The sequence below is a fragment of the Lactobacillus sp. wkB8 genome (assembly GCF_000761135.1).
Classification (GTDB): domain Bacteria; phylum Bacillota; class Bacilli; order Lactobacillales; family Lactobacillaceae; genus Lactobacillus; species Lactobacillus helsingborgensis.
On the sequence record NZ_CP009531.1, the window covers coordinates 1 to 57671 of the forward strand.

Annotated in this window: 49 protein-coding genes and 1 tRNA gene (1 of these 50 running past the window's edge); 39 read left to right on the forward strand and 11 right to left on the reverse strand. The window is 36.4% G+C overall.

From position 1 onward, the window contains the following. Positions 1-588 precede the first annotated feature (588 nt). The 13 genes from dnaA (at position 589) to LACWKB8_RS09195 (ending at position 15130) form a co-directional block, all read left to right on the forward strand. Positions 589-1956, forward strand: coding sequence for a chromosomal replication initiator protein DnaA (gene dnaA / locus LACWKB8_RS00005; protein ID WP_038520426.1), 1368 nt, complete (start codon positions 589-591; stop codon positions 1954-1956). A gap of 172 nt (positions 1957-2128) precedes the next feature. After that, the gene (dnaN, locus tag LACWKB8_RS00010) at positions 2129-3259 is read left to right on the forward strand and encodes a DNA polymerase III subunit beta (protein WP_038520428.1); all 1131 of its coding nucleotides are present in this window, start codon (positions 2129-2131) and stop codon (positions 3257-3259) included. 224 nt (positions 3260-3483) lie between these two features. Then, positions 3484-3693: a S4 domain-containing protein YaaA gene (yaaA, locus tag LACWKB8_RS00015; RefSeq protein WP_038520430.1), complete on the forward strand. Its 210-nt coding sequence runs from the start codon at positions 3484-3486 to the stop codon at positions 3691-3693. 6 nt (positions 3694-3699) lie between these two features. Continuing rightward, positions 3700-4839: a DNA replication/repair protein RecF gene (gene recF / locus LACWKB8_RS00020; protein ID WP_038520433.1), complete on the forward strand. Its 1140-nt coding sequence runs from the start codon at positions 3700-3702 to the stop codon at positions 4837-4839. Then, positions 4829-6793, forward strand: coding sequence for a DNA topoisomerase (ATP-hydrolyzing) subunit B (gene gyrB, locus LACWKB8_RS00025; protein WP_038520435.1), 1965 nt, complete (start codon positions 4829-4831; stop codon positions 6791-6793). The genes recF and gyrB overlap by 11 nt, the downstream gene beginning before the upstream one ends. A gap of 9 nt (positions 6794-6802) precedes the next feature. Further along, positions 6803-9289: a DNA gyrase subunit A gene (gene gyrA / locus LACWKB8_RS00030; RefSeq protein ID WP_038520437.1), complete on the forward strand. Its 2487-nt coding sequence runs from the start codon at positions 6803-6805 to the stop codon at positions 9287-9289. A 205-nt stretch (positions 9290-9494) separates the two neighbouring features. Further along, positions 9495-9788: a 30S ribosomal protein S6 gene (rpsF, locus tag LACWKB8_RS00035; RefSeq protein ID WP_034978626.1), complete on the forward strand. Its 294-nt coding sequence runs from the start codon at positions 9495-9497 to the stop codon at positions 9786-9788. A 54-nt stretch (positions 9789-9842) separates the two neighbouring features. After that, entirely contained in the window at positions 9843-10352 is a 510-nt protein-coding gene (ssb, locus tag LACWKB8_RS00040) for a single-stranded DNA-binding protein (protein WP_038520442.1), read from the forward strand. A gap of 22 nt (positions 10353-10374) precedes the next feature. Beyond that, positions 10375-10614: a 30S ribosomal protein S18 gene (rpsR, locus tag LACWKB8_RS00045; RefSeq protein ID WP_038520445.1), complete on the forward strand. Its 240-nt coding sequence runs from the start codon at positions 10375-10377 to the stop codon at positions 10612-10614. 281 nt (positions 10615-10895) lie between these two features. Continuing rightward, positions 10896-12917: a DHH family phosphoesterase gene (locus LACWKB8_RS00050; protein WP_038520449.1), complete on the forward strand. Its 2022-nt coding sequence runs from the start codon at positions 10896-10898 to the stop codon at positions 12915-12917. 12 nt (positions 12918-12929) lie between these two features. Further along, positions 12930-13385 carry a 50S ribosomal protein L9 gene (gene rplI / locus LACWKB8_RS00055; RefSeq protein ID WP_038520452.1) on the forward strand — a complete coding sequence of 152 codons (456 nt, stop codon included), beginning with the start codon at positions 12930-12932 and terminating at the stop codon, positions 13383-13385. 37 nt (positions 13386-13422) lie between these two features. Continuing rightward, on the forward strand, positions 13423-14802 hold the full coding sequence (dnaB, locus tag LACWKB8_RS00060) for a replicative DNA helicase (protein ID WP_038520455.1): 1380 nt from the start codon (positions 13423-13425) through the stop codon (positions 14800-14802). Between the two features lie 169 nt (positions 14803-14971). After that, on the forward strand, positions 14972-15130 hold the full coding sequence (locus LACWKB8_RS09195) for a CsbD family protein (RefSeq protein WP_109585634.1): 159 nt from the start codon (positions 14972-14974) through the stop codon (positions 15128-15130). A gap of 78 nt (positions 15131-15208) precedes the next feature. Here the strand turns inward: LACWKB8_RS09195 and LACWKB8_RS00065 are convergent, their stop codons facing one another. Then, positions 15209-16408 (reverse strand): DUF2974 domain-containing protein, encoded by a 1200-nt coding sequence (locus LACWKB8_RS00065; RefSeq protein WP_038520457.1) that lies wholly within the window; start codon positions 16406-16408, stop codon positions 15209-15211. A gap of 116 nt (positions 16409-16524) precedes the next feature. Then, positions 16525-17226 (reverse strand): MgtC/SapB family protein, encoded by a 702-nt coding sequence (locus LACWKB8_RS00070; protein ID WP_038520460.1) that lies wholly within the window; start codon positions 17224-17226, stop codon positions 16525-16527. A 154-nt stretch (positions 17227-17380) separates the two neighbouring features. On the opposite strand from LACWKB8_RS00070, the gene LACWKB8_RS00075 reads away from it, so the two are divergent. Next, positions 17381-17453: transfer RNA gene (locus LACWKB8_RS00075), tRNA-Thr, on the forward strand. A 236-nt stretch (positions 17454-17689) separates the two neighbouring features. Continuing rightward, positions 17690-18292, forward strand: coding sequence for a hypothetical protein (locus LACWKB8_RS00080; RefSeq protein ID WP_038520463.1), 603 nt, complete (start codon positions 17690-17692; stop codon positions 18290-18292). A 243-nt stretch (positions 18293-18535) separates the two neighbouring features. Here the strand turns inward: LACWKB8_RS00080 and LACWKB8_RS00085 are convergent, their stop codons facing one another. Continuing rightward, a complete protein-coding gene (locus LACWKB8_RS00085; protein WP_038520466.1) occupies positions 18536-19786 on the reverse strand; it encodes a HEPN domain-containing protein in 1251 nt (416 codons plus the stop codon). Between the two features lie 305 nt (positions 19787-20091). Here LACWKB8_RS00085 and LACWKB8_RS00090 point away from each other — a divergent pair, with 305 nt between their 5' ends. Continuing rightward, positions 20092-20277 carry an ABC transporter ATP-binding protein/permease gene (locus LACWKB8_RS00090; RefSeq protein WP_038520469.1) on the forward strand — a complete coding sequence of 62 codons (186 nt, stop codon included), beginning with the start codon at positions 20092-20094 and terminating at the stop codon, positions 20275-20277. Between the two features lie 152 nt (positions 20278-20429). Beyond that, positions 20430-20702: a hypothetical protein gene (locus LACWKB8_RS00095; protein WP_082229370.1), complete on the forward strand. Its 273-nt coding sequence runs from the start codon at positions 20430-20432 to the stop codon at positions 20700-20702. Positions 20703-20798: 96 nt separating this feature from the next. Here LACWKB8_RS00095 and LACWKB8_RS00100 read toward each other — a convergent pair whose 3' ends face one another. Then, on the reverse strand, positions 20799-21377 hold the full coding sequence (locus LACWKB8_RS00100; protein ID WP_038520475.1) for a hypothetical protein: 579 nt from the start codon (positions 21375-21377) through the stop codon (positions 20799-20801). A 243-nt stretch (positions 21378-21620) separates the two neighbouring features. Between LACWKB8_RS00100 and LACWKB8_RS00105 the strand changes: the two genes are divergently transcribed. From LACWKB8_RS00105 to LACWKB8_RS00125, 5 genes are all read left to right on the forward strand, one after another. Then, positions 21621-23567, forward strand: coding sequence for a M13-type metalloendopeptidase (locus LACWKB8_RS00105; RefSeq protein WP_038520478.1), 1947 nt, complete (start codon positions 21621-21623; stop codon positions 23565-23567). A 127-nt stretch (positions 23568-23694) separates the two neighbouring features. Next, positions 23695-23910 (forward strand): hypothetical protein, encoded by a 216-nt coding sequence (locus LACWKB8_RS00110; protein ID WP_038520481.1) that lies wholly within the window; start codon positions 23695-23697, stop codon positions 23908-23910. A gap of 443 nt (positions 23911-24353) precedes the next feature. Next, positions 24354-25310, forward strand: coding sequence for an NAD(P)-dependent oxidoreductase (locus LACWKB8_RS00115; RefSeq protein ID WP_038520483.1), 957 nt, complete (start codon positions 24354-24356; stop codon positions 25308-25310). Between the two features lie 80 nt (positions 25311-25390). Continuing rightward, entirely contained in the window at positions 25391-25642 is a 252-nt protein-coding gene (locus tag LACWKB8_RS00120) for a helix-turn-helix transcriptional regulator (RefSeq protein WP_082229305.1), read from the forward strand. Between the two features lie 252 nt (positions 25643-25894). Beyond that, the gene (locus LACWKB8_RS00125; RefSeq protein WP_038520485.1) at positions 25895-27466 is read left to right on the forward strand and encodes an ABC transporter ATP-binding protein; all 1572 of its coding nucleotides are present in this window, start codon (positions 25895-25897) and stop codon (positions 27464-27466) included. 90 nt (positions 27467-27556) lie between these two features. Here the strand turns inward: LACWKB8_RS00125 and LACWKB8_RS00130 are convergent, their stop codons facing one another. Together LACWKB8_RS00130 and LACWKB8_RS00135 are read right to left on the reverse strand one after the other, a co-directional pair. Beyond that, positions 27557-30589, reverse strand: a complete 3033-nt coding sequence (locus LACWKB8_RS00130; protein WP_038520488.1) for a glycoside hydrolase family 2 TIM barrel-domain containing protein — start codon at positions 30587-30589, stop codon at positions 27557-27559. Positions 30590-30665: 76 nt separating this feature from the next. Next, a complete protein-coding gene (locus tag LACWKB8_RS00135; RefSeq protein ID WP_038520491.1) occupies positions 30666-32216 on the reverse strand; it encodes an MFS transporter in 1551 nt (516 codons plus the stop codon). A gap of 375 nt (positions 32217-32591) precedes the next feature. Between LACWKB8_RS00135 and LACWKB8_RS00140 the strand changes: the two genes are divergently transcribed. The 8 genes from LACWKB8_RS00140 to LACWKB8_RS00175 all read left to right on the forward strand — a co-directional run bounded on the left by LACWKB8_RS00140 (position 32592) and on the right by LACWKB8_RS00175 (position 44517). Next, positions 32592-35075 carry a hypothetical protein gene (locus tag LACWKB8_RS00140; RefSeq protein ID WP_038520493.1) on the forward strand — a complete coding sequence of 828 codons (2484 nt, stop codon included), beginning with the start codon at positions 32592-32594 and terminating at the stop codon, positions 35073-35075. 26 nt (positions 35076-35101) lie between these two features. Next, positions 35102-36019: an ROK family protein gene (locus tag LACWKB8_RS00145; RefSeq protein WP_038520496.1), complete on the forward strand. Its 918-nt coding sequence runs from the start codon at positions 35102-35104 to the stop codon at positions 36017-36019. A 119-nt stretch (positions 36020-36138) separates the two neighbouring features. After that, a complete protein-coding gene (locus LACWKB8_RS00150) occupies positions 36139-37827 on the forward strand; it encodes a polysaccharide lyase family protein (RefSeq protein WP_038520499.1) in 1689 nt (562 codons plus the stop codon). A 27-nt stretch (positions 37828-37854) separates the two neighbouring features. Beyond that, entirely contained in the window at positions 37855-39405 is a 1551-nt protein-coding gene (locus tag LACWKB8_RS00155; protein WP_038520502.1) for an MFS transporter, read from the forward strand. 8 nt (positions 39406-39413) lie between these two features. After that, positions 39414-40937 (forward strand): hypothetical protein, encoded by a 1524-nt coding sequence (locus LACWKB8_RS08935; protein ID WP_052059607.1) that lies wholly within the window; start codon positions 39414-39416, stop codon positions 40935-40937. Positions 40938-40964: 27 nt separating this feature from the next. Continuing rightward, on the forward strand, positions 40965-41909 hold the full coding sequence (locus LACWKB8_RS00165) for a phosphatase PAP2 family protein (RefSeq protein ID WP_038520504.1): 945 nt from the start codon (positions 40965-40967) through the stop codon (positions 41907-41909). An 18-nt stretch (positions 41910-41927) separates the two neighbouring features. After that, positions 41928-43448, forward strand: coding sequence for an alpha-N-arabinofuranosidase (locus LACWKB8_RS00170; protein WP_038520507.1), 1521 nt, complete (start codon positions 41928-41930; stop codon positions 43446-43448). A gap of 40 nt (positions 43449-43488) precedes the next feature. Further along, positions 43489-44517: an aldose epimerase family protein gene (locus LACWKB8_RS00175; protein WP_038520510.1), complete on the forward strand. Its 1029-nt coding sequence runs from the start codon at positions 43489-43491 to the stop codon at positions 44515-44517. Positions 44518-44551: 34 nt separating this feature from the next. On the opposite strand, the gene LACWKB8_RS00180 is transcribed toward LACWKB8_RS00175, so the two are convergent. Next, complete coding sequence (locus tag LACWKB8_RS00180) at positions 44552-44779, reverse strand: LPXTG cell wall anchor domain-containing protein (protein WP_038520512.1); 228 nt, start codon at positions 44777-44779, stop codon at positions 44552-44554. Positions 44780-44948: 169 nt separating this feature from the next. On the opposite strand from LACWKB8_RS00180, the gene LACWKB8_RS00185 reads away from it, so the two are divergent. Genes LACWKB8_RS00185 through LACWKB8_RS00195 form a run of 3 tightly spaced genes read left to right on the forward strand, consistent with a single transcriptional unit; the run spans position 44949 to position 48197 of the window. Continuing rightward, positions 44949-46067 (forward strand): ABC transporter permease, encoded by a 1119-nt coding sequence (locus LACWKB8_RS00185; RefSeq protein WP_038520515.1) that lies wholly within the window; start codon positions 44949-44951, stop codon positions 46065-46067. Continuing rightward, complete coding sequence (locus tag LACWKB8_RS00190) at positions 46064-47326, forward strand: tellurium resistance protein TerC (RefSeq protein ID WP_038520517.1); 1263 nt, start codon at positions 46064-46066, stop codon at positions 47324-47326. Before LACWKB8_RS00185 ends, LACWKB8_RS00190 begins: the two co-directional genes overlap by 4 nt. A 1-nt stretch (position 47327) precedes the next feature. Further along, positions 47328-48197: an ABC transporter ATP-binding protein gene (locus LACWKB8_RS00195; RefSeq protein ID WP_038520520.1), complete on the forward strand. Its 870-nt coding sequence runs from the start codon at positions 47328-47330 to the stop codon at positions 48195-48197. Here the strand turns inward: LACWKB8_RS00195 and LACWKB8_RS09345 are convergent. Then, the gene (locus LACWKB8_RS09345) at positions 48194-48571 is read right to left on the reverse strand and encodes a hypothetical protein (RefSeq protein ID WP_371211462.1); all 378 of its coding nucleotides are present in this window, start codon (positions 48569-48571) and stop codon (positions 48194-48196) included. The genes LACWKB8_RS00195 and LACWKB8_RS09345 overlap by 4 nt on opposite strands. 22 nt (positions 48572-48593) lie before the next feature. Then, the gene (locus LACWKB8_RS08940) at positions 48594-49037 is read right to left on the reverse strand and encodes a helix-turn-helix transcriptional regulator (RefSeq protein ID WP_052059608.1); all 444 of its coding nucleotides are present in this window, start codon (positions 49035-49037) and stop codon (positions 48594-48596) included. Positions 49038-49178: 141 nt separating this feature from the next. On the opposite strand from LACWKB8_RS08940, the gene LACWKB8_RS00205 reads away from it, so the two are divergent. The 5 genes from LACWKB8_RS00205 (at position 49179) to LACWKB8_RS00225 (ending at position 54372) form a co-directional block, all read left to right on the forward strand. Then, on the forward strand, positions 49179-50777 hold the full coding sequence (locus tag LACWKB8_RS00205) for an ABC transporter ATP-binding protein (protein ID WP_038520522.1): 1599 nt from the start codon (positions 49179-49181) through the stop codon (positions 50775-50777). Continuing rightward, positions 50767-51114, forward strand: coding sequence for a DUF2087 domain-containing protein (locus LACWKB8_RS00210; protein WP_166484930.1), 348 nt, complete (start codon positions 50767-50769; stop codon positions 51112-51114). Before LACWKB8_RS00205 ends, LACWKB8_RS00210 begins: the two co-directional genes overlap by 11 nt. A 372-nt stretch (positions 51115-51486) precedes the next feature. Continuing rightward, the gene (locus LACWKB8_RS00215) at positions 51487-52125 is read left to right on the forward strand and encodes a hypothetical protein (RefSeq protein WP_038520528.1); all 639 of its coding nucleotides are present in this window, start codon (positions 51487-51489) and stop codon (positions 52123-52125) included. A gap of 777 nt (positions 52126-52902) precedes the next feature. After that, positions 52903-53664, forward strand: coding sequence for a hypothetical protein (locus LACWKB8_RS00220; RefSeq protein WP_038520531.1), 762 nt, complete (start codon positions 52903-52905; stop codon positions 53662-53664). 15 nt (positions 53665-53679) lie between these two features. Beyond that, a complete protein-coding gene (locus tag LACWKB8_RS00225) occupies positions 53680-54372 on the forward strand; it encodes an ATP-binding cassette domain-containing protein (RefSeq protein WP_038520534.1) in 693 nt (230 codons plus the stop codon). A 273-nt stretch (positions 54373-54645) separates the two neighbouring features. Here the strand turns inward: LACWKB8_RS00225 and treC are convergent, their stop codons facing one another. Together treC and treR are read right to left on the reverse strand one after the other, a co-directional pair. Then, entirely contained in the window at positions 54646-56298 is a 1653-nt protein-coding gene (gene treC, locus LACWKB8_RS00230) for an alpha,alpha-phosphotrehalase (RefSeq protein ID WP_038520536.1), read from the reverse strand. Beyond that, a complete protein-coding gene (treR, locus tag LACWKB8_RS00235) occupies positions 56295-57026 on the reverse strand; it encodes a trehalose operon repressor (RefSeq protein WP_038520540.1) in 732 nt (243 codons plus the stop codon). Before treR ends, treC begins: the two co-directional genes overlap by 4 nt. 246 nt (positions 57027-57272) lie before the next feature. On the opposite strand from treR, the gene LACWKB8_RS00240 reads away from it, so the two are divergent. Then, on the forward strand, positions 57273-57671 hold the 5' end (the start) of the coding sequence (locus tag LACWKB8_RS00240) for a PTS glucose transporter subunit IIABC (RefSeq protein WP_038520542.1). 1581 nt of this gene lie beyond the right edge of the window; 399 of the gene's 1980 nt are visible here — the first part of the coding sequence; its start codon is at positions 57273-57275; the stop codon falls past the right edge of the window.

Consider the following 57671-nt stretch of genomic DNA (forward strand, 5'->3'; position numbering starts at 1 on the left):
TTAACGAAGTTTAATGCAGAATGCAGTAAAAAATTAACTAACCAAAAAGATATATTTGAAAAATAGCAAATATGTCTTTTTGCGCTTCTGCTATAGCTTTATAAATTGCAGACTTTAATACTAAAGTTATACGAAAACTAACTATAAGCTTTTAAATTAATTATTATTACTTTTCCCTCCGAACTAAAAGTTAATCTTTTTATGTCATGACAAAAGATTTTGTTCTTAGTAGGCTATCTATTCTTCATTTAAGCTGTTTACATTTTCGCTCTAAAAATTATCCACATTTTGCAATTAACATGATTTTCCACATTTTTATCCACAATCTACAAGCTGTTTAAAATTTTATGCACAGTATGTGGATATATTGTCACCCAAGAATGATCTTTTACTGTCATAGCAGTATAAAATTTCCACAAATTTATTGTACATAAATAATTAATTAGCAAAATTCAGCATTTTTTTGTGCATTTTCCCTATTAATCTATCCACAACTTGTTAATTCTGAATTAATGTTGTTCACTTGTGGAAAACATTTTTATTAGATGGTAAAATATGTGTTGCTCAACGTAAGCGGAGGGAAATATTTTGTTTGATATTAATAAATTTTGGCATCATTTTATTAGCGAAATGCACGAACATTTTAATGAGGTAGCTTATAACGCCTGGTTTAAAAACACCAGGCCTCTTTCCTATAATAAGGAAACTCATGAATTGAAAATTGCAGTCCAAAATCCTGTAACTAAGGGATATTGGGAAAAAAATTTGGCGTCGCAATTAATTCAATCTGCTTACGGGTATGCCAATATTGAAGTTATGCCAGTTTTTCAAATTGAAGGTGATAAAAGTACAGAAAGACTAGTAACTCCAAAAGTGCAAACTCAAGTAGTTTCTGAGAATACCCGCCCACAAACAGATAACGCATTTGTGCGCAGCCTGAAACTCAATGAAAAATATACTTTTGACAACTTTGTTCAAGGTGAAGGAAATAAATTAGCAGCGGGAGCTGCTTTGGCGGTAGCTGACAGTCCTGGTAGCTTTTATAATCCCCTTTTTATTTTTGGCGGTGTCGGTTTAGGAAAAACGCACCTGATGCAGGCTATTGGCCATCAGATGTTGGCGGAACGCCCCAATGCAAAAGTCGTTTACATTCAAAGTGAAACTTTCGTTAATGACTTTATTAACTCAATTAAGAACAAAACGCAGGATCAGTTCCGCGCTAAATACCGCACATGCGACTTATTATTAGTTGACGATATTCAATTTTTTGCAAAAAAAGAAGGTATTCAGGAAGAATTCTTCCATACGTTCGAAACGCTTTATAATGACCAAAAGCAGATAGTCATGACAAGTGACCGGCTTCCAACCGAAATACCAGATCTATCCGAACGTTTGGTATCAAGGTTTACCTGGGGCTTACAGGTTGAAATTACCCCACCCGACTTAGAAACCCGAATCGCAATTTTACGCAAAAAAGCCGAAGCCGAAAACTTAACTATTGATGACAATACTTTAGACTATATCGCTTCCCAAGTTGATACCAATATCCGTGAACTTGAAGGTGCTTTAGTAAAAGTCCAAGCACACGCCACAATTGAACATGAAGACATTAATGTCAATCTAGCGCGTGAGGCGCTGGCTGATCTCAAATTAGTCCAGAAAAATCAGGGCTTGCAAATCTCTAAAATTCAAGAAGTAGTTGCAAATTATTTTCAAACTTCAACGCACGAATTAAAAGGAAAAAAGCGTGTACGCCAAATTGTGGTACCACGGCAAATAGCAATGTATTTGTCCCGTGAATTAACTGATTCCAGCCTTCCTAAAATTGGCCAGGAATTTGGTGGTAAGGATCACACAACCGTTATGCATGCTTATGAAAAAATCAGCCGGGAAATAAAAACTAATTCCGATATTAAGACCGCTGTCTTTGATTTAAAGCAGATGCTTGACCGCTAAAAGTTATTCACTGTGGAAAAATAGCAGAGTTGTACACATTTTCTTAACCGTAATAATTACGTTATTTTAAGGCTGTAATAACTTTTCAACAGAAGTCACAAGACCTACTAATACTACTAATTAAATATATAATTAATATAAAGGAAATAGACAAAATAACAGGAGGCTCCAAATGAAATTTACCGTAAACAGAAATCTTTTTCTAGACAATTTAAACAATGTAATGCATGCCATTTCTTCCAGAGCAACTATCCCTATTCTCAGTGGAATTAAGCTTAACTTATCTGAAGATGAATTACTCTTAACTGGTAGTGATACCGATATTTCAATAGAAATTAAAATTCCGGTTAGTGAAGATCTAACTGTGGGCTCTACCGGCTCAATTGTATTACCAGCACGCTTTTTTAGTGAAATTATAAGACGATTGCCTGGAAAAGAATTTTCTCTAGAAGTTAAAGAAAGCTTTCAAACCCAAATTATCTCAGAAAATAGTGAGTTTACAATTAATGGTTTGGATGCCAATAACTACCCAAGATTACCGGAAATTCCTGACGAGTCCTCTTTTGTTATTTCGGGAAAAACTTTCCGCGAAATTATCAATGAAACTCAATTTGCCGTTGCAACTCAAGAAAGCCGCTTAGTATTAACGGGAGTGCATTTTACTTTTAGTCCAGATAAGATTCATGCTGTAGCCACCGATTCCCATAGGTTGTCTAGTCGGGCCTTAGCTTTAGAAAATGGTCCGCAATCCAAGACTGATCTGATCATTCCTGGAAAAAGCTTGCTTGAGCTTGCTCGGATTATTGGTGAAACTAACCCTGAAATTAGAGTATGTCCGGGAGAAAATCAGGTTCTTTTTGAAATCGGCAATATTCTGTTTTATTCACGTTTGCTTGAAGGCAGCTATCCTGATACTGAGCGCCTAATCCCAACAGATAGCACGACAACTGTGGAATTTGATTTAATGGAACTTTCCAGTGCACTAGATCGGGCAAGTTTACTGACACATGCTGGACGCAATAACGTAGTTGATTTAACTCTTGATGTCGACAAGCAAATTGCCAAACTGTCTGGTGAGTCCGCTGAAATTGGTAATGTTGAAGAAGATGTCGGCTTTAAAAAGCTGACAGGTAAAAATCTGAAAATTTCATTTAATCCTGATTATTTACGTGACGCCTTGAAAGCTTCAGTAACTGACTCAGTTGTGATGTCATTCACGCAACCGCTGCGACCATTTACGGTCAACCCAGATAAAAGCGCTATTGATTTTGTCCAACTGATTACCCCAGTTAGAACATTTTAATCATTAAATTGAGCATAAATAAAAAGTCATCATTTGATGGCTTTTTTTAGAGTCAACTTTTTATAATCGACCGAAAATGCTTGTCAGTTTATTTTTAATGTCATTTACTATGAATTGTTTATTTTAAAAAAAGCCGTTTATATGGCTTTATACGGGCTTTTAGTTGTTTTTTACTTGTGAAACGAATATACTTATTATAGGTATTTAAAGTGGTGAAGGTGGTTATGATCAAAGAGTTTAAGTTAACGAGTGAGTACATCACTCTAGGGCAATTTTTAAAAGAAGAAAGTATCATTTCTTCTGGTGGTCAGGCTAAGTGGTACCTGCAAGACAATCCAATTTTACTGAATGGGGTCAAAGAACAAAGACGCGGCAAGAAATTGCGTTCTGGTGACAAGCTTGAAGTAAACCAAGAAACTTATGAATTGCGGTAGCATTAAATGTATCTCAAGCATTTTATTGCACAAAATTACCGTAATCTGCAGCAGTTTGAGGTTGATTTTGATCCCAACGTCAATATTTTCATAGGTCAAAACGCGCAAGGCAAAACTAACTTACTCGAAGCAATTTACTTTTTGGCTTTAACACGTTCTCACAGAACTAGTAATGACAAAGAATTAATTGCTTTTGGTCAAGATTATGCCAATGTATCTGGTCATGTATATAAAAGCCAAATTGACTTATCTCTGCGGGTTCTAATTACTAAAAAGGGTAAAAAAGTTTGGGTTAATCGGATTGAACAAGCGAAGTTGTCCAAATATGTGGGACAATTGAACGCTATTTTATTTTCTCCAGAAGATTTAGATTTGATTAAAGGCGCACCTAGTCTGAGAAGACGTTTTATGGATCAGGAATTTGGGCAAATTAGTGCAGAATACCTCTATTTTGCTGGCAAGTATAAGCAAGTCTTGCAGCAAAAAAATAATTACTTAAAGCAATTAGCAAAGGGTGATGCGCACGATACCATGTTCTTGGAAGTTTTATCTGATCAATTGGCTGGAGTTGCAGCAGAAGTAGTTGTTCGCCGTTTTCAATTCCTAAAAAGCTTAGATGAGTACGCCCAAGATGCCTATAATCACATTAGTACCGGTGCAGAAAATTTGCAGGTAACTTACCAACCGTCAGTTAAGGAAATAACAGAAAAAGATAGTGTTGAAGAAGTCTATCATAAGTTACTGACTAACTTCCAAAAAAATCAGAAGGTTGAAATTATCAAAGGTACTACTTTGAGTGGTCCTCACAGAGATGATATTGAGTTTACACTTAATGGCAAAGATGCGCATTTATATGGTTCTCAAGGGCAGCAAAGAACCATAGCGCTCAGTCTTAAACTGGCCGAAATACAGCTCGTGCACCAGATAACTGCTGAATATCCATTATTGCTGCTTGACGATGTTATGAGCGAACTTGATCATAAACGACAAAGCGCCTTACTTAATTACATTCACGGCAAAACACAAACATTTATTACGACAACAGATCTTGCGGGTATTTCCTGGGAAATAATTAAAAAACCGAAAATATACCAAATTAAATCTGGACAAATTTATTTAGAAGAGGGGAAATTGCATGGCAGATAATGAAAAAGAAAATCTCAATCAAATTAAGCAATATGAAAAAGAAGCCGATAAATATAATGCCAGTCAGATTCAGGTCTTAGGCGGACTTGAAGCAGTTCGTAAGCGTCCAGGAATGTATATTGGTTCTACCAGTTCTCAGGGCTTGCACCATTTAGTTTGGGAAATAATTGATAATGGTATTGATGAAAGTCTTGCCGGTTTTGCCACTAAAATTGAAGTCACCATCAATGAGGACGGCAGCGTTACTGTCCAAGACGATGGTCGTGGTATTCCGGTAGATATTCAAAAGAAAACTGGCCGGCCAGCTCTGGAAACTGTTTTTACTGTTTTACATGCCGGTGGTAAATTTGGCGGTGGCGGCTATAAGGTTTCTGGTGGTTTGCACGGAGTAGGTGCGTCAGTCGTTAACGCTCTTTCGACCAAACTGGACGTTACGACTATGCGTGACGGTAAAAAATATTTTATTGATTTTAGCCGTGGCCGTGTAGTTGACGAAATGAAAATGATTGGGACAGTTCCATTATCTGAGCATGGTACTATCGTCCATTTTTTCCCAGATCCAGACATTTTTACTGAAACCACTTCATTTGATGATAAGATTCTCAAAAACCGTATCCGTGAGTTAGCCTTTTTAAATAAGGGCCTGAAATTAACGTTTACAGATAAGCGTAAAGAAAGTGCGGAAACCGATGTTTATCACTATGAAGGCGGAATTCAGGAATACGTTTCATTCTTAAATCGTGATACAGAAGTATTATTCGATGAGCCGATTTATGTAGAAGGTAACGATAACGATATCAACGTTGAAGTTTCTTTGCAGTATACAAAAGGCTATAAAACAACATTAATGACCTTTGCCAATAATATCCATACTTATGAAGGCGGAATGCACGAGGCAGGGTTCAAGACAGCCTTAACGCGGGTAGTTAATGATTATGCCCATAAGACCAAGTTATTAAAAGATAGTGATGATAATCTTTCAGGGGAAGATATTCGTGAAGGAATGACTGCTGTTGTTTCAGTTAAGCACCCTAATCCGCAATTTGAAGGTCAGACTAAGACCAAATTAGGGAACTCTGATGCACGGACTGCAGTAGATCACGCTTTTTCTGAAACCTTCAACCGTTTCTTAATGGAAAATCCGCAAGTTGGCCGGAAGATTGTTGAAAAAGCCCAACTGGCTGAACGTGCTAGAACAGCTGCTAAACGTGCGCGTGAAGTGACACGTAAGAAATCTGGATTGGAGATCGCTAATTTGCCTGGTAAGTTAGCTGACAACACTAGTAATGACCCCAGCATTTCTGAATTATTTATAGTCGAGGGTAATTCGGCTGGAGGCTCTGCTAAACAAGGTCGGTCAAGATTAACACAGGCGATTTTGCCAATCCGTGGTAAGATTTTGAACGTTGAAAAAGCGTCAATGGACCGCATTTTGGCTAACCAAGAAATTAGGTCACTGTTTACAGCTTTAGGAACCGGTTTTGGCGCAGATTTTGATGTGTCTAAGGCTCGTTATCACAAATTAATCATTATGACAGATGCCGATGTCGATGGGGCTCACATTCGAACACTACTCTTGACTCTCTTTTACAATTATATGCGGCCGATGATTGAAAAGGGCTACGTTTATATTGCACGTCCGCCTCTATACCAAGTGCGCCAAGGCAAAGTGGTCAGATATTTAGATACCGATGAAGAATTGCATGATTATCTGGGCAGTTTGCAGCCGAGTCCCAAACCGTTGGTACAACGTTATAAGGGATTAGGTGAAATGGATCCTGAACAATTATGGGATACGACTATGAACCCTGAGAATAGACGGCTTGACCGTGTTAGCCCGGAATATGCTAAAAATGCCGATGAGGTCTTCGAATTACTGATGGGTAATGAAGTAGGACCACGACGCAATTTTATTGAAACTAACGCTAAATACGTTGAAAACTTGGATGCATAGGAGGTTTAAATGGATAACGACAATCAAGGTCAAGATCACAGAATAAGAAACGTTGATTTGACCAGCGTAATGAATAGTTCATTCTTGGATTATGCCATGTCCGTTATCGTCGCACGGGCTTTACCCGATGTGCGTGATGGCTTAAAGCCGGTTCAACGCCGGATTTTATATGGTATGAGTGAACTAGGTGTTACACCAGATAAACCATACAAGAAGTCTGCCAGAATTGTAGGGGAGGTTATGGGTAAATTCCACCCTCACGGTGATTCCTCAATTTATTTGGCAATGGCTCATATGGCCCAAGATTTCAGCTACCGCTATATGCTCGTTGACGGACACGGCAATTTTGGTTCAGTTGATGGTGATGAGCCCGCCGCAATGCGTTACACTGAGGCGCGCATGAGCAAAATAGCCGTTGAAATGCTGAGGGATATCAATAAAAACACTGTTAATTGGCAACGCAATTATGATGATTCTGAAAATGAACCGGTGGTATTGCCGGCTAGAATACCAAATCTTTTGGTTAACGGTACTAGCGGTATTGCGGTTGGTATGACTACCAATATTCCGCCACACAACCTTTCAGAAGTGATTAAGGGACTGCACATGTTAATGAATAATCCCGCTATCACTACTAAAGAACTGATGAAGGCAATCCCAGGTCCTGATTTTCCTACAGGCGGAACAATCATGGGTCGCGGCGGCATTTATCGCGCCTATGAAACTGGTCGTGGCAATATTGTCGTTCGTGCTAATACCAATATTGAAACTGAAAAAAGTGGCCGTGAAAGAATAGTCGTCACTGAAATACCATACTTGGTTAATAAAGCAGAACTGGTTAAGAAAATTGCTGATTTAGCGCGTGCTAAAACAATTGATGGTATTACTGGTGTGCGTGATGAATCAGATCAAACGGGGATGAGAATTACCATTGATATCCGCCGTGATGCCAGCGCTAGTGTGGTTTTAAATAACTTGTTTAAACTGACGCAAATGCAAGCTAACTTTGGCATGAATATGGTAGCAATCGTCGATGGTGCACCGCACTTTTTAAGCCTCAAGCAGATGCTGCAATATTACTTGGAACACCAAGAAGATGTTGTTACCCGTAGAACTAAATTTGAATTAGCCAAAGCCGAAGCTAGAGCACACATTCTTGAAGGTCTCCAAATTGCCCTTGATCATATTGACGAAATCGTCCACATCATTCGGCAGAGTCAATCAAGCGATATTGCTAAAGCTGCCTTAATCAGTCGTTTTGGTCTTGATGACAAGCAGTCACAAGCCATTTTAGATATGCGCTTGGTACGGTTAACAGGTCTTGAGCGTGACAAGGTTGAAGCTGAATATAAGGAATTACAAGCTAAAATTGCCGACTATAAAGATATTTTGGCAAAGCCGGAGCGCATTAATGAAATAATCTACAATGAATTGCTGGATATTCAAAAGCGCTTTGGTGATGATCGGCGGACTAAGATTGGTGCCAGTGAAGTTGTTTCAATTGAAGATGAAGATTTAATTGAAAAACAAGATGTTTTACTAACCTTAACTCATAGTGGCTACATTAAGCGGATGCCAATTACTGAATTTAAGACTCAAAATCGTGGTGGTAAAGGTATTAAAGGTATGGGCGTTAAAGATGGCGACTTCATTGCCAACCTCATTTACTCAAGCACGCATGATATGCTACTGTTCTTTACCAACAAGGGCAAGGTTTATTCAAAGAAAGCCTATGAAATTCCGGAATTTGGCCGTACAGCCAAGGGTCTCCCAATAGTCAACTTATTGCAACTGGAAAAGGGCGAAAAAATCCAAACGATTGTTAATATTCCTGAAGATGCGGATGACCAATACTTATTCTTCATTACAAAGATGGGGACGGTCAAACGGACACATGTCAGTGAATTTGGCAATATCCGTAACAGCGGTTTAATTGCTTTAACCTTGCGTGATGGCGATGAGTTGAATAATGTCTTAGCTACTGATGGCAAACAAGATATTTTAATCGGTACTCACTTAGGTTACGCCGTACGCTTTAATGAGCAGACAGTTCGTTCAATGGGCCGGACAGCAGCTGGCGTTCGCGGAATTAATTTACGCGAAAATGACTATGTGGTTGGCTCTGGCGTCATTAAGAATAGCGATGAAGTGCTAGTCATTTCAGAAAAGGGTTACGGCAAGAGAACAGCAGCTGCCGAATACCCAACTAAAGGTCGCGGCGGAAAAGGTATTAAAACCGCAAATATTACCGAGAAAAATGGTCCACTCTCTGGTGTGACAGTGATCGATGGCAGCCAGGATATCATGGTGATTACTGATGATGGTATCATGATCCGCTTTAAGACAAAGGATGTTTCTCAAACCGGGCGCAGCACTTTGGGTGTTCGCTTGATCAAAGTTAATGACAACAATAAAGTTGCCAGTCTTGCGGTAGTTCCTGCCGAAGAAGATCAAGAAGTTGCTGCAGCCGAAGAAACTGACAGTGAGCAGGATTAATTACTAAACTAAAATTTTAAAAAATTAGCAAATTATTTAACGTATTTATTAATAAGGGATGAAAATTTCTTAGTGGATCACGTGAAGATAGTTTGGTAATTTTTTATTTATGTGCTAGAATTAGAGATTGCGAGTAATAAACTTCATTACTCCTTGTTCTTGATTTTTAGCAAGAACCATTTAGTCCAGAAGGAGGTGCACTAGTATGACAACTACTAAGTACGAAATAACTTATATTATCAAGCCTGACATTGATGAAGAATCAAAAAAGGCGTTGGTTGAAAACTATGATAAAGTTATTACCGATAATGGTGGTACGATGGTTGAGTCAAAAGACTGGGAAAAGCGTCATTTCGCATATGAAATTAATAAATATCGTGAGGGATTATATCACGTTATGACTTTCACTGCTGATAACGCTGACGCAGTTAACGAATTTGACCGTTTATCCAAGATTGATACTGCCGTTTTACGTTCAATGACTGTTAAAGTTGGATAATTAAGAACAAAAACGTTATCGTTTTCGTGATTTAGGAAAGGAAGGACCTAAAGTATGATTAATCGAGTTGTACTTGTTGGCCGTTTAACACGTGATCCTGAATTACGTACTACTGGGAGTGGAATCTCGGTTGCTACGTTTACTCTTGCCGTCGATCGTCAATATACTAACGCTCAAGGTGAGAGAGGTGCAGATTTTATCAGTTGTGTCATTTGGCGCAAAGCAGCAGAAAATTTCTGTAATTTTACGTCTAAAGGTTCACTTGTTGGTATTGATGGCCGAATTCAAACCAGAAACTACGATAATAAAGACGGGCAAAGAGTATATGTAACGGAAGTTATTGTTGATAATTTCTCATTGCTTGAATCACGCAAAGATCGTGAGGCCCGTGGTCAAAATGGTGGTTACACACCAAATAATAATGGTAATTATGGTAATCAAAATACCAATAACAACCCTAATATGGGTACGCCAAACCAGAACAATGGCCTAGATAATACTCAGGATCCATTTGCCGGTTCAGGCGATACCATTGATATTTCTGATGATGATTTACCATTCTAAATTGATAGAAAGGACCTAGGATATGGCTCAACAAAGGAGAGGCGGCGCCCATCGTCGTCGTAAGGTTGACTACATTGCTGCCAACCATATTGATTACGTTGACTACAAGGACGTTGATTTGTTGAAACGTTTTATCTCCGAAAGAGGTAAAATCTTACCACGTCGTGTCACTGGCACCAGCGCTAAGAACCAACGTAAAGTAGCTAAAGCAATTGAAAGAGCTCGCATTATGGGCTTGTTGCCATTTGTTACTGAAGACTAATAAAAGCAACTAACAGGAATTAAGTAGTGCTACTGATTACTTAATATCAAAATATAGACTGTTAATGAGATAAATCTCGAGATTAAGCTTACTTAATTTCGAGATTTTATTTTACCTAAAACAGGGTCGCAGTAATTTAGCAATAGTGCAGGACGTGAAATTAGAGTAACTGAAACTGACATAACGATATTTTTAACCTTAATATTGGGGAGTTTCTTATCCAGTCAATCCAATGTATAATGATAATGATGTATTATACATTAATTTAGGAAGGACCTTACATGAAAGATTTTTTACGTAAGCTTGAATTTCCTGCTTTTATTAAAGATTCCAGACTAACAGCTTCTGTTATTATCATTTTAGCCTTGTCGCTTTTAGGCAGCATCGTTGCCATGATTATGAGCCCATTATTTGGCTTGGCTATGGTCTTGATCTTTATTTTGACTGTGGCGTGTGTTGTTTATGGCGCATATATCTTAGCTGGCAATGCGAATAACTTTGCTGTCAGTTTATCTTATCGGATTAAGCGCAGCGAGCAAGAAGCAATGATTAAAATGCCTCTGGGCATTTTGCTATATGATAAGGATCGCCAAATTCAGTGGGCAAATCCTTATTTACAACTCTATTTAAAAAATGAAGAATTAATTGGTCACACAATAGCAGCGGTTGACCCTGAACTAGATAAATTAATTGATGAATCATTAAAGGCAAAAACTGCCGAAAATCATGTAGTAAATTGGGATGGTCATCAATTTGAAATGGTTATTCAGGACAATCTCGGCGTTGTCTATTTGCTTGACATTACGCGTTATGCCAAAATTGAAGAACGCTATCAGAATGAATTATTAGCCATCGGACAAATATTTATTGATAATTATGATGAGCTAAGTGAAACAATGCATGATCAAGAGCTGACCGCTACCAGTGCTTATGTGCAAAATACTCTGAGTGATTATGCGAAAAAATTCAACGCGTATCTTAAGCGTATCGACGAAGATCATTTTTTGCTTTTGCTTCATATGCAAGATTTGACTCAGATGGAAAAAGATAAATTTTCTGTTTTGGATAAAATACGCTTGGAAACAAGTCGTAATAATACCCCTTTGACGTTGTCTATTGGAATTGCCTTTGGTAGTAGTTTGATTACCGAATTAGCTGATCAGGCGCAATCTAACCTTGACTTGGCACTGGGTCGGGGCGGCGATCAGGTTGTTCTTAGCCAGCCAGGAAAGGCTGCCCGTTTCTTTGGTGGTAAATCTAATCCGATGGAAAAGAGAACCAGGGTCAGAGCCAGAATGGTTTCACAAGCAATTAGCGAGCTTTTTAAAGAAGCGGATCGCGTTTTTGTAGTTGGTCATGCCAGCCCAGATATGGATTCGGTTGGTAGTGGAATAGGCGTTGTCAAAATCGCCCGTTTGCACCATGTAAAAGCTAATTTTGTCCTAGATGTCAATAAAACCAACTATGATGTCAGTCGCTTAGTTGCGAAAATGGCAAAAGTAAAGGGAGATAATGATATTTTCATTTCCCCAGATGATGCACTAAATGAGTTGACCGCTAAGTCAATGTTGGTCATGGTTGACCATTCGAAATACTCTATCACATATTCAAAAGAATTATACGAACGGCTCAGAGATAGAATTATTGTGATTGATCATCACCGACGCGGCGAGGAATTTCCGGAAAATCCAATGCTGACATACGTTGAGCCTTATGCTTCGTCAGCTTGTGAGCTGGTGACTGAAATGGTGGAATACCAGCAGCCTAGTTCTGGTAAGCGCGTTTTAACAGATCTTGACGCTACGGCAATGCTGGCAGGAATTACGGTTGATTCCAAAGAATTTTCATTGCGTACGGGTACTAGAACGTTCGATGCGGCCAGCTATTTACGTTCAATTGGTGCAAGTACGATGGGTGTTAGCGAGTTGCTAAAAGAAGATATTGATAGTTTTCTGGAGCGCACTCGTCTTGTCAGCAGCTTGCAGATGATCAAGCCTAAGATGGCTGTTTTATGCGGACCTGATGACAAGGAAATAGATCCAATTGTTACTGCTCAGGCTGCGGATACTGCTCTAGATTTGGAAAACGTTGAAGCTAGTTTTGCTATTACTCGGCGTGACAAAGATACAATTGGTATATCAGCCCGTTCAATGGGTGATATTAATGTCCAGGTTATAATGGAAAAACTCGGCGGCGGTGGTCATCTGTCTAATGCTGCCACCCAAATTAAAGGGATTACTGTTAAGGATGCACTTGCTAAATTACTTGAGGCAGTGGATACTTATGAACAAGAAAATGAATAAAAGGAGAGCACAATGAAAGTTATTTTTACTAAAGATGTTAAAGGTCGCGGTAAACGTGGAGAAGTTAAAAATGTTCCTGATGGTTATGCCCAAAACTTTTTATTTAAAAGAGGATTAGCTAAAGCAGCTACCAAAGCTAACATGCACACTTTGGAAAGAGTGGCTGCTAATGAAAAAGCAGCATACGAAAGTGAAAAGGCTGAAGCTGAAAAAATCAAGTCTGAACTTGATAAGGATGAAACAGTCGTTAATTTCAAATCTAAGGCCGGTTCTGACTCAAGGCTATTCGGTTCGATCTCAGGAAAAAAGATTGTGGAAGGCTTGGAGCAGCAATTTGGTATTAAAATTGACAAGCGCAAATTGAACCTGCCTGAACCGATTAAATCATTGGGCTACACTAATGTACCGGTTAAGTTATTCAAGGGCGTAGAAGGCAAAATTCGCGTTCATATTACTGAACAGGATTAGCCCTGAAATAGATTCTGATAAAAAGTGGGCGTGATTAATGGATAATATTGTCTCACAGCAAATACCGCACGATGATGAGGCGGAAAAGGCAGTTTTAGGTGCAATTTTTATTGATCCTGATGCAATTGCTGATGCGAGTGCAGAGGTTCAACCCGACGATTTTTATAAAAAGGCCAACCAGCTGGTTTTTCAGGCTATGCTTGATCTATCTGATCGTGAGGATGCAATCGACCCGTTAACTCTGCAAGATGAATTAACTAAGAAAAATCAACTAGACGATATTGGCGGTATTGCTTACGTTTCTGAATTAGCTATGGCAACACCGACAGCTGCCCATGTCACTTATTATGCTAAAATTGTTCATCGGAAGGCACTGTTGCGGCGGCTTATTTCTGCCAGCCAAAAAATTATAACGAATGCAATGCAGGATTCTGATGATGTTACTGACATTTTAGATAACGCCGAAAGCGAGATCATGAATGTTTCATCGGAAAATAACGCCAATGGTTTTCGCAATATCAAGGATATTGTTAATTCGGCTATTGATGAAATCAATGATATTCCAGAAGATGGCAACATGGTCACGGGACTGCCCACTGGATTTGTTGAGCTTGATAAAATGACTACTGGTTTTCATGATGATGAGCTGGTAATTGTAGCCGCCCGTCCCGGAGTGGGTAAGACTTCTTTTGCTCTTAACGTGGCGCAATATGTAGGCTTGCACACAGATAAAACAGTGGCAATGTTTTCTTTGGAAATGAGTGGCGAACAGTTGGTCCAAAGAATGCTGGCATCAGAAGGCTTGATTAATTCGCAACATTTGCGAACTGGTCAACTGGATGAAGATGAATGGCCTAAATTGGTTGCAGCTTCGGGTTCTTTAGCAACAGCCAGCATTTACATTGATGACACTCCAGGTATTAAAATGAGTGAAATTAGAGCGCAGGCACGCAGGCTCGCCAAAGAAAAAGGCAATTTAGGGTTAATAGTCATTGACTACTTGCAGCTAATTGAAGGTCCTCACAGTGAATCACGTCAGCAGGAGGTTTCGGCTATTTCACGGCAACTAAAGAAATTGGCCAAGGAGCTGCACGTGCCTGTGATTGCCTTGTCACAGTTATCACGGTCAGTTGAACAAAGACAAGATAAGAGACCCGTTTTATCTGATATTCGTGAGTCCGGTTCAATTGAGCAGGATGCGGATATTGTTTCGTTTCTTTATCGTGATGATTATTATCGTGATGAGGAAGATGGTAATAAGGATAAAGAAGTGGCGGCAGAAGATGATAACGGTGAAGTGGAAGTTATTATCGAAAAGAACCGTTCAGGTAGTAGGGGAACAGTCAAGTTAATGTTTTCCAAACCGTATAATCGCTTTTCAAACCTCGATTATAGTCATGATCAGCCTAATGAATAATAAGTAATAAAAGTTGTGGTAATTTAGACTAAAATGCCACAGCTTTTTGTTTTAATTGCATTTTTTAACAAAAAATAAAGCGTTTTTGATGACAATATTTTTACAACATTGTACTATTAAGGTGTGAATAGAAAATTTTCGCTAATTTTTTGGGAAAGGACCGATTAAGATGGCCGATAAAGGATTTAAAGACAAGGTAGCTGGCAAAGCTAAAGAAGTCAAAGGCAAGGTTCAACAAGCTGCTGGAGATGTTAAAGACAAGGCACAAGAAGCTACTGAAAACGTCAAAGATAAAGTTGATGACGTTAAGGATAAAATGAAGAAATAACTAGTTAATTAGTTAAGTAAAAGAGGCTGGAAAACATTTTAGTTTTCCAGCCTCTTTTTGGGTTACACATGAAACAATTTACTTTAATTTACGTAGAACACTTTCTGGTAGTTTAAGATTCGGACGATCTGGGTCGTAAAATTCATAAAACACTGGAGCTTTATTTGAATCATTGCTTTTAGGATAAAGTTCATAATTGCTGGCCATCAGAGGCAAAGTCATATTTCTTTTATATGAATTCCAGATATTGCTCAAGACTTGGGTCAGCAATTTTCGCTCTTGGGGTTCAAGAGAGAGAAAGACGCGCCCAAACCTATATGTTCCCACAATTTTATTACTGGTTAATTGGTTTAATTCATCAATGTCATAATTTTCAAAGGCCTCAAATAGATCTGAAAAGGCAGTGCCTCTTTCTTGGTCTGGAATAGAATTATTAAAATTAATGAGCGCGTGTCTAATTACGCGACTGCCTGATGAGAGCCCGTCAGCTAAGGTAAAACTGTCTCTGCCTACAGACCAGCGGCGCGGATCATGTTGGTTGCGCATTGGTACGGTACTTTTGACCACTAAAGTTTGTTCGGGATGATCAAGCATAGCACCAAAAATTGAACCCTGAGGGATATAGGTTTTCATTTTAGACATTGAAGCGGTAAACCCAGAACTCGTATATACTTTATGGAAAAAGCCTGGTCCGTCAAAACTAATCGCTTTTATTACCCGGTTCTGAATTTCAGGCTCAACAGCGCTTAGAGCATATTGAGCAAAATTGCCGCCCTTTGAATGACCAAGTAAAAAAATCTTTTGGTTAGTAAATTTTTCTGCAATAGCGGTAAGATACTTGGCTGCGACATCTTGACCGTAAATTTCTGGCAAGTAATTCATGCCCATGTCTTCGTTTAAGCCAATCATGGTACCATCTGTTCCCCGAAAGGAAATGGCAATGGTATCTGAATCAAGTGAAAAGGTGGCAGCAGTAAATTGCAAGGGATGAGGGTCTTTTGCCAGTTTGTCTGTCCAATCTAAAATTTTAATATTTCCAATTCGGGGACTTTCTGGTAATAAAAATATTTCGGTTGCCGTTTCTGTATGCATTTGATGCTGAAAAGAGGGCAAATTGCGGAGTTTTTCTGCCACTTCTTTTAGCGTATGCCCGTTGGCAGAACTGTCAGCTGGTAAATAAGCAATAGATGATAGCAATGATGCATCAACACTGTTAAATGGTTTTTCAGAAAAAGTTAAATCACCACGCCAACGTAAATAGTCAAGGGAACCAGCCATAACATTTCTCCTTTCGAATAAAAACTTATATTAACATTGTAATAAGTAAAAGCAATTAGTAGCTAATTAATGCAAAAAAAACAATAGAATTAACTATTGCTTAAAGATTATTTGTACTATTTGTCTATACTGGCATAACTGATGCGCTTAATATCAGGATATTTTCGTAGAGCCATAATAATATCATTTTCATCAATATTATTGTTAATAATACCATCTACAAAAAAGATAATTCGCTCGTCACTAACAAACAGTATCTTGACAGAAACATTTTCAACATGATTTGCTTCAAGCTCCTGCTCAATAGTGTGCAAAATATTCGGCTTATTAACCGCTTCTATTTGAATGTTAAAACGAATATGCATGATGATTTTATCAATTATAGCATCATCGTGAAACATCATTTGAATAACAAAGAGAAAAGCAGTTGCCAAAATTCCGATAAAATATAAACCTGATCCAATTGCCATGCCGATTGCAGCTGTGGCCCAAATACCAGCTGCCGTGGTTAAACCGGAAATTTGCTGCTTTTTAACTAAAATAGCGCCAGCGCCAATAAATGAAATACCGGAAACTATTTGAGCTGCAATTCTGGAAGGGTCTAAAGCGAGATCAGACATTTTTAATAAATCGCCAAAGCCGTACTTTGAAACTATCATGAATAGTGCGGAAGAAAAGGCAACTACAATATGTGTTCGCACTCCGGCGCTTTTCCTTTGAATTGCGCGTTCATAACCGATTAGCGCCCCGCATAATGATGCAACTATGAGTCTTAATAGCCAGGGGAATTGCGCGTTAATCGCTGCAAAATTTGCCATTACATCCACTCCATTTCTAAATCTTTTATTATATTATACTCTTAAAAAAGTACGCCAAAGTTTAGTTATAGCAAAAACCGAGAAAAAGTCAAAAAGTGCTTGCGTAAACTGATAGAATATGTTTTAATTAATATCGTTGTCGAGATATGACAATGCTGACTTAGCTCAGTTGGCAGAGCACGTCACTAGTAATGATGAGGTCGGAGGTTCGAATCCTCTAGTCAGCATTAATAAATACGTTTAAGCCTTTCAAATTGTTGATTTGAAAGGCTTTTTTATTAATTTGAACCAAAATGAAATTCTTTGAAATTAACACATTTCAAACACATTGAAAATTTGCGTGTGTTTAGAATGCGCTTGTAGAAATTTAAGAGTACTAAATATGGTGATTTAACGGGCTTGAAAGCCCGTTTTTAATGATAAAATATGTTTAAGTAATAAATAATATAATTAAGGGGTATTTATGAGTATTGAGATCAAACAAAAATTCAGCCAATTCTATGAAAAATATACTTGGTTGATTTGGCTTTTTTTCGGAATAATCATAGGCATAATAATAGATGGAAAAATACATTACAAAATAAACTTAATCGGTGAGCAAATAGGATCCTTAGCTGAGTGGATTGGAGGATTAGCTACTACTGCATCAGTAATAACGTCTTTGCATTTTGCAACTAGAAAACGCCCTGATGTAAAAGTATTTCATTCATTAAAGCAAGATATCGATAAAATTAGCAAAAAAACAATTCCTTCGACTCTTTCAATTACGTTTTCAGCTTTTAATCAAAGTAATAATATCGTAGTACTACAATTTTATGGGCTAAGAAAAAATAAATTAGATGATTTTGTGAGACCAACAAGCTATGAAAAAAAAGAAATTAAACCAGGAAATTCTTTAGAGTATGAATTTCATGTGAGTGATATTAATAGAGACTACCACCTTGAAAATTATAAAGGAAAAATTGAAATTGGCTTTGCTAAGCCTGATGGAACACTATACACTGAGACTTTTAAATGGAATGATTTTAAACTTAATACAAAAGGTATAGAAAATCTTTTGTTATAAGGATTTATGGACTTTAAATTAGATTTATTTACAGCTATTTTATGTATAATTAATTTAGCTGTGTAAGGAGAAGGACAAGCTACAATAGAAGGTTAAACAAAATTAACCTTTTTTATTTTACTAATGATATTAATGAGAAACTAGATATTGTGATTTAAATATCTCAAAAAAGATAAGTCCATCAGTTCTATGGATGTATATAAAAAGAACGAATCATGTTTTCTAATATCTATTACTACAGAATTAATTAAAGCGTAATTTTAAATAAAAATCATGCCAATTAATATTCTTAAATTTTTCTATATTTTTAACAAAATATATGCATAATTGCAAACTTATTCCACGTAAATAATATAAATCTGATAATGTTATTTTTGGTTTCTTGCTTCCATGAACTAAGTTCGATCTCTTAGTATATAATGCCTTTAGTTTACTATACATGCTTGTTCTAGTTTCAAGTTCATTACTGAGTAGTTCTGCACATCTTTCACAAATTTGATCTGTAATATTTTGACTGAAATCTTTCTCTTCTACTAAAGATTCAATTGCTATCATTAAATCTAAAAATGCTTGTTCTAAATTACTTTCAATAGTTGCTCTTCCAATGTATTTAATAGAACTGTATATTTTATTTTCTATATCTTCTGCTTTAATACTTTGATTATTCTTAATTTTATTGTTTAAAATGCTCATAAAAACTTTTAATATGTTGTTTTCTGAATTTGTCAAAGATAAATCAACTTGAAGAGGAAATGATTTGTTATCTTTTCTTCTGGATGTTTCTTGTATTATTCCATCATCTTTGTAATATAAAGCACTTATTGATGAAGTGTAATCTTCATCATCCCCTATCCCTATAATATATGAATTATCTATATTACTATAAATACTGTGTAGTGCTAATATTAGGTCATTTGCATAACTTAAACTAAGTTCTTTTGCTGTTTCCGAATTATTCGCATATACTTTAATAAAAATATATGATTTCTTACTATCAGTCGTATTCATTTCTTCGGACAATCGATCACTCTTTTTAAGATTTTTTGTTTTAATAAAATTATTAATTTGATCGTTTTTATATTTTGCAGGGCAAATAGCTATATTCTTATAATTTTCTGGGTAAATCGAACTTACTTTAATTCCATAAACAGGTAAAAAGAAAGTGTAAGGCACCTTTTTTTCTTTTAACATATTAATTATTTTTTGAGCTACATAGTCTGTGCTTCTGTTTTTAATGTATTTGTAGCTGGTAATCATATCCATAATTTTATTTGTTAGAAACTTTTCAGCACCGCCGGAAAAATTTTCCCCGAGAACCTTATCTTCGATTATATTATTTACTAATTTATGTAATTCATTATTTTTAAAGAGAATAGGTTCACCTTTAGTAGGTAATGCTATATTGTATTTATAATCAGGAGTACGATAATTTTTTTCAGTACAGTTGTCTATAAAGTTTTTAAGATTATCATAAATTATTTTTTCATTTTTCATTTTTCAATACTCCTTATATAACTGATCTTCATAATATGTAAATCGATTAAGACTAATTACATTCTTTTTTATTATATTATTGGTCATGATAACTTTCTATTAAAAATAGTTGATTATAAATAGTTATGATTACTTACTCTCATTATTCTCTGAACCAAGTAAAAATAAATTTAGTAGGCAAAGAAAAAGCAAGTCGCTATATTGCCAATGATTAAAGCAGTGTAATAAACAAGTTTTCGGTGTAAAGTTTAATTATTTTGCACTAATAATCTCAGAGATTTTCTATTTTTTATAAAAGTCAATTTTTGGCAGAAAACGAAGACAAAACAATTATTTGTGTAACTCAGCGCTTGTCAGCCGTGAAATATGCGGATAAGATTCTCTTTTTACAAAATGGCAGGGTTCTGGGCTTTGAAACACACGAAAAATTAATCAGAACTAATGCTGATTATCGTAAGATGTACAATTTACAAAAAGAGGCTAATGTCTAAATACAGGTTGGTCTGAAAAGTACTATTTGATAAAATCAAAGTAATTCAGTAAAAAAATACTTTTGGTAAGAAAAATCCTAAAGCAACAATAAACTTTGTAATTAAATTGGTTTGAGCAAGTATTGGCTATATACGCAAGCGGAATAGAAGGTGTGACAAGTTTGAACTCTATTAAAAAGTTTTTAGATTGGCTAATAAGTTTATTACTGATTATAGTGGTCGGGATGATTTTGATCACACTTTTTTCTGCATATTATAGTTTTGGCACTATGATTTTTGGAGTCCATGAGGCAAGCGCAATAAAGGATTTTTGGTTCACAGAAATCATGTTGGGTACAGTTTATGTATCTGTAGTTATGGTCATTGCTATATATACAGCAATAACTCGTTTTTTGAAGAAAAGAAAAAATAAAGTTTCTAGTTAAGTTGCTAAGATCACAATATAGTAAGGTAAAGGCAGATAGTTAAGTGAACTATCTGCCTTTTATTGTTCTAAATCTTATTTTTTAAAAAAACGTTTACTAATATAAAAAACCTTTATAGTGGCGCTTGTTCAACTTTTTAGCAAGTTTAACTGAGCGATACCAGTGAGTCGTATTATGTATACTTGTTCCATCAATCGTGTTTGCAATTGATAATACCTGGTGACCCTTAAGTTTGGAGACGTTGAAAAATTCACCGCCATTTTCACCCCAGCCGCCGTCTTCACCATCATCACCAGTATCTGGTATACCGATGCCAGCAGGTTCGTTCCATTGTTTTACATTTAACCAAGTAATACCTCTTTGTTTCTGATAGCCAGGGATGAATACCCAATCAGCTCTTTCAAAATCCGGTTTATCATGTGGTATATATTTATGTATTACTTTAGGTGTATATTCACCTAAAATATACGTTGTTTTAGTTATTTTTACTTTGCTGAGATATTTTCTTCCAGCCCCGTCATTATAATATTGGTACCAAGTTCCGCGCATGTTCTTAGGAAAAACAGTAGGAACTCCTTTTGCTTGAGCAGTATTCGGAGTGTTACATACACTTCCGACGCCAATAGCTACAGCGATTAATGCCAATATTGTGAAAATTCTTTTCTTTAGTTTCATTTTCTTTCTCCTATTTTTACTACTAAATTGTATTATATACTACTAATCACTAGTATGAACCAAATTAATAGTAATGACGAAAATATTTGGCAAGATGTCTAACTTTAGCAACATAGCGTCCAATCTTTTTAAAAACTACCATAACGAAAAATTAAAAATGTCGAATACGACAATTTCCTCTTTGCTTTTCTATCTGAATGTAACATTAAGCTAATAAAAAATTAAAAATAAGGAGAAAAACAAATGACTAAATTTAATATTCGTGGTGGCTTTGGCGATTCTACTAAACCTGATGTAAATATTCGTGAGCAAGATAACCTTTATTTAGCGGTTAATTCAAAATGGCTGCAAGAAAACCCTGTTCCTGCCGGCAGGCCAATCATTGATGGCTTTAGCGTGGCAGAGAAGCAGACTCGCAAAAACTTGGTAAAAGATTTTACTGATTTTTTAAGCGGTCAAAAGCCAATTCCGCACATTAAGAATTTTAATAAAGCGGTAGAGTTTTACCGGGTAGCTAAAGACGAGCAAAAAAGAACAGCCGAAGGTGCTGCCCCAATTAAGCAAGATTTAGCCTTTTTAACCAGCCTCAATAATTTAGCTGATGTCAATGAGAATTTGACGAAACTGTTGCTAATGGATAACTTGCCGTTCAAATTTGAAGTGGAGCCAGATTTCAAAAATGCACAGTTGAATATTGTCACTTTTTACCGGCAAAATTTGATTTTGGCTGATACCAGTTATTATGGTAATGAAAAAACCACTAACCTGCTTGGTGTTTGGCAAAAGCAAACCGCTAATCTATTGGCAATGAGTGGCGTTAAGCAGGCTGAAGCAGAACAATACGCTAACGGAGCAGTTAAGCTGGACCAGCGTTTGGCGCAGGTTTATCAATCAGCAGAATATAACTCTGAAATTGAAAACATATATCACCCTCTGAGTGTGGCAGAATTTACAAACCAGAGTAAAAATATTCATTTAGCTGATTTACTGAAAGAAACTGGTCTTGAGACCACTAAGAAAGTTAATGTTACTGAACCAGGTTATTTAGATAAATTTGATGAATTGTTTAATGAAAAACATTTCTTCGAATTAAAGGGTTGGCTAATTGGTCATTTTATTAATCAAGCGGCACGGTATTTGTCACGTGAATTTCGGAAAGCAAGATTACCACTAAGAAAAGCAATGTACGGCATAGATTCTTTAGCTGCAGATGAGCGTTTTGCATATGACCAAACAATTGCAATGTTTGGTGATGTTATTGGTCAGTATTATGGCAAAGAATACTTGGGCGCTGAAGCCAAAGCTGATGCTACTAAAATAGTTAAAAATATGATTGCGGTTTATCAAGACCATTTAAAAAACAATTCTTGGCTGTCAGATACCACTAAGAAAAAGGCATTAAAGAAGCTAGATACTTTAGTCTTAAAAATCGCTTATCCAGAGTATGTTCAAAGATTTTATGACGAGTTCAAAGTAACAGCAGCTTTAGCAGGCGGCAGCTTATACAGCAATATTAAAGCTAATAATCAAGTTAAACTTAGGGCTAACTTTGCAGATGTTAACAGACCAGTTGATAATTCACTTTGGGAAATGGCAGCAGTAGAAGCCAATGCTTGTTATAATCCGCAAAGTAACGACATTACTTTTCCGGCACTATTATTACAAAAGCCTTTTTATGACTTACACCAAGATCGTGCAGCCAACTATGGCGGTTTTGGCGCAGTGGTAGGACATGAAATTTCACATGCGTTTGATAACAACGGGGCACAGTTTGATGAATTAGGTAATATGAAAAACTGGTGGACTGATGAGGATTATGCCGCATTTAATAAACGGATCAAAGCCGAAATTAAGCTGTTTGATGGCGTTGAAGTTGGTACAAGCAGAGTCAACGGTAAATTGACAGTTTCGGAAAATATTGGTGATCAGGGTGGTCTAACAGTAGCCGTTGCAGCTAACAAGCAAGAAGGGGGAGACGCCAAAACTTTGTTTGAAAACTATGCGCGGATTTGGGCAACAAACGCTAAGCCCGAATTTTGGCAATTAATTGCTGCGTCAGATGTTCATGCACTTTCTCAGGCTCGAGCAAATGTGCAGGTGCAATGTCAAGATGAGTTTTATCAAGCTTTCAATGTTAACCAGGATGATGGTATGTGGCTTGATCCAGATAAGCGGGTACAAGTCTGGTAAAATTTGATACTATAAATTAAGTATTTTTTAAGAAAATTAATTCCTGCTTTGTGCTAAAACAGATATAAGTCCAGCAAGTGATGCTAGAAAAATAGTAAAATAATTTTTTAGGCAGGAGAAAATAATAATGAAAAATATTCAAAGACTAGTTACTATATTAGCGATTATTTTGTGGGTTGTCGTGATTGGTATTTTTGTTGTGGCTGTTGCTAACAATCAGCTGTGGAGCATGGGACCGGTTATAACACATAATAGACCGCAAAACGCTCTTGGCTGGCTAATTGTAGCTGCTATTGCGATAACGGCAGTCAGTGTAATTTTACGATTGACTAGAAATAAATAAGACATAAATAAACTTGTGCCACTAAGATTGGGCAAACTGAGTAGGCGATCAGCAAAGACAGTAAAGACAATTGACATTTTCTCCTGCACCAATAATTTTTTGGGGCAATAACTGTAAAAAGTAACATCCACTTTGATGAAGAAGCAAATGAAAATGCTGTACTGGTTCTGAAAAAATGACTATTTTTGGCAAAGCATTGCTAAATCAGGTATTGCTATTTCAGTAATTATTTTTGCAAAAGTTGAGCGCGCAAAAGAACCTAAAGAAGTAGAATACCCGGTACGGCTTAAATCTTACTGGGTATTTTGCTTGTAAGTTATTACTAAAGTATAATTAACTCTTGTATTAATAATGAATTAAGGCGTTAAAATACTGAAAACTAAAATGCGTTCACCTGAAAACAAATAGAAGACTCGCGCTGTTAAGAAACGGAGGGTTAGATGATGAGTAAGATAAAAATTTTGGTAACTGGAGTTGTCCCAGAAGCTGGTTTAACTGAGTTAAGAAAGAATTTTACCGTAGACTGTAAACCAGAAAAAGCTGGCAGAGATTGGGTTTTAGCTCATTTACCAGAATATGATGGGCTCATACTTATGGGATTGCAAGGCGATCGGGAACTGATTGATGCAGGCACCAATTTAAAAATTATTACTGCTATTGGTGTTGGCTTTGACCACATAGATATCGAATATGCTAAACAGAAAAAAATCGTAGTGACTAATTGTCCCCAAAGCGTTCTGATTCCTACTGCCGAAATGACTTTTACCCTAATTCTAGCAACTGTTCGGCGTTTGCATTTTTATGATAAAACCATTCGTGAAGGAAAATGGGTTAGTGTTTCAAAACCAGAAAATATGGGTACGGGACTTCAAGGAAAAACACTTGGCATCTATGGTATGGGACGCATTGGCTCTCAGGTAGCAAAATACGCGCAAGTCTTTGGCATGAAAGTCATTTACCATAATAGGCACCAGTTAAGTTCTGAAAAAGAAGCAAAAATGAAAGTTAATTATGTCGATTTTGCTACTCTAGTCAAAACAGCAGATGTAATAACCTTGCACGCTCCTGCAACACCTGCAACAACTGGCGTTTTCAATAAACAAGTTTTCCAGCAAATGAAAAAGACAGCATATATCATCAATGCTGCTCGGGGCAAATTGATTAAACAAACTGATTTGATTGCCGCATTGCAAAACGGAGATATTGCCGGGGCAGGCTTAGATGTCTATGAAACCGAACCGGAAGTACCATCAGCTTTGCGTGTTTTAGACAATGTAGTTTTGTCACCGCATGCGGGTGCAGGAACCCAAGAAGCGCGCATATCTGTTACTGCTGAAGCTGCTCAAAACCTTATTTCCTATTTCCGAGATCACAGATTGATAAATCAGGTAAATAAGTAATTACTATAATTATTAATAATTAAAAGCCAAGTTTTGCTTGGCTTTTTTCTTTTGTCGTAATATAATACGAAGCTAACTACATGAAGTATACTTTATATTTTGAAGAAGGTGAGATTATCAAAAATTTAGTTAAGGAAAATAGGAAAAAGCTGCACTTAACGCAGCGTGAACTCGCTCTTAAAGTGGGTGTCACTGAACGAACGATTATCTCAGTAGAAAAGGGGAAATATAAACCCTCACTTATCTTGGCGTATAAACTAGCGCAAGTTTTTAGAACTGATATTGAAACCTTGTTTTGTTTAGAGGAGTACTTAAAAGATGAAGAAGAATAAGAAAAGAAAGATCAAAGATTATATTGTGGAACATACTATTTTTAATTGAGATAATTATAGGTATTACTAATGAGTTTAGAAATTAAAAACAGCAAAAAAGGCATTGTATTTTAGTACAATATTTTTTCCACTTGCTTTCCTGATAGTGACCTCTTAGTTAAATAGTATTGTAATCAAAGCCTTTCTCAAGTTTAATTAATTTATCATCTTTATGAATGAAAAAATTATTAACAAAACTGAGGGAGAAAAATAATGATTTACCATAACTATTCACATTTAAAATTCTTTTGGCTCAATGTTTTCGGTTTGATATACAGTACTTTAAATATCTTTGCTGCTTATATGCTTAGCAATTTGATCAATATGGCAACTAAGAGACAATTTTCAGTCTTACCTTCTTTAGTAACGCAGATCATAGTAGCGCTGACTATAATCTTAATTTCAGGCTTACTATTTAATTACTTAAAAACCGATGCAGTTAAGCAGATTAACACTAAGTTGAGAACTAAAGTATTGAAAGGGATGCTGCAAAATAAAGAAGAAGATAGTGCTAATTTAGGTTTTTTAACTAACGACTTTAAGTTATTAGAAACTAATCGTTATGAAGCTGAAATTGAAATGCTGATCTATGCTTATACCGTTATTTTGGCGCTAGGTTATGCTTTATATCTAAACTGGTTTGTTACCTTGATTTATTTCGTGGGCTCAGCAATCCCTACTATCGTCTCTAACTTTTTCCAAAAACCAATTCAAAAGGCTTCAAGTGATTGGACTAAGGCTAACGACAAGTATGTCAGCCAAACCAAAAACATTTTAGCTGGCACCAGTACTTTTAATTTATACGGCGAGCAAGACAATGCTGTTAAGCAAAATAAGAGTGCCGTTGAACGCCTGGAAGAAAAACTGGCCAAAATGAATGTGCTGAATAATAATACTAATACCTACCTTAATATTATCGCGATTGCCAGTGCCTTTTTACTACCATTTGCTTTTGGGACATTATTGGTAGTCAATGGTCAAATAACATTGGGAGCATTATTTGCCATCACCCAGCTTTCTAACTCTTTTGTTAACCCTATTCTGCAAATTTTAAATGAACGAAACAATTTATCTACCACTAAGGGTATTGTTAACAAGATCAAGCAGTTTATTGCTAAAGGTGAGCAAAAACTGCAAAACGGTGTTGCTACTGGTGACTTTAAGCAATTAGAAGTGAAAAATCTGACTTTAAAGCGTCAGGGTAAAGAATTAGCTAGTCAAATTAATTTTGCAGTTGCAAAAGGACAAAAAGTTGCGGTCATTGGACCGTCCGGCTCTGGTAAATCCACCATGCTTCAATATTTAATGTATGGTGATTACGGCCAAGCACAAGAAGAGTTGCTTAATCAAAAAGCAGTACAACCAGGCACTTTTACCAACCTGTTTGCATATTCAAGCCAAAGTGCGGTTATCTTTGCCGACTCATTATGGTTTAACCTTACGTTAGGTGCGGACATCCCGCGAGAAAAAGTTACAGACGTGTGTGAACATTTAGAACTGGGACAGCTGGTTAAAGAAAAAGGTTTTGACTATCAATTAGGTGATAATGCTGATCAATTATCGGGTGGGCAATTAGCCCGAATTGAACTGGCAAGGGCTATCTTAGCCAAACGACCAATTTTATTACTAGACGAAGTCAATGCCTCATTAGATAAGGCAACTTCTCAAGCAATTCATGATTACTTGTTTGCTTCAGACTTCACTTTCATTGAGGTTATTCACCACTATGAACCGGCAGAATTAAAGCGGTACGATACTGTAATCGACTTTAATGATTATATTTAAGATATGACATCATAAAAAAACTTATTTTCTTACGATAGAAAATAAGTTTTTGTTTTTTTATGTAAAACCAAAATTATTAAGTTCAAATATTTATTGGCTGTCACTGAAACCTTGGAACTTAAAAGTTAGTGTGATTGGGCTATCAGCCTTAATTTGGTATTGTGCGTGAACCGGTGCGCCCCAGGAGTCATCCCCGCCAACACCCATTTGTTTAGCCAGAATTCTGACCCTCGTGCAGTATGGTTGAGGCAACTCATAATGATGATATGCATTTTGAATTTCATATTCACTGTAAGGCAGAACGCTTTGTTCAAATGGTTTATTGAGTGCAGTAAATTTTAATCCGCGGCCACTGTCGTCGTACACTTTGAGCCAGCGTGTTGCACCATGATTTCCCGCTTCCTGCGGTACTAGATACGGGGTGAAATTATCTTGAGCATTACCTTTAAAAATTCCAAGTTTAACACCATTATTACGATCACTATAATTTTCATCTGGTCCCAAACCGTAAAATTCGTAATGGTTAAATTGTAACGGTAACTTGAAATCCACTCCGATAGCAGGAATATTAGGCAAATTTTTGTGTCCCGGATAAGAAAGAGTAACTGTTACCGCCCCGTCTTGAGTTACCGTATAAGTGATGGTATTAAACACTTTTTCGGGCAGAGCCAATTGATATTTAAAGCTCATCGTAACTGTTGTCTCAGTTTGTGCAATGTCACTATCAATTAATTTTTGATATTTGCCGGCAATAGACCACATACCAAGTTCAAAGCCACCATTGTAGCCATCGTCATTATTGGTTAATGCGCGCCAATAACTGGACTTGGGAATTTCGGAAATGTATTCTTGTCCGTCATATTTATAGGAACTCAAGCCGCCTTTGGCCTTTGATAGTTGTAAGCTAAAGTGTTCTCCGCTGACACCAATGTTGGTACTGCCGTTAACCAAATTAAGTTTGCTTTTTTGAGCTGCTGGTTTGTTAATAGACTTAATTAACTTTTGGGCAAAGCAGATTTCATAATTTTTTGGTGCCCACAAAGTATCATTTTTAAGTTTAGCCGCAACTTCTGCAACATATTCTCCGGGTTGGGTACCAGTTGACCACGGCAAAGACTGCTGCAAACTCTTTCCCGGTTCGACAACTAGGTTAAAGTCTTGTTCTTTTAAAAGCTTGCCGTCTTTTAGTACTTTGGCAGTAAAAATTAAATTGGCAGTATCAATAAACAAATTTTTGTTTTTAATAGTAAAACCGTCCTGATCAATTCTAATTTTGATATTGGAATAGTCTTGCTTAACCTCAGCCGCTTTAGGAGAAGGGGTCCGATCAGCCAGCAGAATGCCATCGCCACAAAATTCATAGTCGCTTGGTCGATCCGTCCAATCACCGCCGTACGAAATACATTTCTGCCCGCGCGGATCGGTTGTTAAAAGACCTTGGTCAATAAAGTCCCAGATAAACGCCCCTTGGTAGTTGGGGTACTTGTCTGCAAGTTCTGTATCTAATTTCATACCACCAGTCGAGTTACCCATTGAATGCATGTATTCGCATTGAATAAAGGGCCGGTCAGTGTGTTTCTCCAATTGATTAATAATATCTTGGGGTTTCCAGTACATGTGGGTCTCCATGTCAGAATACTTCTGGTTTGCGCCGCCCCTAAAGAAGCCTTCATAGTGAACTAATCTTGATTGGTCATGCTGATGAAACCAGTTGGCACTTGCGACTAAATCTTTACCTGTGTATGATTCGTTTCCCAAAGACCAAATTAGGATTGCCGGATGATTTTTATCCCGCTGAAACATAGAATTGTCCCGATCAATAATTGCTGGGAGCCATTCAGGATGATCGCCGGGAATATTCCAAGATTTTCCTAAAGCATCAATTTGTAACCAGCAGCCATGGGTTTCTAAGTTAACTTCATCAATCATGTAGATACCATATTGGTCGCAAAGCTTATACCAGAAAGGATGGTTAGGATAGTGGGAAGTCCTGACGGCATTAATGTTATGCTGCTTCATAAACTTAACGTCGAATATCATATCTTCTTTAGTGACGCTGTGACCAAAGCGGTAATCAAACTCGTGGCGGTCAATGCCCTTAAAGACAATCCTTTTTCCGTTTAACAACATAATGCCGTTCTTTTTTTCAAATCTTCTAAAACCAATTTGAGTAGATGTGATTTCAACAAGATTTTCCTGATTAAAAATGCTAAGAACAGCGTTGTATAAGTTAGGTTCTTCTGCACTCCATAACTTAGGGTGAGCCACCTTAAATACTGCTTGGGCTAGTTCTTTATCAGATAAAGTTCGCTCTAGCACTTTATGCTTGTCTGGAGCGAATAATTCAAAGCGAAACTTGGTTTGCTCATTTTTATTTTCAACTTTAGCAGTAACACTAACATTGCCTTCTGCAAAGTCGGCGTTAAGAACAGGCTGATAATGCAGGTCCTTGATATAGGTAGCGGGTACGGCGTAAAGGTAGACGTCACGGAATATCCCAGACAATCTAATCATATCTTGGTCTTCTAGCCAGCTGGCACTGGAATATTTGAATACTGCCACTGCCAGGCGATTGGTACCAGATAGTAAATAATCACTAATATCAAACTCACTGGGAGTAAATGAATCCTCACTATAGCCCACAAAATGACCGTTCAACCAGACATAGAAAGCTGTTTGGACACCTTGAAAAGAGAGAAAAACTTTTTTATTTTTCAGATTGTCCTTGAGTTCAAATCTCTTTACATAGCTTGCGACCGGATTGAATTTTTGCGGAATAGCGGGAGGCACCAGCTGTTCATGTCCATCCCACGGATATTGCGTATTAACATATTTAGGATGATTAAATCCTTGTAATTCTAATTGTCCAGGGACTTTAACGTATGAAAAGCCACTATCATTAAAATCATTCTTGTAAAAGTTTAATGGTGCAGTAGAAAGATTTTGAGCAACATGCACTTTCCAAGTACCATTTAAACTTTGTTTTAAACTGGTTTTTTTACTCTGAAATTCTGCTTGATTTTGATAAAAGGCAAAATCCGCGTGTGCTGGCAGGCGATTAATTTGAAAAACTTGCGTATCGCTGAGCCAATCTAAAGTAGGGTTTTTAATTTTTGCCGTCATTTTGTTAACACTTTCTCTATTTTTATAAAAAATAAGAGACGGAAAAAGTTTTTCCGATCTCTTAAATCATTAAAATTTAGTTATTTGAATTTTTAGCTTCTGGCCAAACTTTATCGTAATCAACACCAATAATGTCTTTAGTAGTGCGCTTTACTTCATCAGTAGCATCAGCTTTAGAACCGCCGGCACGAAGTCTGGCAATTTCGTTGATTATTATGGTATGGCTCTTCTTATTTAGTTTATAACCAAATGAGATGAGTAATGCTAAGAAAATCAATATACCAGAGCCAAACAAAATAACATTTAAGATTGCGTTTTGAGTAGCAATTGGCTGAGTTGCTGCATTTTTGGCAAAGCCGTTGTTATCAAGATACATACCAACAAATATACCGGATAGTCCTGAAGTTAAACCACGGACAAAACTAACAACTGCTTGGAAAGTACCAGCCTTGTTTTCGCCAGTGAGCAGTTCGCCTAAGTCCGGCATAAATGGGTACATGTTCCAAGGAAGGAACCAGTCAATAGCTCTGGAAATTATGAAGAGCATCATGATGATAAATAATAATACGAATGTGTTCTTGGGTTGCAGTTTTCCTAGAGCATAAAGAATGATAAATGTAGCCAAGTCAATTGTTAAAGTTACGCCATAAATTTTTCTAGGACCGAATTTAACAACAGCCCAGCCACCAATTAAAGTACCAATAAAACCGAAACCGGCAAATGACATGATGTAACCGGCAGTTGAGGCGCTGCCGTGCAGACAGAAAATAACATAATATGTCCAGACCATGCTCATAACATCAAAGCCGGTGAATGACAGCAGGTAAATCAAAATTTGCTGAGTATATGATTTAACCCGGAATACGCGAAGGTAATCTAATAGCTGTCTTCCCAATATCTTCCAGAAAGAACCGTGAACTTTTTGATGCTTTTTTTGTTTGTTTTCTTCAGCCTCTTTGTCAGCCACATTTTCGACTTGGTCAACAGGCATTTCCCAAGTATTAAATGCTGTCAGCCAGAGCCCGAGCAAGTAGACTACACCAAAGAAGACAGCGTTAAGAGTCAACGCCATAGCGCTGTGTTGCCCAAACACCTTAAAGAGTTGTGCGGGAATGAAGTTGGCAAAGAAGTTTGAAAATGCGGCAAAGACCAACCTGGTGGTAGAAAGTAACGTACGTTCATTAAAGTCGGTAGTCATTTCGTTTGGCAGAGTTGAATAAGGTACAGTAATCATTTGTTGGATCAGCAAAAATGCTAGATAAACAAAGAAGTAGTACCAGTAGTTCAAACCGCCGAACCACAGGCAAATGTAGGAAAGAATTAATGGTGAACCAAAGATTAAAAAGAAATGGCGTCTGCCAAATATTTTTCCTAGTTTAGTGTGATAAAAGTTGTCGGTAATACCACCAGCAACCAAACCAAAAACTGCAGTTACCCAACTACCAATAGCAATAATTGAAGCACCTTGTGTAGCAGATAAATTGCAGAATGATGTGAAGAAGTAGAGCATCCACGCTGACTGAACGGCTTGCGCCCCACCACTACTGAAATCAGTTAAACCATAACAGATAGCAGTCCAAAGAGTGACTTTCCGCTTAGTATAAATTCGTTTTGAAAGTTTATTCATTTTACATTCTTACCCCTAAATCTATTATAAATCGAATCTATTAAACTATTAGGAAGCGGTTCCACTGAAAATTGTAAACATATTTTGTTCAAAAAACCAGAAGTTTTTAAAAAGTTTTTTGTAAAATAAGCTGGCTGTGGATAGCAATTTAGTATACTTAAACTAGTTTTATATATTTTATTTAAAACATTTTTGCGAAAATGGTCTAGACCTTAACATAACAAAAAAGCCTAATAATTTAGCCATAAAATAACTATTTTTTAAAAGCGGTCTAGTTTTACTATCTGTGAATAAAGTTGTTTTGCTAAAATTACTATGCTAAATTAAAAACATGGAAGCGGTCACAAAAATAAAAAGGTTAGGAGAAATATTTAAATGGATTCTAAGAAATTTACGGTTTCACAAAATGAATCTTTAACTAATTTTCTACTTTCACCAATTACCTATGAGCGCCAAACTACAGTTCCGCCACGAAAATTTCGCAGTGGGCTTCGGCCTAGCCCTTATGAGTATGAAATGAAAGGTATTGATAATGAGTATCCGGGTAGAGCTTATTTTTTAACTCATAAAGTAATTGACCACCAAGATTTAGCTAAGAATATCAAATATACTAAAGTGTATTCTGGCTTTGAGGATGACTTTATTACCTTATCGACTGAAGTTCCGGTACCAACAATCTTAAGATGTTGGGCTAAAACTTATATTGATATGGATGAAGATGCTAAAGTTCCATTCCAAATGTCAACACCTGGCGGCATGAAAATATGGGTTAATGATAAGTTGGAAGTAACTTATAAAAATTATACGCGGAATACAACTAAGGCTAAGAACTGCGAATTGTCTTTAGCACAGGGTACTAATGAAATAGTTGTTTATTTTGACGATTTAGCAGAAAGAGACGCTGATTTTATCTTTTCTCTGGTCAATTTAGGCACTAAAAAGCTCCATGGTCATATTCCGGTTAAAGATGCTGCTGCTCTTGAACATGCACAACATTTACTGGCATCTATTCATTTCTTGAAGGATTATTACGCTCAAGGCGACATAAAGTTTTTTGTAGATTCACCAGTAGATACTGCTCTAAGAATTAGGTTTAATCCACCTGCTGAAGATCCGTATAGTGATATGCAAAGCGGCAATATTACCGAATTCAAGCAGGATGAGCGCAAAGTAACAATTACGCCAGGTGCACATGAATATGTAATGGGCAAAACGTATGATTTTCAATTTGCTTCTTTAACCAATGTTGAATTTGGAGTTAAGTTGCCCGATGGTTCGTGGGTTACCAGAATTATTACGTTAACAGTTTATAATACTAAAAACTATGAAAATGTGATTACTGGTAAAACGCTGGCAGAACGTAAAAGACAAGCTTTGGAATATTATGCTAGGCAAAACCTTGATGATATTAATGTTGCTATGGCAAAGATGTATCTGAATAAGCCACTTACTTATGAAAAAGGACATAAGCTGCCTTTTGAATTAGAAAGTGCACTTAATTTAGTCAATAATCATGGGGATTGTTCCGACTTTATTTTGGCGCCTTTGTTAAGCTTTATGATTAAGTATCCGGACAAGATGCCCCCAGAAATTAAGCAGACGCTTAAGGAAACAGCACTAAAGTTCAGATACTGGATAGATGAGCCGGGCAATGACGTCATGTGGTATTTCAGTGAAAATCACGCATTCTTATTTCATATTGCACGTTATTTTGCCGGTTATCTGTATCCGAGTGAACAATTCACAGTCAGTGGACATAAAGGTAAAGAACAATATGAACTGGGTAAAAAGCAAATTGAAGACTGGTTTGATGAGTTTTTCAAGTATGGTCTGGCTGAATGGAATTCGTTAACTTACATGCCAATTGATTTGATTGGACTGTTCAGTTTATACAATGCGGCACCGGATGAAAGTATCAGAAATCTAGCGCAAAAAGGACTAGATTTTTGTTTTCAAATCATTGCGATCAACTCATTTGGTAAAAATTATGCCTCAACTTATGGACGCGTTTATGAGCACAATTTAAAAAACATCTCTCTCAGTGAAATTGCCAGTTTAGCTAAAGTCGCGTTTAATATCGGCTGCTTTAATGATGCCTTAAGAGATGCCGCCCCATTTTCACTCTCGGATTATGTACCACAAAGTAATCTCAAAAAGTACTTTATTCCGACTGAACCATATAAATTTGAGTATCTTCAAGGAATTAATCAGGCTCATTCATATATCTATAAAACTCCCGCATACGCAATGGCTAGCGTGATTAACTACCAAGTTGGTCAGCACGGAGTGCAGCAGCACAATATGAATATTGCTTTGAAAGACATGATTACAAACGTCTGGATTACAAATCCGGGTGAGCGTAAGTATAGCGGTGATCATAAACCAAGTTACTGGGCAGGTAATAATAGAGAACCTCAAATCAATCAGTATAAAAATTACATGTTTATGACTTATAATTTAACTAAGGATGACTTACCTTTTATTCATATCTATTATCCATTCTGGGAGTTTGATGAAGAATTAGCTGGTGAAAATTGGTTAGCCTTTCGTAAAGGCAATGCTGCTTGCTTTATTCACTTTTCAAATCCGATCGTAAAAACTAAGTTTGGTCCCGAAACGGACCGTGAATTTATTAGTAACGGCACGAACCACTTTGTTTTTATTACTTGTTTTACAGTAAACGGTAAACTACCCTCCAGCGCTGATTTACTTCAACGTTTTAAGGTAGACGATGTAAAAAGAGTAGTAGTAGCTGACGGGCGACACTTCAAAGTAAGACCAGAAAAATTAACTGTTGATAATGAAGAAGTGCCGACTAATACTGCCAGCTATTTAAAAATTGGTGGTTTAACAAATTAAAATTTTAGTAAGTAGCGGCGATAAATATGGAAGATGTTGTAATTGGCATTGATTTTGGAGGAACAACGATTAAGTTCGGCTTGGTTACTAGAACCGGTCACATAAAAAGGCAATGGTCTGTAGCTACTCCTGCAAAAACTGCACCAGAAACCGTTATGGCAGAAATTGTTCAGGAAATAAAACGGCGAGTAAGTAGTGCAGAGCACCTTTTAGGTGTTGGTCTAGGTATTCCGGGATCGGTAAGACCCGATACTTTAGCTGTTTATGACTGCAACAATTTAGGTTGGAATAAAGATACGGATATCCTAGCACTGCTGCAAAAAGGCTTGGATATACCGCTTGTAATAGAAAATGATGCCAATGCTGCAACTATTGGCGAGAAGTGGCAAGATAGCACCAGTAAAGACAACCTCATGTATGTTACGTTAGGGACTGGCGTAGGAGCTGGAATTGTATTAAATGATCAGTTGGTTCATGGGTTTGCTGGTGCTGCTGGTGAACTAGGACATGTTATCGTTGACCCAAAGGGATTTAAATGTACTTGTGGTAATCGCGGCTGCCTTGAAACGGTATCATCAGCCACTGGAATAGTACGTCTTTATCAAAAAGAGAGCGGACAAGATGAAGTCTCAATCACAGCAAAAGAAATTTTTGACCAGGCAAAGCAAAACTCTCCTTTAGCCTTAAACGTGGTGGATCAAGCTTGTGATTATTTAGGCTTGGCTTTAGCAAATGTCGCGAACGTTCTTAATCTGGAAGAAATTATTATTGGTGGCGGCGTAGCTGCTGCTGGTGAATTTTTAAGAGCAAGAGTTGAACGAGCTGTGGATAAGTATCTTTATTTTAGCGCTCAAAATCACATTACTATTAAATTAGCAAGTTTAGGCAATGATGCAGGGATTCTAGGCATGGCAAAATTGGTTTTGCAAAAAGTAAATAAATAATATTCATATTTTGGTTATAGCAGCTGCGCCTATAGGTCTGGGTCATGCTGATCATTTGCTTTTAAAGACGAGGTAGAGCTTGTGCTTTATCTGGTCTTTTTTAAAAAGGTGAATTAAAAATGAAAGCGAATCTACGGTTAAAAATTAGTGGCAAAAATTCACGCGCAGCTTTAATTGATAATGGTCAATTACAAGTATCTTTTGATGAGCAAGGCAAAGTAAAGCATCTACGTTATCAGGGGTTGGAGCTGCTTACCAATCTTGCCGGCGAGCCGGGTGATCCCGATAAAAGGCATAGCTTTTATTGTGACTATCATCAGGCTGGAAAAACTGTTAACTTGCAGCCGTCGGCCCTAAAAATTATTGAGAAATCTGCCGCACGAATACATATTGCATATATTGATGATACAAACGAATTAGGTATTGAATATCATATTATTATTAATAATAACGATTCCGCAATCTATTCTTATGTCAAAGCATGGAATAACGTGCATCGCAAATTTAAGATTAATGAATTACGCACGGTTTACCGCTTAAATCGTTCTTTAGTTCCTATTAGTTATAACGGCGAACGAACTGGCTTGCAACCAACTTCTGCGCACATGATGCAGGGGCAAAAATTGCAAGATGAAACTTACCTCATGCCGGATGGCTCGCTTTATGACAGCAGCATGATTTATTCAAAATATGATTATGCCGGCTATTTGAGCAAGACAGATTTGTGGGGCCAATTTGGTCAAAAATTAGGTTTTTGGCTAATTTTACCAGATAAAAGTGCTTATGGTTGTGGTCCTCTTAATCAAGATTTGCTGGTCCATTATGATGCGATAGTTCTCAATTACATGGTCAGTGAGCACTTCGGCAAGGGCGTGTTTGAAGTCCAGCCAGATTTTAATAAAATTTTTGGCCCCTGGTGCATTTATTTAAATAATGGTGACTTAGCCGATGCTAAAAAAAGAGCGGATCATGAAAAAACCGCTTGGCCTTATGAATGGGTTAAAGACCCTGATTATGCCCAAACTCTTTATCAGGTACAGGGCAAAATCTATTCAGAATATCGTCATAAAAACTGTACGGTCATTCTGACAGATACTAAGGCGGATCAGGTGCCGCTTAACCAGCAAAAGGCTGGTTTTATGTACTATACGGATACGAATGCTGCGGGTGAGTTTAATATCGCTCACATCAGACCCGGCAAATATTTCCTATATGTCTATGAAAATTATGCAGATGATTTGGCAACACATCTTTTAAAAGAGGTAATAGTTACTGATCACAATTTAGATCTGGGCTTGTTAAAGATTAAGCGGACAACAACAACTATTTGGCAAATTGGTCTGTGTACTCATACTACAGCCGGGATGAAATTCAGTGAGCAGCTGCGAAATTATAGCTGGCTTGATTTGGTTCCTGCAAACTGGGATTATGACATTGAAAAAGATGCAGAATGGTACTATTTGCAAAATGATCGTGGTCGATGGCAAATTCACTTTAGTAAAAAATCCCTGCAATTCGATGGTCGGGACTATGAATTACAGTTATCTTTTGCTGGGACATCTCAAAAAGACATGACAAATGATAATGGCTGCACGGTAAAAATTGCTTTAAATGGTACTACAATAGCGACTAAAATTTTCCCGAATGATCGTGCCGCTTACCGCTCAGCCATGAAAAGCGGCGGTTATCATCTATGGCAGATAAAATTACCTGCCGCCGCCGTTTTAAATAATAATGTTATTAGTATTACGACTGATGGGTACTTAATGTATGACACTATAAGTTTAGTTAAATCAATAATTGATTAGTGCTTTTTCGGTATGAGGAGGCAAATTATGAGTAAAGAAAAGAAAAACACCCAGTACCTTTCTACAGGTGGTGAAGGAGTCAAAATTCCTTTATGGCGCAAAATTGGTTTTTCGGCTTTTCAATTGTCTAATGTAATGATCACACTGGTGACTACATGGTTGATGTATTACTACACGACTTTTCTTAAAATTCCGATTGTGGTTGTTACTTTAATGTTTACGTCTGCTAAGATCATTGGCGCTGTCTTAACCCCAATATATGGCTATATTTCTGACCGTTTGTATCAGACAAAGTTTGGGCGCAAACATGGGCGTAGAAAATCAATGTTTTTAATAGGAATTCCGTTAAAGTCTTTGACCTATATTTTTATGTGGATTCCAGGAATGCCGCAACCATTATATTTTATTTTCTTTTTGTTATATTTCCTTATTACCCCCATGCTGTCAACTTCGCAGTTAACTTTGACATCAGAAATGTCAGAAGACTCTGATCAAAGGGCACAGCTAGTAGGTTTTAATCAGGCTGGAGCTGCTACTTCCGGAATATTTGCTTCTTTATTTATTGCTTGGATATTCAAGATTTGTGGTCAAAATAACGTTAATAGTTTTGTAATTGCCGCTGTAGTCTACGATATTGTGGGTACATTGATGCTCATTCTTTTTTACAATTCGGTTTATGAAAGACCTGTTGATGAGTCGACTGTGCTTGAACAAAATAAGATTAGTTTGTGGAAACGGCTGGTTAATATTTTTTGGAATTTTATTAGTGCTATCAGAATAAAATCTTATTGGACGTATTTGTTAATGTGGCAGTGTGAGGAACTGTTTCGGACTATTCGGGGAGACATTAATACGTACTTCATTATCTTTGTCTTACTGTTAAGCCCCACAGAAGTCGCTGTTTCCACGAGTGTAGGCTACTTTTTTGGCATTATCTTTCTCGTGTTCTTCATGTGGCTGCAGGCTAAAACAAATGGTATGTTTTCATACCGTGTGGGTGCCTGGGGCGCAATCGTTGTCTTTATTGGTATTTTCATGTTGGCCGTTTTAAAACCGGCACATTTAAATATGTGGTGGATTATTGCCATGGTAGCGTTAAATTTCGGGATTACTGGTGTGGTCAATTCTTCGCAATATATCTTTACTTTTTTGCCCGATGTAGATGAAATTGTCACTGCCAAAAGGCGAGAAGGAGAATATGCCGGTGTGAACACTACCATTGATACTATTCTTGATTCACTTTTTACCTTAATTATCGGCATTATTTTACAAATGACCGGCTTTAAGGCCGGTACCAAAGTACAAGCGCCAACTACGGTCAAGGCACTGCTAATTTTATATTGCGTTGTCCCGATTGTTCTGCTGCTTTTGGGCATAGCCTTTTCTTATATATGTAAATTGAATGTGGAAAATCATAAGATTATTCTGCAGGAGATTAAACGGCTTAGAAATGGCGGCGCCAAAAAGGACGTCACTCCTAATACTAAGGCAGTTGTCGAGAATCTAACCGGAATGCCGTATGAAAGATGTTGGGGAAATAACAAAGTTATGGACATTACGCGAAGTATTAAAAAGTAGTGGTGAAAATGAAAGACATTGTACTTAATTTTGAGAAAAAAAGTTTAACTGCTATTCCGGAATATTATTGTTGTGAATACCCTAAACCCGCTGCAGGATGGCACGAGCAGGTTTATTATCCCAGATCTATTCAAATTACTAATAATTATCCCGTAAAGACTGATTTAGAGGGCTTAAAAATGACCAATAAATCGTGGGATGAAATTGGCGCAGCGCTAAATGATGATGTCAAAACCTGCCCGCATTACACTTACGCTGAAACAGTACATTTGGTGCTTAAAGTTGCTAATGCCAACTATCAGCTTTTCTTAACTGTGGCAAATTACGAAGAAGTTGATCAGAAAGTAGATATTGTTATCAATAAAATTAACGAGAAAACCATATTGGTTCCAGCTGCAGGGCAGGTAAAAGTGAAGTTGGAAATTGCATTGTCGGAGACCACTTTTGATTTATCCTTGATTACTCATAGTCGCCCTGATAATGCGGAAAAAGCGCATCTGGCAACAGTTTATTTGAATTACTTAAAGTTAGAGCAGCAGGCGTTAAAGCCAACAAGCACCAAAATAGGTATTTATATTGCCTCTGACTCTACTGCGCAAACGTATTCATTAACAGAATATCCGCAATCAGGCTGGGGAGCAGAACTGTATCACCAATTAAAAGGAAAGACGGTAAAAATAAAGCCGTCATCTTTTTATCCGCAAGCGACAATTTATGAATGGGAAAATGCTTTTGTCGATAATCGCTCAATGGGAGCAAGGTCCTCCAAGTCATTTATCTTAGAAGCAAGACTTGAGGCAATTTTAAAAGATATTGCCCCGGGGAATTATTTACTAATTCAATTCGGTGATAACGATGCCACGTCGTATCGTCCTAACCGCTATGTTGCGCCGGAAAAATTCGCTGAATATTTAGTGCAATACATAGATAGTGCATTGGCAAGAAAAGCAATTCCAATTTTAGTCTCCCCGCCAGCGCAATTTAAATATAATGACCAAACAAAGCGTTTTAGCATCTGCTTTGATGATTACCGCAAAGTTATGTTGCAAGTTAGTCACCAAAAAAATATTCCGCTGATTGATTTGGGCAAAGAGTCAACCGCGTTATTGAATTATTTAGGCTGGGATGCAGCACACATGCTTTATTTACAAACAAGTAAAGCAGATTATCCCAACCTTAGTGAAAATAAAAATGATATAACTCATTTTTGTTCTTTTGGTGCTTTCGCTTTGGCTAAAATTATTGCTCAGCATTTAAGCAGTATTATCGGTGCAGAATACTTTGAGTTAAAAGAGTTTAAGCGAGATTCAAGGCCAACTATTGACCGGCGCATTGGTATGATTCATTTATCCTGGCCAGAAGTTAAGGGTGCAGAATTTTATGTCATAAAAGAATGCGGTCAAGAAAAACATTATCTTGCTACTACGTTTAAAACTAGTATTTACGTCAAAGATAACAGACAAAAGCAATTGGCAATAATTCCCTACCATGGCAACCAACCATTGGCAAAAGAGTTAATAATTGAAGTCTAGAAAGGTTAAAAAAGTTATTGATTAATTATGGATACTGAGCAGGAATTGGGGTCAGATTACAAAGTTTTTTCCCAAAAAACAATTACCGTTACCCTGATTGTCATTTTAATATTATTTGTTATTGGTACTGTTTGGGATCAACCACTTTCTCAGTTAGTGGGAAACCAGAATGAATGGTGGGCAGCTATTATCCAAGATATGGGTGCTTTTCCCAATGTAGTGCTGTGTTTTTTAGGAGCAGAAGTCATTTTCCAAAAAGGGACCAGGCTGCAAAATCGTCTGTTGAAATATATGACGCTGCTTTTTAGTTTTATGTTTGGTTTAACCAAAACCTGGGATTTTTTTATCGAAGCCAGAAGTCAAATGGGACAAGCATTTGCTAATGCTGCTAAAAACTTGCCGGTAGGCGCTGGCAATGACTATTCATTTATAGTTACTAATAAAGAGCTCTATTTTGTTGTGCTATATATCATTGCTTTTTATCTCATTCATAAAGCCGTGCAGCTGGCTTGGCTCCAAAAAGTCAGTGACCGTGATCTTGCAAGACTAGTAATCGTTGGGTTAGCTGGAATTGTAATTGATACAGCAACAGGAGAAATACTTAATCAAATTAAAAATATTGTTAGCAGACCGCGTCCATTTATGAATTTGACTAAAAACGAACCGTTTAAATCATGGTTTATGGTCAACGGCATGTTAGGTTCTGATGATTTTGCATCTTTTCCATCGGGTCATACCAGGTGCTTTAGCATGGCACTTTATTTTTCGCTGTTTGTTAATAACGATAACGCAAAATGGAAAAAGATTTGGAAATATATTGGTTTTGCCTATTTAATTATTGGTGGTTTTTCCAGAATGGTCATGGAAAAACACTATCTTTCTGATGTAGCAATGGCTGCCTTTATTGGTTTTTTAGGCATTATTGTTTTGGTAAAACTACTCCATTTAGAAGAAAATAAATTTGATTTTTAAACTGATGAGGGAGAAAAGATGTTGGAAGCTAGTTCGAAGATTGATGATAACGCGATTGTAGGCAAAGTTGAGCCAAGAGTGTTTGGTACTTTGATAGAACAGCTTGGTAGAGGTGTCTACGGCGGACTTTATGATCCAGATTCAGAATATGCTGATGAAGAAGGCTTTAGGACAGATGTTATAGAGCTGGTAAAAGAACTGGGGATAACGACTGTTAGGTGGCCGGGAGGAAATTTTGTTTCTGGCTATAAGTGGGAAGATGGCGTAGGACCAAAGGATAAGCGCCCACGACGACTAGATTTAGCTTGGCATTCTACAGAAACTAATCAATTTGGCTTGCATGAAATGGAAAGATGGCTACAAAAGGCAGGCAATTTAGAACTTATGGCCGCGTTAAATATGGGTACGCGCGGTTTACAAAGTGCACTCGACTTTTTAGAGTATGCCAATATTCCCAGCGGTACTGCTTTAGCAGACCAGAGAATAAAAAATGGTGCCCAAAAGCCCTTTAATATTCGTTTATTTTGTTTAGGAAATGAGATGGACGGTAAGTGGCAGCTCGGTCATTTGGATCAAGTTGAATATGCCAAAAAAGTGGCAAGAGTGGCTGCAGGTATGAGACAAATGGACCCTCATTTGGAACTTATCGGTTGTGGTTCTTCTAATCACGGGATGGCAACCTTTGGTGAATGGGAAGATACTTTATTGCAATATGCTTATGATGAGATTGATTTTGTTTCCTGTCATGCCTATTACCACGCTGATCCCGGAAAATTAGCTACTTTTTTGGGTTCAGCTGTTGATATGGATCGTTTTATTGATGAGGTTGTTTCTTGTATTGATGCCAGCAAAGCTAAGTTAAGGTCGAATCATCAAGTTAATATTTCTTTTGATGAATGGAATGTATGGTATCAAGGATCAGAGCCAAGCAAAGTTCCAGAAGGTCTAAATAATTGGCCGGTTGCACCGCATTTACTGGAAGATATTTATACAGTAACTGATGCAGTTGTAGTAGGAGATTTTTTAATCACTTTGTTGAAACATGCTGATCGGGTAAAAGCTGCATCTATTGCCCAACTGGTTAATGTGATTGGTCCCATTATGGCGCCGGCTCATGCTCCTGCTTACCGCCAAACCACCTTCTATCCGTTTGCTGAAACAGCTTCTTTGACCAAAAACGGACGGGTGCTAACAGAAGTGTCTGCTTTTCCTAAACTCGAGAATGAAAAATATGGCACGATAGACGTCATTGACTCAGTGAGTGTCTATTGCGCGAATAATTCCTTAGCTATCTTCATCGTCAATCGCTCAACAGATGAAGATATTAATTATAAAATAGCTTTACCGGCTGATCATAAATATTCGGAGATTGTTAAGGCGCAAACACTGCATGATGACAATTTTTACGCACAAAATACTACTGAAAATAATAGTCGCGTTATTTTGAATGATAATGATAGTATTCAGCTAGATTTGCAACAAAAAAAGTTGAAAATTAATTTACCTAGAAATTCATGGACAGTTATCAATATTAAATGATTTAATTTTAACTATCTAGATAGTAAAGGAGGTAGTTTAAATGAAAACCTTAGTACAGAAATATGACAGAATGAATGGCAAGGACCTTTGCGAGATAACTTTGATTAATGAGCACAATGTTAGAGCTACAGTTCTTAATTATGGTGCCACTTTAGAAAAGTTGGAAATTCCCACAGGCAATAATAAATGGGAAAACATTATTATGTCTCTTGCAACTCCCAAAGATTACGCTAAAGAAAGAAATTTCTTAGGTGGGACAGTTGGCAGAGTTGCAGGTCGCATTAAGGATGGTAAATGGCAACACGGAAACCAAATTACTCAATTTAAATTAAATGACGGACAGAATTCACTTCATGGTGGTGGAGAAGTAGGTTTTGATAACAAACCATGGGATTTTAAAGTAACTAGTGATAAAGATACGGCTAGTGTACAGTTAATTCTATTTGATCCTGATGGAGAAAATAATTATCCGGGAAACATGAAGATTATTGCTACTTACCAGTTAGATAATGATAATAATCTGAATTATAATATCACTGCTTTTACGGATAAAACGACTTTGTTTAACCCTACCAACCACACATTTTTTAGGTTGGATGGTCCACAGAGTAATGTTGAAGACTTAAATTTACAACTTAACGCTGATTATTATGTACCAGTTGATGATGCAACTATGCCTGTTGCGGGAATGGCAAAGGTAGCTGATACTGTCTTTGATTTTCGCAAGCCTAAGAGATTAGGTGCTATCATAAATTCTACAGCAGAACCGCAAATTAAAAATCGTAATGGGTTAGATCATCCCTTTATTCTGAATGGTTATAAGCCAGCAGCTGTCTTGTCTTCTAACAAAACGAACAGAAAGTTAATCATGTCTACGGATGCACAAGCGGTGGTCGTTTTTAGCGCGAATACTTTTAACCATCAGGGCGCCGCTAAAAATATCGGCAGGCATGATGGTATAACATTAGAGGCACAAACCGCTCCTGAAAGTGGCTATAGCTTATCTTCCTTTACATTAGTTCCCGGCGAGAGATTTTCTAGAACTATTAATTGGCAAGTAGTTTACTAAGTTAAAAAAACAAGTTCAATTATGAACTTGTTTTTTATTCTTCTGGCTGTTTTCTTTTAAACCATTTGATCGCAGCAACTGTTATGGTGATTAGCACACCAGCAATTACCAGCAAGAAATTAGACGCTTTGTTTTCCCCTGTTTGTGCTAATTGCTTAGCATGATTTTTGGTGCTGTGTGCATTTTGCTTTTTAGCAATAATGTGGCTACTTACATTAAATTGATGACTTTTTTGATTGGTGTTGGTTTGTTTAGCAGCCACTTTTTGGTGTTGGGTTTTTATAAAAGAGTACTTTTAAACGCGTTCTGGTGATAGTGTAATAAAAATTATTATGCTATACATGTAATAAAAATGACAAAAATATGATAAAATTATTATCAATAACTTTTAACAGTCACTGGTAAGTTTCATAAAGTCAGGCGGTATTTTTATGAAAAGAACATATTTTAAAGCTAATTTTAATATTACACGGAAATCTAGGAAAAACATATTGCTAATGGGAGCACTAGTTTTATTTATGCTTCTCTTTGTACTAGTGGTTGAAGCTCAAAATCTGGGAGATAATTACCGACAGTGGCAGTCATACCATGATTCACTTGAGATTAATATTAGTTATTTTGATAGTAATTCATTACATAAAAAAGAATATAAAGAAACGTATTACAATCTAAATAAGCAAGAAGCCTGTATTGACGGTTTACAAAATGGAGAGGTCCTTAATACACCGCAAACCTATTTAGAGAGTTCAATCGACTTATTTCAAACAATGCTAAAGGGTTACCGTAATAATTATTTGGGAGCCAGCACTTTAAATGTGCCACCAAAGTATCAATTACATCAAAGACTGGTGACTTACAAATACCTTTATCGCCACCACATACCAGCGGTGATGAATTCTAAGTCATCTGTAACATATTTGATTTATATTTTAAATTTTGTAGCTGTTTTTATTTTCTTTTATGTTTTGTTGATATCTAGTGATGTATGGATGATCAAACTAGACCATGATACGGTTTTACGCAATATTCCGTATCGTGTAGAAGACGAAGTGAAAGGCAAAATCCTGATTAATCTGGTTTTAGTCTTGGTTCCCATACTTATCGGCTTAATTGGGGCATATCTTTTCGCGGGCTTTCGCAACGGTTTTCGGAGTTTAAATTACCCTAATGTTTTTTATTTCAATAAAATTAGAGCAATTCCTGTATGGCTGGATTGTATCTACTTTTTACTTTATACAGCGATATTAGTCATTTTTGTTACTAGTTTGACATTGTTTTTAAATCAATTAACTAAGAATGTTTACTTAAGCATATTTATTGGGATTGCGCTATATGTTTTATCCTATGCGTCTAATCAGCTCTCTAAGTTTATTGTCTGGCTACCATCCGAGTATCTTAATGTTAATAATGTTCTTAATGGTACTGTAGCAAGCAAAACGGGCTTTGCCGGTTTAAATTTGGTAACGGGAGCTATCATTTTATTAATCTGGTCTTTGATATTAGTTGCAGGGTTTAGATATTTAATCAATAAGGGAGAAACACTGAGATGAAATGGCGTTATTTTCTTTTTCAATTAAAGGCGTTCCTAGTTAATCCTAAAAATGTCGGTTTATTTATTATCACTATAGTTTTATCGTTTTATTTCGGCTTGGTTTCCGTGCCTAACCATACGGTAATTGAACAAGTCGATCCCCGGCCAATTCAAAAAGAATATATTGACTATAAAGCCTTTCTTAAAGCAGCGCGTAAGGAGTTCGTACTTGCGCGCAAGCCGGGATATCATTATTCTCCTAGTAGAGGAGCAATTGATGCTGTATACACTTATCCAAAAGTTTTAGCATACGACCGCAAACTGCTGGGAGCTTTAAAGAAAAATGATATGAACGCCTATGCCCACTACGCTAGTATGCGCTACAAGTACATTGACGACTTGATTTTTGAAAAAGGCAATCAGAACTTTTTATATCCAGCTGCATATAATAAAAATGACAACTATAATATGGAAGGACATTATGGCTATCAACGGACATTTCACTTGTATAATGCACTTTTAGCAGGTAATAAGGATAAAAAAACACCATTAAATAAAAATATTCTGGAAGAACGCACCGCTTTACAAGTAATGCAAAATTCGCTCTCTGGCTGGGCAGTATTATTACTAGTGGTGATGATATGTTTCTTCACTGCTGATATTGTGACTAATGACCGCAAATATTACACTGTTTTAGAAAATATTCCTTTAACTAAGCGCACGATTTTATGGCTGAAAACCGGAGTCGTTGAGGTAGGAGTTCTGTTGAACTTTGTTGTAGCGGGCATAATTGCTCTTTTCTGCATTGCCCCCAAGTACGGCTTAGGTTCATTAAAGTTGAATACGGTTGATTATTTAGGGAAAATAAACTACATACCTACTTTCAGAACTGAAACATTGGGTATGTATTATTTGCAATTTATGATATTTGCCGTCATTATCACTTTTATTTTTATTAGGCTTACAATTTTGTTATCGATAGTTTTACGTAATGAATATGTTGCTGGAATACTTAGTAGTTTGTTTGCCATTAGTGCAAAAATGCTTTACTTTTCGCTAGGAATGGGTTTTGTTTATCCAGTTTTAGAAAAGCTGCCTATGACGTATTTCTCTATTGGCGATAGTACAACGGGGAATCTGGCATATTTAATGGATGTACCTGGTTGGGGTTTTACTGCAGGTATCAAACCGCTGCTTTATCTGGCACTTACAATTGAAATATTATTATTTTTGTTCACTCAAATTAGAAGTATACCTTTAGTTAGGCGTGGTGATTAAAATGCTAAATTTAAAAGATGTTACATTAGCTTTTGGCAAAAATGTTGTTTTAGATGATATAAACTTGCAATTCAAACAGGGAGAAATAGTGGGTTTGGTTGCACCTAACGGAACGGGTAAATCAACTTTAATTAATGTCATTTTGCATAATTTGACCCCGCAAAAAGGCTTCATTGAGTATGAAGGTACGCGTTATCAGACTCAAAAAGATACGATTAAATTGCACCAAGAAATTTGTTCCTTTCCTGAGCAAAACGACCTTTTTCCTTTTATGACGGGAAGGGACCATCTTAACTTGTACGCCGATCTTTGGCATAATTCTGAAAAGCCCGTTGAGCAAATAATTACTGACTTGCAAATGGCAGACTATGTTGGCCACAAGGTTGAGACTTATTCATTAGGAATGAAGCAGCGGCTTTGTTTTGCGATGGTAGTAGCGGCTAACTCTCCTGTAATGCTTTTAGATGAAGTAATGAATGGTCTTGATCCGCAGAATGTAGCTTTAATTTCACACATGCTTCTTGATCTAAAGGGTGAGAATAAGCTGATTATTATGGCTTCACACCTTTTGTCCAACTTACAGGAGTATGCAGACAGAGTTTTATTTATGGGTCATGGTCAAATAATTGAAGATTTAGATAATAAAGAACAACATAATCGTTATTTGAAAATGCAGTCCAGTCCTAAAGCAGTAAAAATACTTTCCGGATATGATTTCGAAACCTTGCCCAATAACTTGATCTTGTTGCCTTTAGCAAAAATTGAGCAGGAAAAGTTAACGCAAATTTTAACGGATTTAGTTGACTCTGATATTCAATATTCAGTTGAAAGAATTGATATCGAGGACTTATTTAACAAATTCTATAATTAAAATTTTCTAACCTGGTTTAATATCTTTAAAAAATAAGTAGCCGTAGTCTGCATGTTCATACTAGTTAAAAAGTGAATAATCGAAATAGCAGCCGTATCATTGGCGGTATTGTGAAATGTCAAAATGGCGTTTAGGAAATTGCGGCCAACGATTAGCAGCATTTCATTATCAGGCAAGTCAATCTGATTTATTCGTGTAAGTAGTTGGTCTGCAAGTTTAAATTGATTTCTGGTAATTAAGCCAATGACGGCTTCAAAAAGTGCTGCTATACCGAAATGGAAGGTATTTTCTCCCGCTTTTTTAATAAAGGAAATATTGCTGCTAATTTGAGCAGCGATCTGATAGATAATTCTGGGACTAATAATAGGAATGATGTTGGCAAAGAGTGAGAGAAATTCATGCCCCCCAAACTGTTACTTTGTTTAATTGACGGTTTAACTCATTTTGTTGGGCAATAGGGAAAATATTGTGCTGAGAACTTTTATAATACAAACTGCAGGCAATTGCTGCATAGTCTAGATCAAAAGGATCTTGACTTAATTGATATTTATTTAAAGCCGCTTGAGCCAATTTTTCCAAATAGTCTTTGTCGTGGTTACTCCAAGACTCTTCTAAAATTTGGGCAATATGATCCTGTGGGTCGAGTTTAGCAAGTGCAATATATTCAGTTGCTGATAAATTAAGCTTTTCACACAGTTTTAGAACGCGGTTAAAATCCATGTGTCCTTGATTATTTTCCCAGCGGGAAAGCATTTGAATGGAACAAATGCCTGCGGCAGCTTCTTTAAGGGTAATATGCTGCATTTTTCTTAACTGTTTAAATTCATTCCCTGATTGCATGATGTTTTTGTCCTTTTTAGATATTATGGCACTTTTTTCTCATATATGAGAAGTAAAAAAATCTCAAAAATAATTCATGCTTTAATATGCTTAATTTAAAACATTACAATCGTTTTTAATAGTAAAAAAGGAGTAACAAAAATGCAATCTTCGTTAAAATTTGCACCTAAATGGAAACTTGGTGCCTACACACTTTTAGCAATAATCAGTGCATTTGGCAATGTGGTAATTGCGTATGTCACTAAGATCATGCTAAATGCGGCGCAGTACCGTCAGGGTAATAGTGCTAATTTAATTAAAATTGCCGGTATTGGTGCTGCAACCATCTTAATCATTATGCTGTCCAACTTTGTATACCGCTATATCAAATGCGCTATTATTCAAGATGTTAATGTTTATCTTAAAGAGAAAACCATGAGCTATCTGATTGAGCAGCGTAGTGATTCACAAAAGGATGGTTTAAGTCTGATGACCAACGATTTAAAACAAATTGAGACGTCTAAGACTACAAATGAACTAATGATTATTGCAGAATTAGCTTCTTTTGTATTGTCAGTTGTGGTTGGTTTAATCAATTCTTGGATTTTAACTTTAATTTTTATGGTAACAACTTTAATTCCTGGACTAGTGCAAAGAGCATTTACCAAAACAATTCAAGCTAAAGCAAAAGTTTGGGAAACGAACAACGTCGCATATACCCAAAGTGTGAATGACGGATTAAACGGGGCGCAAACTGTCGGCTTATACGATGCCCAAAGTTCGACTATTGTTAAAGTCGTTATTAGTGCCAAGAGAATGGAAGAAGCATTAAAGAACTTAAACTTCACACAAGCTGCTGCAGGAGAAGTTATTATGGCTTTTGCGGATATTTTTAGCTTTATATTACCATTTCTAGTAGGTGCAATTTTAATGTTGCAAGGTCAGATTGGTGTTGGTACTTTAATTATGATAGTGCAATTATCCAATGAATTTATTAACCCGATAGTTAATATTTTTGAACAATTGAATGCAATCAAGTCTACTAAGTCGATGTGGGATAAGGTAGAGCAAGCCTTATCTTTTTCAGCCGGTAAAGTTAAAAGCATCAAAGTTGGTCAGTTTACTGGTTTGAAAGTAGAGGATGCTTCTTATAGTCAGGGTGGTAAAGCAATTTTTACTCACCTTAATTTGACAGTTGCTCCGAACGAAAAAATCTTACTCATGGCACCAAGTGGTTGGGGCAAAACCACGCTGTTAAATTTAATGTTAGGAAAAATTAAGCCTAATGCGGGTCATGTCTTTATTGATGATGAAGACGTCACCGGTAATTGGACCGCAGCCCACGATAATTTCAGTTACGTTAACCAAAAGCCGTTTATCTTTGACGATACAATCAAATTTAATATTCTATTAGGTCGAAAGGTTGCCCCAGAAAGTTTGGCTGAAGCAGTTGAATCGGCGGGCCTAACTGAACTCGTGGATGAAAAAGGCTGGGATTATCAGGTTGGTGAAAAGGGGGCAAATTTATCTGGAGGACAAATTCAAAGAATTGAAATTGCACGTGCTTTTTTGTCTGAACGTCCTATATTGCTCGCTGATGAAGCTACTAGCGCGCTTGATCCGGAACTGTCACTTGCAATTCATAAAACGCTATTAAAAAAGCCTAATTTAGCGGTAATTGAAGTGGCTCATAAAATTTCTGCCACTGAAAAGTCGTTGTTTGATAGAATAATTAATTTGAATGAAAAAAATGGAGAATAAAAAATTATTAATGCGTTATATTGACGCTGATGGCGTTGTTAAAGTATGGCCTGGTAAAGCCAAAAACCGGCTGTTAATTTTAAAGTATTTGGCAACTAAATTTGAACCAACAAAAAAATATTCTGAGCAGGAAGTAAATTTAATTTTAATGCGGTTTGTGGCGGATTATGTTACCAGAAGACGTGATTTAATTGAAAACCATCTTTTAAAGAGAACGGATGATGGTAGAATTTACTGGCTAAATGAAGAAAATAGAGTAAAGGATTTAATTGATACTGAAAAGCTGGTATATAAAAAGGATATTAAGACCATAGTTGATGACTATCAAACTAAATAATAAACAGTTTAAAAGGACAAATGGCTGCATGTTGTTTGTCCTTTTTTGTGTGAAAAGCTAAAAGCTGATGTAGTAGCCTCTTATGAAAATAGACAACAAGATGGCAAGAATTGAAATTTATATTTAATTTGACATTATGATATGTTCCTAAAAAGTAATAATTAAATTTATTGGTTGAAAAATGATTGAGACCTGCAACTTTAAAAATTGTTATTTTACTTTTTAAACATATTTTTACCTTTTAATTGAATGCAGTTAATTAAAGATATATAATTTCAATATTAAATTATTATTTTAATATATGATTACAGTTAAATTGATAATTAAATGGGAAAACATTATTAATATTAAGTCAAAGTAGGTTGGGTAAAAATGAAAAAATCACTTAGTATAGCAGCAATTTTAGCTGTTTTTGGTGCAAGCTTGATATTTAGTGCAAGCAATAACTGTGTATCTGTTAAAGCAGCTGACGTAAACGATACAAAGACTGTAGTCAATAATCAGGATGTGTCTGATAAAACATGGTCTAGCAAATTAGCTAAAGCTGGCTATGTTTTCAAGTTAGCTAAAGATGAAGTTTCTGCTGATGGTGGATTGTTTCAAAGAAAAAATGGTTTGGTTAAAGAATATAGTGTGAAGTATGCTAAAAAAATTTTTGCTAAAAACATGTTATTCAAAATAGATCGCGCTATATCAATAAAAAATGGTTCCTTAGTGCATATTGTGTCGCAAAATGGCAAATATAAGTTTTGGACTAACTTTTTAACCGGGACATACAATGTAAATGGTCTAAGAAAAGCGCTTAAACCATTAATAAAAACTGAAGTAGAAATGATCACTAATACTCCTAAAGAGAAAATAGCAAAGAAGCTAGTCACTGCCGAAAAACTGGCTAATAAATTAAAGGGTTCAGATAAAAAATTGGCTCAGGAATCAATTACTCAATTGAAGCAATGGATTGACAACAAAGTTTTTGCTAATATTCCTACTCTTTTAATCGGTAATTTTTAGTTGTCTGATTGAAAATAAGGAATGTAAAGCCCTGTGGATTTAGAATTTGTTTAAGCAGCTTATGCTAATTTAAATTGGCATAAGACTGGACGCGAAGATTATTAAATGAGATGTAGTAAGGTAACGCAAAAAGCGGTGCAATTATGTTTGATTGAGATCTGAGTCTAATAAAGAAATAAAATTTCTAAAGGTCTCAAAAAAGATTGCGACTTAGAATTATAGCTTTAAAAACTGACATTTTTCTTTTATACATTCATGTTAGTTTTTCGTTACTTTTGTTTTCTTTTTGAAACTAATTCATGCTAAAATATAAGCGTATAAATAGTTTAGCGGTTCCACTGGAATCACAGAAAAAATTTTATCCCAATTGATATGACCCCCAAATTTAAAACAAATTTGGGGGTATTTTTGTGACTAAATTGTCTGAGCAAGATACTGTCAGCTTTAGTATGATTATCAAATTTGTCCTGGTGAATTAAATTGGCATTATCAGGTTGGACTACCTAATGTTATTATGCGGTCTTTTTAGCAAGTTTTTAGGACCTTAAATAATAAAAATATGAGATTTAATTGACCAATATGGTAAAATAACATATAATTTTCATAATTTATCGTACAGTGAAAGCTAATAGTAAACTGACTATTGTTGCTAGATTGAGAATCTATTTCAAATGAAAATTATCTGAGTTTTGATTCTTAGCTAAATTTGGGTTACATCTTTTAGGCGATAAGTTTAAACTGTTTCAAAAATGTTAGGTAATATTCACGGAGATTTCTATGAAAAAAAAGTTTTATGCGCTCTACAAGATTTTTCTTATTAATGCTTTAAGCAACAAAATTGCATTAATGTTTAACATTGTCTTTCCAGTTATATATTTTGCTATATCTAATGCTCCGGTCTTGATTAATAATTATACTGTCAGTAAGGATAAACTAATTAGCGCAAGTGCATACTATTTTGCCTATATTGCCTTAACAACTACTCTAAATTCAGTGATTCTGGCAATGGTTGAGTATCGTGATTATGGTTATTATAAAGTTATTTACATGGTGACCAATTCAAAGTATCTAGTATTGATTAGTCAGTTTTTATCGCAGTGGACGTTTTTAATAATAGAATTATTCCTTTTTAACTTAATCACCACACTAATGTTTAAATCCTTTGCTTATCTGGGCTATTTACTGTTGACCACAATAATAGCTGCGATTGTGTTTGTTTTACCTTTAACTATGGGCTTATATTTTTTACTTACGGTGAAATTAAGGTTGCAAACTTACAATATTGTGATTACGTTAATTATTTTGCTCTCTTTCATGGTGTCAGCTATTGAAGCAAAAAACGAAATATTAAATTTATTATTGCTATGTACGCCTGTTAAATACCTAATGACGGGGTATGAAGTAATAATGCAAATGATGTTTTCTAGAGTAAATTGGGCAAATCTTATTAATTTATTGCTCGTTATTCTATTTTATGTCCTATTTGGAATGATTTTTATTGCAAAACAAAATATTTCTACAATTTTTGAAAAAAAATAGTTGGAAGGTGACAATATGGAAATTAAGCATTTGAACTTCTCCTATAAAAAGAAAGAAATCTTTGCCGATTTTAACGCAAAATTTATTGCCGATCAGTTAAATGTGATCATTGGTAGTAATGGTGCTGGTAAAACAACTTTACTTAATCTAATTTATGGCTTTATTGATCGTCCTGCTGCAGCTATGATTGATTTTCCTTCTATGTCTAATATTATTTATAAATTTCAAAACATGTCTTTCTTTGATGAACTGACAGTAAAACAAGTAATAAATTTTTTTAAATCGATGAATGATCATACTGCTGCAGTCACTAATGCACAAGTTCGTTTTTATAATGAGATCATAAAAGAATTAATAAATACTAAACTAAGGTCTTTATCCGGTGGTGAATATCAATCTGTTATGGTTTATTGTACTAGCATAATGGAGCGGGAATTATATTTGTTCGATGAACCTCTTAGTGGAATTGACAGTTATATTGAAAATTTGATTTTAGACTTAGTTGAATCTTTAGTTGTTGAAAAAAAGAAAAAAGTAATAATGACTTTGCACCAGTTGGCTAAATTAAATTCTTTGCAGGCGCACATTGTATTCGTTGGCAACAAAAAGTGTGTTTTTGAAGGTAATCTTAGCCAAATGCTGCAGGCGGCAGATACAGATGATATTGATATTGCATTTAAGAGAATGCGTCAGGCAATATCTTGTTAAATCAAGAGTGACTATGCTTTTAATTTATAAGAGATATAAAATTGATTGAGCTAAACCAACTATTTTGGTTAGAGTTGCTTGGCGTATCAAGCAGAAGCGTATTACTTATATATAAAATGAGGTGACTTAAATAGTATTTTTAAGTCACCTCATTTTTTTAGTCGAATTAATAATAGTGCTACATGAGCAATTCATCTTAAATTCTGATGGTAATTTTTTGACTGCAGTATTTTCTAAGTTAGATTTTCATAGCAAAAGAAGTCATTGTTTTAGCTATATTAACAAAGCCAGTGATTCATAAGGCTGTAAAGCCAAAGTCTTTGGTACTGCGCTTAAATTTCTGTCATAGTTGCTAATTAAAGTTTGCGTTTTTTGTCCTTGATAAGAACCGGGTAAATCGTAGGTTACTTTTTGCCCATAAAAATTATTTATTACTAGTAAGGTTTGTCCCTGATAAAGTCTGCAATAAGCAAAAATTTGCGGATGATCCAAATCAATGGGTTCATAGCTCCCCTTAGCGATAATGGGATAATGTTTTCTCAAGTAAATCAACTTTTGATAATAGGGGAAAACTTCACCGTGATCAAGTTCAGCCGCCACGTTAATTTGTTCTTGATCTTTAGGCTTCAGCCAGGGAGTACCAGTAGTAAAGCCGGCATTAACACTATCATCCCAGTGCATTGGCGTTCTGCTGTTATCACGAGACTTCGCCTGAATAATTGCCAGAGCTTTGGCGTCACTTAAGCCTTGTTTTTTAAGGTCATCATAAGCATTAAGTGTTTCTACATCCACATAATCGGTTATCTTCTGGTAGTTAGGATTAATCATGCCGATTTCTTCGCCTTGATAAATATACGGAGTACCGCGTAAAAGGTGCAGCGCAGTAGCCAGCATTTCAGCAGATTTTTCCCGAAAATGTACGGGATCACCAAAACGGCTCAGAGCCCAGGGCTGGTCATGATTATTCCAAAACAGAGCATTCCAGCCGCCGCCTTGACTCATTCCTACTTGCCAGTCATTTAGGGCCTTCTTTAAAGCAGAAAAATCAAAGGGAATCTTGGTCCATTTTTGTCCATTTTGATAATCAACTTTTAGATGATGAAAAGTGAAAACCATTGAAAGTTCGTGGCTGTCTTTTTTAGTATAAGCAACAGAATTAGCAATGGTCGTTGATGACATTTCACCCACTGTAATGGCATCGGGTTCCTGACCAAAAGTCTTCTGATTTAATTCTTTTAGATATTGGTGGACTATCGGTTGATCCGTATACATTAACTTGCTGGCAGTGTTTTTAGGTGCATCAGTAAGCTGTTCATCTTTGCCGATAACGTTAATCACGTCAAAGCGAAAGCCTTTAACCCCTTTGTCACGCCAAAAGTTAACTACCTTAAAAAGCTCTGTTCTAACTGCTGGATTATGCCAGTCAAGATCGGCTTGAGTCTTATCATATAAATGAAGATAGTATTTACCAGTTTTACCAAAAGGTGCCCAAGCGGAACCACCAAATTTAGATGTCCAGTTGTTAGGCAAACTGCCATCTGCTTTAGGCTTTCTAATGTAGAAAAATTTTTGATAATATTCGTCCCCAGCTAAAGCTTTTTTAAACCAAATATGATCAGTGGAGCAGTGATTTAACACCATATCAAGCATCACACCAATATGGTTTTGCGCAAGCTTAGCGACTAATTCTTCAAAATCAGCCATTGTGCCAAATAACGGATCAATACCATAATAATCGGCAATATCATAACCATTATCATTTTGGGGAGATACAAAAAAAGGATTGAACCAAATCATATCAATATTTAGTTTCTTTAAATAAGGAATTTTTTGAATGATCCCCCTTAAGTCCCCGATACCGTCACCATTACTGTCATAAAACGATTTGGGATAAATTTGATAAATAACTTTATCTGCCAAATTCATAGAATAAGACCCCCATTTTTGTTTTTCCTGTGTGCAAAGTCTACAAACTTAAATTTATCAGGCCGATGTTGCGAAATAGTGTACTGAAAAAAAGATGTGTCTTTTAAGTAAGTTAAGCTGCGTACTACTACGACTAAATTGGTATTGGTAAGCTGCAACTGTTTGATTACACTTGCATTAGCTGGCTCTACCGTAATAGTTTTAGTGGCATAATCAATTTCAAGCCCTAAATCATGCTCAAAATAGTGGTATAACGAGCTTTGTGCCTGCTGTGGCGAAATTTGGGGCACGTATTTTTTTAAAATATAATCTTCGTCAACTACTATTGGTTCATGATTGATCAGGCGCAAACGCTTTACATAAGTTGCAGCAGTTTCTGTTAAGGACAAATGTTTACTGATGGTATACGGCACACGTGCATCTTTTAACTCAATAATTTTAGTTGCCGCGTGCATTTGTTTTTGCTTGTTGAGTTCGTCAAAAGATTCAATATTAGAAACTGGGAAGGCAATACGAGCGGCATTAATAACCACTGAACCTTTACCCTGTATTTTTTGAATTAAACCGGCATCTGCCAGTTCAGTCAAAGCTTTCCTAATTGTTTCACGTGAAACGTTATATAACTGTGATAACGTCGGTTCGCTTGGTAAAAAATCACCGGCTGCATATTGCTCGTGCTTAATTTTATTCGCTAAATCAGCTGCAATTTGGATGTACTTAACTGCCATTCTTAAAGATCCACCTTTTTTTATTTAATCATACCACCTTTCTTAAAATTATAACCTGTCTAGTATAGTTAACAAGCATAAAATATACTATTACAACAATATAATAATCAATATGTTGACACTTGTCTATACAAGAACTATAATAATCAATATGTTGACACTTGTCTATACAAGAACTATAATTTTTAGGAAAGCGTTATCAATATATGACGACCCTTTATGCAGTAATTTCATGGAGGTTTAATTATGAGTAATACGATTAAAATACTGGCACCTGTTGCCGGTCAGGTCATTAATCTTGAAGATGTTAATGATCCGGTTTTTTCTCAGAAAAAGTTGGGGGAAGGCTTTGCTGTTAAACCTAGCGCAGGAGAAATAGTTTCGCCTGTAACTGGGAAGGTGGTAATGGCTGCCAAAACAAAGCACGCACTTGGTTTGCAAACTGTAGATGGTGTGGAAGTGATGATTCACCTTGGTATAGATACCGTTGAACTTGACGGCAAACCGTTTGATTTGCAAGTGGCAGCCGGCTCTGAAGTAAAAGCAGGGCAGCAATTAGGGACAATGGATCTGCAGGCAATTAAAGATGCCCAAAAAGATGATACCGTTATTCTGGCGATTACTAATACCGCTGATATTTTAGCT

Excerpts from the sequence above, each read along its gene's own strand:
- rplI (WP_038520452.1), top strand. The coding sequence starts at position 12,930 with ATGAAAGTTATTTTTACTAAAGATGTTAAAGGTCGCGGTAAACGTGGA.
- ssb (WP_038520442.1), top strand. The coding sequence starts at position 9,843 with ATGATTAATCGAGTTGTACTTGTTGGCCGTTTAACACGTGATCCTGAA.
- dnaB (WP_038520455.1), top strand. The coding sequence starts at position 13,423 with ATGGATAATATTGTCTCACAGCAAATACCGCACGATGATGAGGCGGAA.
- LACWKB8_RS00130 (WP_038520488.1), bottom strand. The coding sequence starts at position 30,589 with ATGACGGCAAAAATTAAAAACCCTACTTTAGATTGGCTCAGCGATACG.
- treR (WP_038520540.1), bottom strand. The coding sequence starts at position 57,026 with ATGGCAGTTAAGTACATCCAAATTGCAGCTGATTTAGCGAATAAAATT.
- rpsR (WP_038520445.1), top strand. The coding sequence starts at position 10,375 with ATGGCTCAACAAAGGAGAGGCGGCGCCCATCGTCGTCGTAAGGTTGAC.
- LACWKB8_RS00050 (WP_038520449.1), top strand. The coding sequence starts at position 10,896 with ATGAAAGATTTTTTACGTAAGCTTGAATTTCCTGCTTTTATTAAAGAT.
- LACWKB8_RS00080 (WP_038520463.1), top strand. The coding sequence starts at position 17,690 with ATGAGTATTGAGATCAAACAAAAATTCAGCCAATTCTATGAAAAATAT.
- LACWKB8_RS00140 (WP_038520493.1), top strand. The coding sequence starts at position 32,592 with ATGGATTCTAAGAAATTTACGGTTTCACAAAATGAATCTTTAACTAAT.
- LACWKB8_RS00170 (WP_038520507.1), top strand. The coding sequence starts at position 41,928 with ATGTTGGAAGCTAGTTCGAAGATTGATGATAACGCGATTGTAGGCAAA.
- LACWKB8_RS00110 (WP_038520481.1), top strand. The coding sequence starts at position 23,695 with ATGAAAAATATTCAAAGACTAGTTACTATATTAGCGATTATTTTGTGG.
- rpsF (WP_034978626.1), top strand. The coding sequence starts at position 9,495 with ATGACAACTACTAAGTACGAAATAACTTATATTATCAAGCCTGACATT.
- LACWKB8_RS00225 (WP_038520534.1), top strand. The coding sequence starts at position 53,680 with ATGGAAATTAAGCATTTGAACTTCTCCTATAAAAAGAAAGAAATCTTT.
- LACWKB8_RS00190 (WP_038520517.1), top strand. The coding sequence starts at position 46,064 with ATGAAATGGCGTTATTTTCTTTTTCAATTAAAGGCGTTCCTAGTTAAT.
- LACWKB8_RS00085 (WP_038520466.1), bottom strand. The coding sequence starts at position 19,786 with ATGAAAAATGAAAAAATAATTTATGATAATCTTAAAAACTTTATAGAC.
- LACWKB8_RS08935 (WP_052059607.1), top strand. The coding sequence starts at position 39,414 with ATGAAAGACATTGTACTTAATTTTGAGAAAAAAAGTTTAACTGCTATT.
- LACWKB8_RS00195 (WP_038520520.1), top strand. The coding sequence starts at position 47,328 with ATGCTAAATTTAAAAGATGTTACATTAGCTTTTGGCAAAAATGTTGTT.
- recF (WP_038520433.1), top strand. The coding sequence starts at position 3,700 with ATGTATCTCAAGCATTTTATTGCACAAAATTACCGTAATCTGCAGCAG.
- LACWKB8_RS00115 (WP_038520483.1), top strand. The coding sequence starts at position 24,354 with ATGAGTAAGATAAAAATTTTGGTAACTGGAGTTGTCCCAGAAGCTGGT.
- yaaA (WP_038520430.1), top strand. The coding sequence starts at position 3,484 with ATGATCAAAGAGTTTAAGTTAACGAGTGAGTACATCACTCTAGGGCAA.
- LACWKB8_RS00150 (WP_038520499.1), top strand. The coding sequence starts at position 36,139 with ATGAAAGCGAATCTACGGTTAAAAATTAGTGGCAAAAATTCACGCGCA.
- gyrA (WP_038520437.1), top strand. The coding sequence starts at position 6,803 with ATGGATAACGACAATCAAGGTCAAGATCACAGAATAAGAAACGTTGAT.
- LACWKB8_RS00220 (WP_038520531.1), top strand. The coding sequence starts at position 52,903 with ATGAAAAAAAAGTTTTATGCGCTCTACAAGATTTTTCTTATTAATGCT.
- LACWKB8_RS00215 (WP_038520528.1), top strand. The coding sequence starts at position 51,487 with ATGAAAAAATCACTTAGTATAGCAGCAATTTTAGCTGTTTTTGGTGCA.
- LACWKB8_RS00070 (WP_038520460.1), bottom strand. The coding sequence starts at position 17,226 with ATGGCAAATTTTGCAGCGATTAACGCGCAATTCCCCTGGCTATTAAGA.
- LACWKB8_RS00155 (WP_038520502.1), top strand. The coding sequence starts at position 37,855 with ATGAGTAAAGAAAAGAAAAACACCCAGTACCTTTCTACAGGTGGTGAA.
- LACWKB8_RS00105 (WP_038520478.1), top strand. The coding sequence starts at position 21,621 with ATGACTAAATTTAATATTCGTGGTGGCTTTGGCGATTCTACTAAACCT.
- LACWKB8_RS00210 (WP_166484930.1), top strand. The coding sequence starts at position 50,767 with ATGGAGAATAAAAAATTATTAATGCGTTATATTGACGCTGATGGCGTT.
- LACWKB8_RS00100 (WP_038520475.1), bottom strand. The coding sequence starts at position 21,377 with ATGAAACTAAAGAAAAGAATTTTCACAATATTGGCATTAATCGCTGTA.
- gyrB (WP_038520435.1), top strand. The coding sequence starts at position 4,829 with ATGGCAGATAATGAAAAAGAAAATCTCAATCAAATTAAGCAATATGAA.
- LACWKB8_RS09195 (WP_109585634.1), top strand. The coding sequence starts at position 14,972 with ATGGCCGATAAAGGATTTAAAGACAAGGTAGCTGGCAAAGCTAAAGAA.
- LACWKB8_RS00120 (WP_082229305.1), top strand. The coding sequence starts at position 25,391 with ATGAAGTATACTTTATATTTTGAAGAAGGTGAGATTATCAAAAATTTA.
- treC (WP_038520536.1), bottom strand. The coding sequence starts at position 56,298 with ATGAATTTGGCAGATAAAGTTATTTATCAAATTTATCCCAAATCGTTT.
- LACWKB8_RS00065 (WP_038520457.1), bottom strand. The coding sequence starts at position 16,408 with ATGGCTGGTTCCCTTGACTATTTACGTTGGCGTGGTGATTTAACTTTT.
- LACWKB8_RS00135 (WP_038520491.1), bottom strand. The coding sequence starts at position 32,216 with ATGAATAAACTTTCAAAACGAATTTATACTAAGCGGAAAGTCACTCTT.
- LACWKB8_RS00145 (WP_038520496.1), top strand. The coding sequence starts at position 35,102 with ATGGAAGATGTTGTAATTGGCATTGATTTTGGAGGAACAACGATTAAG.
- LACWKB8_RS08940 (WP_052059608.1), bottom strand. The coding sequence starts at position 49,037 with ATGCAATCAGGGAATGAATTTAAACAGTTAAGAAAAATGCAGCATATT.
- LACWKB8_RS00175 (WP_038520510.1), top strand. The coding sequence starts at position 43,489 with ATGAAAACCTTAGTACAGAAATATGACAGAATGAATGGCAAGGACCTT.
- LACWKB8_RS00205 (WP_038520522.1), top strand. The coding sequence starts at position 49,179 with ATGCAATCTTCGTTAAAATTTGCACCTAAATGGAAACTTGGTGCCTAC.
- LACWKB8_RS00165 (WP_038520504.1), top strand. The coding sequence starts at position 40,965 with ATGGATACTGAGCAGGAATTGGGGTCAGATTACAAAGTTTTTTCCCAA.
- LACWKB8_RS00125 (WP_038520485.1), top strand. The coding sequence starts at position 25,895 with ATGATTTACCATAACTATTCACATTTAAAATTCTTTTGGCTCAATGTT.
- LACWKB8_RS00185 (WP_038520515.1), top strand. The coding sequence starts at position 44,949 with ATGAAAAGAACATATTTTAAAGCTAATTTTAATATTACACGGAAATCT.
- dnaN (WP_038520428.1), top strand. The coding sequence starts at position 2,129 with ATGAAATTTACCGTAAACAGAAATCTTTTTCTAGACAATTTAAACAAT.